The sequence below is a fragment of the Saccharopolyspora sp. 7B genome (assembly GCF_020177435.1).
Lineage (GTDB): Bacteria > Actinomycetota > Actinomycetes > Mycobacteriales > Pseudonocardiaceae > Saccharopolyspora_C > Saccharopolyspora_C gregorii.
On the sequence record NZ_JAIUKC010000010.1, the window covers coordinates 1 to 53,077 of the forward strand.

At 70.4% G+C, this 53,077-nt stretch carries 14 protein-coding genes; 5 read left to right on the top strand and 9 right to left on the bottom strand.

Annotated features, from left to right (window positions below):
- Window positions 1-114 precede the first annotated feature (114 nt).
- The 7 genes from LCD33_RS01855 to LCD33_RS01885 all read right to left on the bottom strand — a co-directional run bounded on the left by LCD33_RS01855 (window position 115) and on the right by LCD33_RS01885 (window position 41,561).
- Window positions 115-336 (bottom strand): MbtH family protein, encoded by a 222-nt coding sequence (locus LCD33_RS01855; RefSeq protein ID WP_224955856.1) that lies wholly within the window; start codon window positions 334-336, stop codon window positions 115-117.
- An 80-nt stretch (window positions 337-416) separates the two neighbouring features.
- Complete coding sequence (locus tag LCD33_RS01860) at window positions 417-7,550, bottom strand: non-ribosomal peptide synthetase (RefSeq protein ID WP_224977451.1); 7,134 nt, start codon at window positions 7,548-7,550, stop codon at window positions 417-419.
- Window positions 7,547-24,841, bottom strand: coding sequence for a non-ribosomal peptide synthase/polyketide synthase (locus tag LCD33_RS01865; RefSeq protein ID WP_224977452.1), 17,295 nt, complete (start codon window positions 24,839-24,841; stop codon window positions 7,547-7,549). Before LCD33_RS01865 ends, LCD33_RS01860 begins: the two co-directional genes overlap by 4 nt.
- Window position 24,842: 1 nt before the next feature.
- On the bottom strand, window positions 24,843-37,895 hold the full coding sequence (locus LCD33_RS01870; protein WP_308011211.1) for a non-ribosomal peptide synthetase: 13,053 nt from the start codon (window positions 37,893-37,895) through the stop codon (window positions 24,843-24,845).
- 15 nt (window positions 37,896-37,910) lie between these two features.
- Window positions 37,911-38,165 carry an acyl carrier protein gene (locus tag LCD33_RS01875; RefSeq protein WP_224955852.1) on the bottom strand — a complete coding sequence of 85 codons (255 nt, stop codon included), beginning with the start codon at window positions 38,163-38,165 and terminating at the stop codon, window positions 37,911-37,913.
- On the bottom strand, window positions 38,162-39,943 hold the full coding sequence (locus LCD33_RS01880) for a fatty acyl-AMP ligase (RefSeq protein WP_224955851.1): 1,782 nt from the start codon (window positions 39,941-39,943) through the stop codon (window positions 38,162-38,164). The genes LCD33_RS01875 and LCD33_RS01880 overlap by 4 nt, the downstream gene beginning before the upstream one ends.
- 394 nt (window positions 39,944-40,337) lie before the next feature.
- Window positions 40,338-41,561 (bottom strand): histidine kinase, encoded by a 1,224-nt coding sequence (locus LCD33_RS01885; protein ID WP_224977454.1) that lies wholly within the window; start codon window positions 41,559-41,561, stop codon window positions 40,338-40,340.
- Between the two features lie 112 nt (window positions 41,562-41,673).
- On the opposite strand from LCD33_RS01885, the gene LCD33_RS01890 reads away from it, so the two are divergent.
- From LCD33_RS01890 to LCD33_RS01910, 5 genes are all read left to right on the top strand, one after another.
- Window positions 41,674-42,417, top strand: coding sequence for an ABC transporter ATP-binding protein (locus LCD33_RS01890; RefSeq protein WP_224955849.1), 744 nt, complete (start codon window positions 41,674-41,676; stop codon window positions 42,415-42,417).
- On the top strand, window positions 42,417-44,924 hold the full coding sequence (locus tag LCD33_RS01895; RefSeq protein ID WP_224955848.1) for an ABC transporter permease: 2,508 nt from the start codon (window positions 42,417-42,419) through the stop codon (window positions 44,922-44,924). The genes LCD33_RS01890 and LCD33_RS01895 overlap by 1 nt, the downstream gene beginning before the upstream one ends.
- 274 nt (window positions 44,925-45,198) lie before the next feature.
- A complete protein-coding gene (locus LCD33_RS01900) occupies window positions 45,199-46,404 on the top strand; it encodes a cytochrome P450 (protein ID WP_224955847.1) in 1,206 nt (401 codons plus the stop codon).
- 221 nt (window positions 46,405-46,625) lie between these two features.
- Window positions 46,626-49,361, top strand: a complete 2,736-nt coding sequence (locus LCD33_RS29295; RefSeq protein ID WP_224977455.1) for a ferritin-like domain-containing protein — start codon at window positions 46,626-46,628, stop codon at window positions 49,359-49,361.
- Between the two features lie 95 nt (window positions 49,362-49,456).
- Window positions 49,457-51,595: an aminotransferase class I/II-fold pyridoxal phosphate-dependent enzyme gene (locus LCD33_RS01910; RefSeq protein WP_224977456.1), complete on the top strand. Its 2,139-nt coding sequence runs from the start codon at window positions 49,457-49,459 to the stop codon at window positions 51,593-51,595.
- 226 nt (window positions 51,596-51,821) lie between these two features.
- Here the strand turns inward: LCD33_RS01910 and LCD33_RS01915 are convergent, their stop codons facing one another.
- Window positions 51,822-52,148 carry a hypothetical protein gene (locus LCD33_RS01915; protein ID WP_224955844.1) on the bottom strand — a complete coding sequence of 109 codons (327 nt, stop codon included), beginning with the start codon at window positions 52,146-52,148 and terminating at the stop codon, window positions 51,822-51,824.
- A 433-nt stretch (window positions 52,149-52,581) separates the two neighbouring features.
- Complete coding sequence (locus LCD33_RS01920; protein WP_224955843.1) at window positions 52,582-52,812, bottom strand: hypothetical protein; 231 nt, start codon at window positions 52,810-52,812, stop codon at window positions 52,582-52,584.
- Window positions 52,813-53,077 lie beyond the last annotated feature (265 nt).

The following is a 53,077-nucleotide window of genomic DNA, read 5'->3' on the forward strand; positions in this document are numbered from 1 at the left end:
CGCCGGTGGGTGTCGGCGGGGTGGTGTGGTTTTGTTCTCGATGCTCTGGTTCTTTCCGTGTGGGTCTGTGTGCGCGGACAGCCCCCCCCCCCCCCCCCCCCCCCCCCCGACAGGTCAGAGACGGACGCCTTCCATTTCTCGAATCAGGCTCTTCGGTCGCATGTCAGTCCAGTTCTCGTTGACGTAGTCCACGGCTGATTGGCGATCGGTCTCCTCGAGCGCGACGGTCCATCCGGCCGGGGCCTCGGCGAACGCCGGCCACAGCGAGTGCTGGCCCTCGTCGTTCACCAGAACCAGATACGTGCCGTCGGGGTCCTCGAACGGGTTGGTGCTCATGATGTTCTCCTCTCCGGTCATGCGTTGGTCGTGCGTTGGTCGTGCTTCGCGGTGTCGTGGTCGAGGCCGGAATCCTGGGCTCACAGCAGGTCGTCCAGGACGCCGCCGATGCGGGCGATCGCGTCCGGATCGGTGAGCATCCCGTCGTGGGTGGCGTCCACGCCGTGATCCAGCACCGTTCCCGTCACGTACGGCCGCCAGGCGGCGGAGGTGAGCGGATCACCTCGATCCCCGTCCACTGCGGTCCGATCGTGGGTGCGCCGGAGTGCGGTGAAGCTCACCAGATCACCGTCGAAACGCGCGGGCTCGAAGCTCTCCATGAGCCTGCAGTTGTCCACGAAGACCCTCATGCACGCCTTCAACCCGTCGGTGCCCAGTGCCGCCAGCCTGCTGTTCTGCTCGTCGAGGTAGTCCGCGTACCGGGTGAGCACCGCGTCCTGGTCGCCCTCGAACTCGGCACCGTCGAAGTCGAAGCCGGCATCAGCCAGGAGCGAGCCCACGATCTCCGCGTCCGTACGATCGACGATGGTCCGCCCCTCGTCCGGGAACGAGTCCACCGTCACCACGTGGCTGACCCGCTCGCCCTGCTCCTGCAGCAGCGTCGCCATCGCGTGCACGACGAGGCCGCCGAAGGACCACCCGAGCAGCCGGTACGGACCCCGCGGTTGGACTCGCCGGACCTCCCGCACGTAGTCGGCGGCCATCTCCCCGATGGAACCCGGGGTCGCGTCGGCGTTTCGCAGCCCCCGGGCCTGGATGCCGTAGAGCGGCTGGTCTGCGGACAGGTGCGCCATCAGCCCCGCGTACGACCAGCTCGTCCCGGAACCAGGGTGCACGCAGAACAGCGGTGGCCTGTTCCCCCTCGGCCGCAGCGGGAGCAGGCATTCGAACGGGTCCCGGGTGGTGTCCGATCCCAGTTCCTCGGCGAGCATGGCAACGGTGGGCGACTCGAACACCGAGCGCACCGACAGCTCCACACCGAACGCGGCACGAACCCGATTCACCAACTGCGTGGCGAGGAACGAGTGTCCTCCCGACCTGAAGAAGTCGTCGTGGACGCCGATCGACGGCAAGCCCAGCAGCTCCTCGAACAGACCGCACAGGACTTCCTCCTCCGGTGTGCGAGGCGCGACCTCGTCAGTGCCGAGGCACGGTTCCGGGAGTGCGGATCGGTCGAGCTTCCCGTTGGCGGTCAGGGGGAACGCGTCGAGCGGCACGAACGCTGACGGCACCATGTATTCCGGCAGCACCGTCCCGACGTGCTTGCCGAGGGCCTCCGGGTCCACGCTGCGCCCGTCGTGGAGCACCACGTAGCAGACCAGGCGGAGATCTCGGGGCGGGTACTCCCGCGCGAGGACGACGGCCGTCCGCACCGCCGGGTGGCTGGTCACCGCGGACTCGACTTCGCCGAGTTCGATGCGGAAACCTCGGACCTTCACCTGGAAGTCCGCCCGGCCCACGAACCGGAGTTGCCCCTCCCGCGTCCACCGCACCAGATCACCGGTGCGGTACATGCGGGAACCAGCCGCTCCGAACACGTCGGCGACGAACCGTTCCGCCGTCATGTCCGGGCGGTTCAGGTACCCGCGCCCGACTCCCGACCCCGCGATGTACAGCTCTCCCACCGCACCCACGGCGACCGGTACGAGCTGGTCATCGAGCACGTACAACCGGGCGTCGCGGATCGCACCGCCGATCGGCGGTGCGCTCGGCCAGACCTCGGCGTTCCCGTCCAGCACGCATCCCGTCATCACGTGCGTCTCGGTCGGCCCGTACTGGTTGTGCATCCGCCGGCCGGGTACGCGAGCGTGGAAATCACGAATCGCGTCGCTGGGCACGAGCGCTTCCCCGGACTGCACGATGTCGCACAGCGCGGGAAGGTCGCGGTCCTGGTCGAGAGCGGCCTCGGCGACGGCCTGCACCACCAGGTTCGGTACGAACAGTTCCTCGATGCGGTGTTCGTCCAGCCAGCCGACCAGCCGTTCGGAGTCGCGACGCACGTCCTCCGGGCACTCCACGAGCGTCTTGCCGAAGAGCGTCGCGGAGAAGATCTCCTGCACCGACACGTCGAAACCGATGGGAGCGAACTGCGCCGTCACCTTGGGCTCGCCGGGGTCCCGTGGCAGCACGGTGTCCTGCCACGACACGAGGTTCACGACCGTGCCCGCCCGCTGCACGACGGCTTTGGGGCGACCGGTCGAGCCGGACGTGTAGATCACGTACAGCGGGTGATCGGCCAGCAGCGGTGCGTGCCGCTCGGCGTCCGCCAGGTCCGCCGACGTCTGCGCGGCGACGTGTTCCCGCAGCGCGGGGTCGTCCAAGCACAACGTCTCCCCGACGACGCCCGCGAAGCGCTCCCCCTGGTCGCTGTTCGTCAGCAGCACTGCGGGTTCGGCGTCGTTCAGGACGAACCGAATGCGCTCGTCCGGGTGCGAGACGTCGATCGGGACGTACGCGGCACCGGATTTCACCACCGCCCAGACCGTGACGACGAAGTCGATCGACCTGGGGAGCAGTACCGCCACGTACGACTCGGCACCCACTCCGCGTTCCACGAGGACTCGCGCGAGGCGATTCGCCCGCGCGCTGAGTTCCGCGTAGGTGACGGCATCCGAGCCGTGGACGACCGCTCGGCGTCGCGGTGTCGCCCTGACCTGCTCTTCGAACACGGCGGGCAGGTTCCGCCACGGCAACGCGCTCCCGGTGTCGTTGAAGGTACCGACGACCAGCTCGCGATCCTCCGGCGACAGCACGTCCACCCGGTCGACCCGCACCGCCGGGTTCGCCACCACGGTGCGCAGCAGCCGCACCAGGCGCTCGCTCAGCGCCTGTGCGGTGGACCGATCGAAGAGGTCGGCGCTGTACTCGACCGACGCCTGCATCCCCGCCGGGGAACCATCCTCACCGCGACTTTCGGCGAAGAACCAGAACAGGTCGAACTTGGCCGTGGGCTTGATGATCGGCTGCGTGCGGACCGCCAGCTCAGCCGACCGGTCCGGCGCGCCTTCCACGACCACCTGTTCGTTGTTGTTCAGCGTGAGCTGCACTTGGTACAGCGGGTGGCGAGCCAGTGAGCGATCCGGGTTGAGCAGCTCCACGAGCCGCTCGAACGGCAGTTCCTGGTGCTCGTAGGCCGCCAGGTCGGTCTCCCGGACGCGGTCCAGCAACTCGCGGAAAGTGGGATCGCCCGTGAGGTCGGTGCGCAGCACCAGCGAGTTCACGAAGAAGCCGACCACGTCGTCCACGGCGTCGTCGGTACGGCCCGCGATGGGTGTTCCGATCGGGATGTCCCGGCCCGCGCCCAGCCTGCTGAGGACGGCCGCCAGTCCTGCCTGCAACACCATGAACAACGTCGAACGGGTGTCCCGGGCCAACTTGAGCAATGCCGCGTGCAGGTCGGCGGGAACGTCGAACAGGACCATCCCGGCTTCCTGCGAGGACACCGCCGGCCGGGATCGGTCCGTGGGCAACTCCAGTTCCTGCGGAAGGCCGTCCAACGCCTCCGCCCAGTACGCGAGCTGGCTGCTCAGCTCGCTGTCCGGATCGTGCTCGGAACCGAGGATGTCCCGCTGCCACAGCGCGTAGTCCGCGTACTGGACCGGTAGCGGAGTCCACTGCGGGCTCACGTGTTCCCGCCGCGCGTCGTAAGCGACGCTGAGGTCCCGCCGCAGCAACGGCATGGACCACCCGTCACCGCAGATGTGGTGCAACAGCAGGAGCAGGACGTGGTCACCGGAATCCACAGCGAACAGCAACGCTCGCAGCGGGGGCTCCGCGGCGAGGTCGAACCGGTGCCGCACGGCGTCGGTGAGCCGGTCCTCCAGCTCGGCCTCGGTCGTGTTCACGACGTCGAGCGCGACGGTCGCGTCCTCGCGCACGACCTGGTACGGGCCTTCGTCGTCCTCGCCGAAGACCGTCCGCAGCGGCTCGTGGCGTGCGACCACGTCGCACAGCGCTTCGCGGAGCGCGTCCCGGTCCAGCCGGCCGGACAACCGCAAGGCTGCCGGGATGTTGTACGTCGGCTGGGGACCTTCCACCCGATGCAAGAACCACAGCCGCTGCTGGGCGAACGACAACGGAATCCGGGACGGCCTCGGCGTCGCGGGAGTCACGCCACCGCGCCGGGAACCGGCCCGAGCGAGGGCGGCGGACAGGCTCGCGACCGTCGGATGGTCGAACACCGACCGCACCGGCACTTCCCGGTGCAAGGTGGACCGGATGCGGCTCACCAGCCGGGTGGCCAGCAACGAGTTTCCGCCCAGGTCGAACAGGTGGTCGTCGATCCCCACCGAGCGCAGGCCGAGGATCTCCGCGAACAGCTCGCAGAGGATCTCCTCACGCGGTCCCCTCGGTCCGCGCTGGACCTCGGCCACCGCGGCGTCGACGTCCGGCAAGGCCGCCTTGTCGACCTTCCCGCCGGGCGTTCGGGGTATCTCCGGCACGGCGTGGACCGCGTTCGGCACCAGGTAGCGAGGCAGGACTTCGGTGATCGCGGCGCGCAACGCCGCCGTGTCGAGGTCGTCGGAACCCGCGACGTAGGCGACGAGCCGCTTCTCCCCGTCGGTGCGGAGGACGACCACGCAGTCCCGCACCCCGGGCTGCCCGGCGAGCACGGTTTCGATTTCCCCGGGTTCGACGCGGAAACCACGCAGCTTGAACTGCTCGTCCGACCGCCCCACGAACTCGAGCGCTCCGTCCCGGTTGCGGCGCACCAGGTCCCCGGTTCGGTACATCCGCGACCCGGCCGGTCCGAACGGGTTCGCCACGAAGCGCTGCCCGGTCGGTCCGGCCTGGCCTAGGTAGCCGCGTGCCAGCCCCGCACCGGCGAGGTACAGCTCCCCCGCCATACCGGGGGCGACCGGATGCAGGTCCCGGTCGAGGACGTACAGCGAGGTGCCGTCCATCGGCGCACCGATCGGCACCACCTCGCCGACCTCCTCGGCGGTTCGCACCGGCTGGTGGGTAGCGTTCACGGTGATCTCGGTCGGGCCGTACAGGTTGGTGACGGTCAGGCCGGGTGAGCGCTCCAGCACCCGCCGGAACGACCGTGCGGACGCGGCGTCACCTCCGGTCGTCACCTCCCGCAAGGTCGACAGCAGCGCGGGCTGCTCGTCGGCGATCAGGGTGAACAGTGCGGTGGTCAGCAGCGCGCCGGTCACCTCGTGCCGGACGACCAGCTCGTGCAGGCCCGCGAGATCCACCTCGCCGTCGGGCACGACGACGATCCGCTTGCCGTTGAGCAGCGGCACCCACAGCTCGTAGGTGGACGCGTCGAACGCCAGGGCCGCGGTCATCAGGACGCGGTCGTGCGCTCCAGTCCGCCAGCGCTGGTCGTGCGCCAACTCGGCGACGCCACGGTGCGTGATCCCGACGCCCTTGGGCACTCCCGTCGAGCCCGAGGTGAACATGACGTAGGCGAGCTGGTCCGGGGCGATCGCGACCTCCGGCGCGTGTTCGGGCATCCCGGCGACGGTCTCGTCGGAGTCGACGACGAGCGTTCGCAGCCCCAGCTCCGCCGCTTCCTCCTGGTAGCGCCGGTCGGTGAGGACGATCCGGGCTCCGACTTCCCGCGCCATCCGCCGACGCCGCCCCGTGGGGAACGAACGGTGCAGCGGGACGTAGGCACCGCCGGACCCGAGCACGCCGAGAACCGCCGTCACGGTGTGCGGTGCGCGCTCCATCAGGATGAGCACCCGCTCCTCGGGCTCGACGCCCTCGGCCAGCAGCCGGTGGCCGAGCCGGTGCGCACGGGCCACCAGCTCGCGGTAGGTGGTGTCGCCGCTGGCGCCGGAGACGGCGACCGCGTCCGGTGTCCTGCCGGCATGGTCGCGGACGAGATCGGGGAGGGAGCGGAGCTCGACCGGCCCGGGAACGCCGTGCGTTCCGGCTGCCACCGCCTCCGGCGCGCCGAGGGTGCCCACCGGGCGGTCCGGGTCGGTCGCGATGTCGGTGATCAGGCGTGCCACCCGATCCAGCACGTCCTGAGCCGTGGCGCGGTCGAACACGTCGGGCCGGTAGTCCAGGCGCAACCGGATCCGCTCACCGGGCGCACCGACGAGGGTCATCGGGTAGTGGCTGGCGTCCACTCCGTCCACTGCGGACACACGTAGGCGGTCGCCGGGGCCGTCAGCGGCCGGCGCGCTACCCGACGGGTAGTTCTCGAACACCACCAGCGTGTCGAACAACCCGCGCCCGCCTGCCGCGACCAGGCGCTGGATCTCGGCGAGGCCGAGGTGGTGGTACGGCATCAGCCTGGTCTGCTCGTTCTGGAGACCGTGCAGGAACTCGGTGGCGGTCTGCCCCGGCCTGACTCGCGCCCGCAGGGGCACGGTGTTGATGAACAGGCCGAGCATGTCCTCGACCCCGACGAGGTCAGAGGGTCTCCCGGACACCGTGATCCCCGCCGTGACGTCCCCTCGGCCGGTCAGCCGCGACACGACGCACGACCACGCGCCTTGCAGGACGGTGTTCAGGGTGAGTCCTTCGTCCCTGGTCCACGTGGTGAGCGCCGCCGTGACCTGCGCCGGCAGCGAGACTCCCAGCTTGCACGGGACCGTGGACGCGGGGTCCGCGTCGGGCGCGACGAGCGTGGCGCCGTCGATGCCGGCGAGGTGCTCCCGCCAGGCTCTGCGCGCCTCGTCCCGGTCTTGGGCGGCGAGCCAGCCGAGGTAGTCCTTGTACGGCCGTACGCGCGGCAATCCGTCCACGTCGCCGTTGCTCGCGTACAGCGCGAGGAGTTCCTTCCACAGCAACGGCATCGACCAGCCGTCGAGCAGGATGTGGTGGAACGTCAGGATGAATCGATGCCGCCGCTCCCCCTCGCGGATGAGCGTGAACCGCAGCACGGGCGGTGCGGTGAGGTCCAGCCGCCGCGCCCGCTCCTCGGCGACGGTGCGATCGGCGGCCTCGGCGCGCTCCCCGTCCGGCAGGTCACCGAGGTCGACCTCGCGCCACGGCAGTTCCACGCTCTTCGGGATGAGCTGCACCGGACGGTTCACGCCCTGGTAGCGGAACGCGGCTCGCAGGTTGTCGTGACGCCGCAACAGGCCGTCCGCGGCGGCGCGCAGCGCGACGCGGTCGAGGGGTCCCTCCAGGTCCAACACCAGTTGCACCGCGTAGAGGTCCGGCCCCGCCTCGTCGTAGACGTGGTGGAAGAAGATCCCCTCCTGCAACGGGGACAACGGCAGGATGTCCTGAAGGCCGGACCGGCTCATTCCGCGTTCCTCCACTCGGCTTCCAGCATGTCGATCTCGCTCTGGCTCAACTCCGCCAGTGCGACGTCGGACGGGGTGTGCCCGCCCCCGTCCGGGGCGTGCGCGTGTTCCACGAGCGCCCGCAACGCCTGGCCGAACAGGTCCGCGAGTTCCACGACCTCGCCCTCGTCGAGCAGGGCACGTGGCCACACCCAGTTCGTCTCCAGCTTCGGCCCGTCGGCCCCGTCCCTGGTGACGGTGGCGACCTCCAGCAGGTGGGGCAGCACCATGTCCTGGTCCTGGCCGCCGATACCGGAAAGATCTCCCAACAGGGACCAGGCCGCGCTCGGCCCGGATGCCTCGGACTCGGAGGAACGGCCCAGGTAGTTGAAACCGACTTGCGCCTGTGGGCAGCCGGCGAGGACGGTCGCGCCTCGCTCGTCCAGGTAGCGCAGCGCGCCGTATCCCAGGCCGTGGTCCGGGACGGCGCGCAGCCGTTCCTTGACCTGCCGCAGCACCTGCCCCGCGGCAGGGCCGCCCGCCATCGCCTCGACGCGGTCGACCGCACCGGTGTCGAGCAGGACGGGATGCATGTTGGCGAACCAGCCCATCGTGCGGGACACGTCGACACCGCCGAGGATCTCCTCCTCCCGGCCGTGGTTCTCCAGGTCGACCAGGACACCGGCGGCGCGGCCTCGCCGCCATTGGGCCAGCGCCATCGTCAGGGCCGCGAGCAGGACGTCGTTCACGCCCGCGTGGAACGCCTCCGGAGCCGTGGTCAACACCGCCTCGGTGACCTCCCGCGGCACTTGCCTGGACACCCGAGCGCAGTCGGCGTTCGTCCGGCCCACTGAATCGGCGTCCACTTCGAACAACGGGCTGCTCTCGGCATGCAGGCCCGCCCAGTAGGCGAGTTCCGGCTCCCGGCCCGGCGAACGGGCCCAGTCACGCAGCCGCAACGCCCACTGCCGGAACGAGGTGCGCACGGGCTGGAGCTCGACCGGCCGGGCGTCGTGCAGGCACTGGTACGCCTCGGCCAGATCCGGCACGAGTGCCGCCCACGACACCGGATCCACGGCGAGGTGGTGCGCGACGACGAGGATCGTCGCGGGTTCGCCTCCTCCTGCCGGGAAGTGCACCACTTGCAGGAGGCTCCCGGTCGCCAGGTCGAGCCGTTCCCGCGCCGAGGCGGCGTGGTCGGCCATGAGCCGCAGCCGGTCTCGGCCCTGCGACCGGGACACGTCGATGGTGCGGACCCGGTCGTCCGCCCGCACGGTTCCCGGCTCCACGACGTGCAGAGCCCAGCGCGAGCCGGCCCCGCGCCCGGTGTCGGCCGGGTCGAAGTCGACGCGCATCCGCAATGCGTCGTGGTGGTCGAGCACCGCCTGCACCGCCGAGACGAGCGTGTCGTGCTCGGTGTTCTCGGGAGCCCGCAGCACCTTCCACTGGTTGAGCCGGTCCACCGGCCCGCCCATCTCGGCGAACCAGTGCAGCACCGGGGTCAGTGGGACCTCGCCCACCCCGTTGGTGTCGGCGAGATCGGGCGCGCTCTCCTCGAACCGCGCCACCCGCGCCAGCCCCGCGACCGACTTGTGCTCGAAGACGTCCTTGGCGGTGAACACCAGTCCGACGCGGCGCGCACGGCCGGCGAGCTGGATGGACATGATGCTGTCCCCGCCCAACGCGAAGAATCCGTCGTCGATGCCCACGGACTCCAGTCCGAGAACGTCCGCGAACAGCTCGCACAGCACCTTTTCGCGCTCGTCCCTCGGCGCTCGCCCGGTCACCACGGCCTCGGCGACCGGCTCCGGCAGCGCGCGGTGGTCGATCTTGCCGTTGGGGGTGAACGGCAGTGCGTCGAGGCGGACGATCGCGGCCGGGACCATGTACTCCGGCAGTGCGGCGGCCACGTGCGCACGCAGCGCTTCCCCGTCCACGCCGGTCCCGGCGGCCGTCGGCACCACGTAGCTCACGAGGCGTTTGTCCCCCGGACGGTCCTGCCTGAGCAGCGTCACGCCCTGCGCCACGGCGGGATGTCGTTGCAGTACCGCGTCGATCTCGCCGAGTTCGACGCGGAAGCCGCGGATCTTCACCTGGTGGTCGACCCGGCCGACGAACTCCACGTCACCACGTGCGTTCCAGCGCACCAGGTCGCCGGTGCGGTACATCCGCTCGCCCGGGGCTCCGAAGGGGTCGGCCACGAACCGCTCGGCCGTGAGGACGCGGCGGCCCAGGTACCCCCGGCCGACACCGCTGCCAGCGAGGTACGCCTCGCCGAGGACACCGCGCGGCACCGGGTTGAGCGCCGCGTCCAGCACGTACAGCCGGTCGTCCGGGATGGCCCGGCCGGCGTCGGGCTGCTCGGCACCGGTGAGCGGTTCGCTCATCGTGGTGAGCACGGTCGACTCGGTGGCACCGTAGACGTTGACCAGCCGGCGTCCCGCACGATGCCAGCGCGCCGCGAGTTCAGCCGAGAACGCCTCGCCGCCGACCAGCACTCCGCGCAGGCTCGGCACGTCCAGGGGGTCGAGGGTGGCGAGCAGCGCCGGTGGTGCCGCCAGGTGCGTGACACCGTGCGCTCGGACGAACTCGGCGAGTTCGTCACCCCCGACGACGCTGTCCCGCGGTCCGAGCACCATCGTCGTCCCGCTCAGAAGGGTCATGACGAAGTCGCCGAGAGCCGCGTCGAAGTTCGGCGACACCAGCTGGAGCACGCGGCTCGTGCTGTCGAGGCCGAGTTTGTCGACGTGTCCGGCCGCCAGACCCGCGAGGCCGTGGTGATCCACCTGGACGCCTTTGGGCCGACCAGTCGAACCGGACGTGTACACGACGTAGGCCACTGCGGACAGCTGAAGCGGCGAGATCCTGTCGCCGTCGTCCACGTCGTGGTCAGGACACGCACGAATCGCAGCACGAACCGTCTCGTCGTCGACCAGCAACCGAGCGACGCCCTGGTGAGGAAGCGATTCCTCCAGGTGCCGCGCCGTGATCACCAGCGACGGTCGCGCGTCACCGAGCATGAACTCGATACGATCCGCCGGGTAGTTCGGATCGACCGGCAGGTAGGCCGCTCCCGCCTTCTGCACTGCGAGCAGGGCGACGACGAGTTCCTCGCCACGCGGCAAGGCGACCGCCACCACCCGCTCAGGACCGACGCCGAGCGAGATCAGGTACCGAGCCCACCGGTTGGCGCGGGCGTTGAGTTCCGCGAAGTGGATCTCCCAGCCCTCGGCCACCACGGCGGGGTGGTGCGGCGTCCGGTCGCACTGGCGCTCGAACAGCGTGGCCCACGTTCCCGGTTCGGCGTCGCCGCTGCCCGTCGCCACCAGTGCCGCGCGCTCGGAAGCCGCGAGCAGCTCCGCCTGCCGTACCCGGCGGGACGGATCCTCGACCAGCGAGGCCAGCAACCGCCGGAACCACTCGCCGAGTCGTCGCGCCGTGGCGGCGTCGAACAGGTCGGCGCTGAACTGCACCGTGCAGTCGAGCCCACCCGCGCGTCCGTCTCGGTCACGGGGCCGCTCACCGAAACCGAACAGCAGGTCGAAGTTCGCGACTCCGGTGTCCAGCGGGTACGAGGTGACGTCCAGCTCCGCGACGCCTCCGACTCCGCCGGCGCCTCCGCCGGGAACAGCAGCGGCGTCGTTGAGCGAGAGCATCACCTGGAACAGCGGATGCTTGGCCAGTGACCGATCCGGTGCCAGCAGGTCCACCAGTCGCTCGAACGGCACGTCCTGGTGGGCGTAGGCCTCCAGGTCGGTGCGGCGGACCCGCGCCAGCAGTTCCGCGAAGGTGGGCGTTCCGGACACGTCGGTCCGCAGCACCAGCGTGTTGACGAAGAAGCCGACCAGGTTCTCGGTCGCCGCGTCGGTCCGGCCCGCGACCGTCGTGCCCAGCGGGATGTCGTCGCCCGCGCCCAGTCGGTGCAGCAGCGCTGCCAACGTCGCCTGCAACACCATGAACACGCTCACCGCGTGCTCCCTGGCGACCTGCACGATCCGGGCGTGCAGGTCCGGGGGGACCTCGAAGGTGGTCCGACCACCCTGGTAAGACGACGAGGAGGGGCGGGGACGGTCCACCGGCAGGCTGATCTCGGTGGGCAGGTCGGCCAACGAGGACGTCCAGTAGTCCAGTTGAACGGCCAGTGGACTGTGCGGGTCGTCCTCGGCACCGAGCACCTCGCGCTGCCACAGCGCGTAATCCGCGTACTGCACGGACAGCTCAGGCCACTGTGGACTCTCGGCGGCCCGCCGGGCGCGGTACGCGGTGGTGAGATCGCGAACCAGGACCGGAACCGACCAGCCGTCGGCGGCGATGTGGTGCAGGGACAAGAGAAGCACGTGCTCGTCGTCCCGGCCGTCGATCTCGAACAGCACGCCGCGCACCGGTAGCTCGCCGGCGAGGTCGAAGCCCTGACGCGCCGCCTCCGTGACGTCTCCGGCGAGTCCGGCCTCGCTCGTCGCCACGACCTTCCAGGGTGGACGAACGATGTCGACGACCACCTGGTGGGGACCCTCCGCGTCCTCCACGAACACCGTCCGCAGCACCTCGTGCCGGGCCAGCACGTCCGCGAACGCCGCCGCGAGCGCGTCGCGATCGAGCCTGCCGGTCAGCCGGAGCGCCAGCGGCATGTTGTACGCCGCGTTGCCGCCCTGGAACCGGTTGACGAACCAGAGCCTGCGCTGCCCGAACGACAGCGGCAGCAGCCCGGGTCGGGAAGCCCTGCGCAGCGGGGTGCGCGCCCGGTCGGCGTCGCGCAGCGCCAGAGCGAGCCCCGCGACCGTCGGCGTGTCGAACACCTGCCGGACCGCGATCTCCGCACCGAAGGCGGCACGGATCCGGCCCGCCAGCGTGGTGGCGAGCAGCGAATGGCCGCCGCGCGCGAAGAAGTCGTCGTCGATGCCGACCGCACCGACGCCGAGCACGTCGGCGAACAACTCGCAGAGGATCTCCTCCTGCGGTCCGCGCGGAGACCCGCCGCCGGTACCGCCGTCCTCCGGTGCCGGCAGTGCGCGGCGGTCGAGTTTCCCATTGGGTGTCAGGGGAAGCTCGTCCATCAGGACGAACGCCGACGGCACTTGGTACTCCGGGAGGAGCGCCGCGAGGTGTTCGCGGACCGAGTCCACCCCCAGCGCCTCGCCGGCCGGCACGAGGTACGCCACGAGCCGGGCGCTTCCGGGCTGGTCCTCCCGCACGACGACGGCACTGCGCTCCACGGCGGGGTGCGCGGTGAGCGCCGCCTCGACCTCTCCCGGCTCGACGCGGAACCCGCGCAGTTTGACCTGGTCGTCGGCACGACCCAGGAAGTCCAGCGCTCCGTCCCGGTTCCACCGGACCAGATCCCCGGTTCGGTACATCCGCGCGCCGGGGGCACCGAACGGGCAGGCGATGAAACGCTCGGCGGTGCCCGCCGCACGGGCCAGATAGCCCCGGGCCAACCCGGAACCGGCGACGTACAGTTCCCCCGGCATTCCGGCCGGAACGGGTCGAAGCCGGCGATCCAGGACGAAAACGCTGGTGCCGAGCACCGGCCGCCCGATCGTCGGATGCTCGCCCACCGCGAGCGGTGCGCTCATCGTCGCGGCGACGGTGACCTCGGTCGGCCCGTAGGCATCGATCACGCGGCGGCCACCGGTCGCCCACCGGGACGCGAGTTCCGCCGTGACGGCCTCGCCTCCGATCACCACGCACCGCACGGCCGGAACCTCCTGCTCCGCGACCGTGTCGAGGAGCGAGGCGGACAGCATCACGTGGGAGGCGCGCCGTTTCACGAGTTCGGCGGCCAGCTCCGACCCGACGAGCCGACCGGGCGGTGGTGCCAGCACGAGTGCGGCACCCACCGACAGGGTCATCACGATATCGGCCACCGACACGTCGAACTGCGGCGACACGACCTGGAGCACCCGGCTCCGCGGCTCCAGGGCGAGCCCGTCCCGGTGGGTCGTCGCGAGTGCGGCCAGACCAGCATGGCTGACGGCCACGCCCTTCGGCTGCCCGGTGGAGCCGGAGGTGTAGATGATGTAAGCGAGGTTCGCCGGCGCCACCTCGGACTCGACCGGCGGGGCCGCCGCCTCCTCGTCGGTGCCGGGCACCAGGACCGCAGCGTCGACGCTGGATTCCAGGTCGGCCCGCGTCGCCGCGTCCGTCACGAACACGCGGGGCCGCGCCTCGGCGACGATCGCCCGGGTGCGCTCGGCAGGCGCGTCGGCTGCCAGCGGGAGGTACACCGCACCGAGCTTGAACACGGCCAGGACCGCCTCGATCCACTCGTACGAGCGGGGCAGCACGACCGCGACCACCTGCTCCGGTCCAGCGCCGTAAGCCGCCAGCCGGTGCGCGAGGGCGTTGGCCCGCCGGTCGAGTTCCGCGTACGACAGGCTGGTTCCGCTCTGCGCGCACTCCACCGCGATGGCGTCCGGTGTGGTCCGGACGACCTCGTGGAAACCGTCCGTCCAGCGGGTCTCCGGGTGCGGGCCGCCGCGGTTGTCGCCTCGCACGAGCCGCGCCAGTTCCGCTGGGGCGACCAATTCGGTGCCGGAGAGCGGACTGTCCGGTTGCCGCGTCGCCGCGTCGAGCAGCCGCACGAGCCGGTCGACGACGTCCTCGGCCGTCCGGCGGTCGAACAGCTCGACGTCGTACTCCAGCGAGCCGCGCAGGCGCTCCACCACACCGCTGGCGGCACGGCGTTCCCGCAACGAGAACGCCAGGTCCACCTTCGCCGTGGCCGTGCCGACCGGACGGGCGCTGACCCGCACGCCGCCCCACTCGTGCACGTCCTCGTCCACGGCCGCGCGATCGCTGTCGAAGGTCAGCGAGACCTGGAACAGCGGGTTCCTCGACCGGGAACGCTGTGGGCGCAGCACCTCCACCAACCGGTCGAACGGGACGGCCTGATGAGCGTAGGCGGCGAGGTCGGTGTCCCGGACCTGGCGGACGAGTTCGGTGAACGTCGGGTCCCGGCTCAGGTCGGCGCGGAGGACGAGCGTGTTGACGAAGAACCCGACGAGCCGGTCCACAGCCTCATCCCGGCGGCCTTCGATCGGCACTCCGAGCGCGACGTCCTCCCCCGCGCCCCACCGCGACAGCAGCGCCGACAACCCTGCCTGGATCACCATGAACACGCTCGCCCCGACCTGCCGTGCGAAGGCGTCCATGCGCGCGTGCAGGTCGGCCGGGACGTCGAACGCGACGACGTCGCCCCGGTGGGCGGGGCTAGCCGGGCGGGAGCGGTCGGGCGTGACGGTGCACTCCTCCGGCAGACCGGCGAGCGCTGTGGTCCAGTAGTCGATCTGGTCGGCGAGCGGGCCGTCCTGGTCGGTGGTGCCGAGCGTCCGCTCCTCCCACAGAGCCACGTCGGCGTACTGCACCGGCAACGACGGCCACGCCGGCTCGGTGCCCGAACAGCGTGCCTCGTAGGCCGAGCGGAGATCCTCGGCGAGGACCGGCAACGACCAGCCGTCGGCGGCGATGTGATGCAGGAGGACGAGGAGCACGTGCCGTTCGACGCCCACCCGGACGAGCCACGTCCTGATCGGCGGCTCGGCGGCGAGGTCGAACGGGTGGGCGACGAGGCCGGTCAGCGTGGCGTCCAGCTCGTCCTCGTCCACCACGATCCGCGGAGGACCGATGTGGACCTCATCGGCTTCGAGCAGGACCTGGTGCGGTCCCCGGGAATCCTCGGCGATCACCGTCCGCAGCGTCTCGTGGCGACGCACGACGTCGGCCAGCGCCGCACGCAGGGCGGACTCGTCCAGGCTTCCCGACAGCTCCAGCGCGAGCGGAAGGTGGTAGCTCGGGTTGGGTCCTTCCATCCGGTCCAGCAGCCAGAGCCGGCGCTGCACCATCGACAGCGGAACCCGCCGCGGCCGGGGGGTGGCTCTGGTGACGGGCGCGCGTGCGACACCAGCGCCGTCGAGGGTTCGGGCCAGCCCGGCCACGGTCGGCTGCTCGAAGACCTGCCGGATCGCGACCTCCACGCCCAGCGCGCCGCGAATGCGGTTGACCAGCCGCGTCGCGAGCAGCGAATGCCCACCCAGCGCGAAGAAGCTGTCCTCGACACCGACGTGCGGGACGCCGAGCACGTCGGCGAACAGCGAGCAGAGCACGTCCTCCCGTGCTCCGCGAGTGCCGCGGGCCGGCCGGGACGAGGACGCGTACTCCGGAGCAGGAAGCACCGCGCGATCGAGTTTTCCGTTGGTGGTCAACGGGATCTCGTCCACGCGAACGAACGCCGAAGGCACCATGTACTCCGGCAGCGTCGACGCCACGTGCGAGCGCAACTCCGCCACGTCCAGGCTCGCCCTCGCGACGACGTAGGCGACCAGCCGCGGGTCACCCGCGCGGTCCTCGCGAACGAGGGCGGCCACGCGTTCGACCGCCGGATGGGTTCGCACCGCCGCCAGCACCTCGCCGAGCTCGACGCGGTGTCCCCGCACTGCGACCTGGTCGTCGGCGCGTCCGACGTAGACCAGGTCGCCGTCGCTGGTGCGTCGCACGAGGTCTCCCGTGCGGTACATCCGCTCGCCCGGCTCGCCGAACGGGCACGCGACGAACCGCTCGGCGGTCGATCCGGGTCGACCGTGATAACCCCGCGCGAGCTGGACACCCGCCACGTACAGTTCGCCGACCACTCCGTCCGGCACCGGGGCGATCCGATCGTCCAGCACGTAGGCGCGCACGTTGCGGAACGGCCGTCCGATCGGCACGTCGCCCTCGGGTGTCGGGGTCGCCGGGTCGAGCCGGTATTCCAGGCAGTTCACCGTGAGTTCGGTCGGCCCGTAGACGTTGCGGACGGCGACCTCGGGATGCCGCGAGCGCCAGGCCGCGAGCGCGGGTCCGCGAAGCGCTTCGCCGCCGATCAGCAGCAGTTCGCTCGGGGACATGCTGTCCGGGAGCGACTCCAGCACCTCCAGGTGGCTCGGCGTCACCTTCATCAGCGTGGGACGCGCACGGTCGTCGGCCTCGTCCGCGTTCAACGACCCCAGGCGCACGCACCCACCGGCGACCAGCGGGGTGTACAGCGCGCTGACGGTGAGGTCGAAGGACACCGGTGAATGCAGCAGGGTGCTGCCGGCGGCCTCGGGATAGGCATCGCGAGCACGCTGGACGTAGGCGCCCAGCGCCCGGTGTTCCACAACGACGCCCTTCGGACGCCCCGTCGAGCCCGACGTGTAGATCACGTACGCGACGTCCCCGCCGAGCACGGTGGTCCGTCGGCCAGCTCCGAGGTTCTCGCCGTTGCGCCGCGCGAGGGCCTTGACGACCTCGGGTGCGTCCACCACGAGCCGCACCGCCGAGCCACCGGTCACGCGGGGCAGCGCGTCTGCGCAGGCCGCCGAGGTGACGAGGAGCTGCGGCGAGACGTCCCCGAGGACGTACGCGATCCGCTCGCTCGGCTGCTCCAAATCCACCGGCACGTAGCCCGCGCCGGCCTTCAGCACGCCGAGCAGCGCGACGACCAGGTCGACCGATCGCGGCAGCGCGAGGCCGACCAGGCAACCGCGCCCCACGCCCCGCTCGCTGAGCATCCGGGCGAGCCGGTTGGCCCGCGCGTTCAGGTCGGCGTAGGACAGCGTCTCCTCGTCCGATCGCACGGCGGGAGCCTGCGGGGTCCGCGCGGCCTGCTGCTCGAACAGGTCGGGAACGGTGCGGGCGGGCACGTCCTCAGCGGTGTCGTTCCAGTCCACGAGAACGCGGTGCCGCTCCGCGGGGTCCAGCAGGCGGAGATCGGCGACCGCGCGTCGCGGATCTCGCACTGCCTCCGACAGGACGCGCACGTAGCACCGGGTGATCATCTCTGCGGTCGCGCGGTCGAACAGGTCGGTGCTGAACAACAGGACGCCGTGCACTCCCGCCGGGTCGCCTTCGGCCGTCCGACGCTCCCGAAGTCCCATCGAGAGGTCGAACTTCGCCGAGCCCGTGGTGGCCGTGCGGGACGACACGGTGAGACCAGGAAGGTCCACCGCGTACTGCGGATCGTCGCGCTCGAACGTGAGCATCACCTGGAACAGCGGGTGCCGGGCCAGCGAACGACGCGGGTTGAGCACCTCGACCAAGCGCTCGTAGGGCACGTCCTGGTGGGCGTAGGCCGCGAGCGAGACCTCCCGCACCCGCGCGAGCAGTTCCGCGCAGCTCGGTCGGCCGGATAGGTCGTGCCGCAGCACCAACGAGTTCACGAACAGTCCGACCAGGTCCTCGACCGCCTCCTCCGACCGCCCGGCGACCGGTGTCCCGATCGGGATGTCGGTGCCCGCACCGAGCCGGTGCAGCGTCGCCGCGAGAGCCGCCTGCGCGACCATGAACACGCTCGCTCCGTGCGCACGGCCCCACCCTTCGAGTTCGCGGTGCAGGCCGGAGGGGATCTCGAACTCCACCTGACCACCCCGGTGCGACGGCTCCGCGCGTCGCGCCCGGTCGAACGGCAGCGGCAGTTCCTCCGGTACGCCGTCGAGTCGTGATCGCCAGTAGTCGAGCTGCGCTCCCGCGAGGCCGGCCTGCTCGCCCTCGTCTCCCAGCAGCGCGCGCTGCCACAGCACGTAATCCGAGTACTGGGCCGGAAGCGGCGACAGCCGCGGCGGCGTCCCCGCGCAGCGCGCCGCGTACGCCGCGCTGAGGTCGCGGGCCAACACCGACACCGACCACCCATCAGCGGCGATGTGGTGGACCAGCACCAGCAGGACGTGCTCGTCCCGGGCTCGTTCGAACAGCCGGACCCGCAGGGGTGGCTCGTTCTCCAGGTCGAAGCGGTGCAGCGCGTCCGCCTCGACCGCGGATTCCCACGCCGTGCCGCGTGCCTCCACGACGCGGAAGTCCACCGGCGTGGACGGTGGCAGGACGATCTGGTGCGCCCCTTCCTCGTCCTGGGCGACGACGGTGCGCAGCGACTCGTGCCTGACGGCCACATCGGACAGTGCGGCGGCCAGCGCGTCGCGGTCCAGGTTCCCCGACAGGTCCAGCACGAGCGGCAGGTTGTAGGTCGCGGAGGGTCCCCGGAGGCGGTGCAGGAACCACAGCCGTTCCTGGGCGAACGACAGTGGAACCCGGTCGGGTCGTACGGCATCCGCCGTCAGCGCGGGCCGAACCTCGTCGTCCGGGGTCAGGGCGCGCGACAGTCCTTCGACCGTCGGGTGCTCGAACACCCGACGCACCGCGACCTCCGACCCGAACGCGGTGCGGATCCGGCTCGTCAGGCGGGTCACGAGCAGTGAATGACCGCCGAGCGCGAAGAAGTCGTCGTCGATGCCGACCGATGCGACACCCAGCACCTCTGCGAACAGGGCGCAGAGCATCTCCTCCCTGGGGTTCCTCGGTCGTCGGGTCTCGGGAGCGTGCTCCGGCTCCGGTGCGGGCAGAGCCGCCCGGTCGAGCTTCCCGTTCGGCGTCAACGGAAGCGCGTCGAGCGGGATGAGGCTGACCGGAACCATGTACGCCGGCAGGTGTTGCGCCGCGTGCGCGCGGATCTCGGCCGTGGAGGCTGTGGCCACGACGTAACCGACGAGCCTTCGATCACCCGGCCGGTCCTCCCGGACCACCACGGCCGCCTGGGCGACGGCGGGATGTCTCGACAGCTCCGCGGCGATCTCCTCGGGCTCGATCCGGAAGCCCCGCAGCTTGACCTGGTCGTCGGCGCGGCCGAGGTGCTCCAGCCCGCCGCGAGCCCGCCAGCGGGCGAGATCCCCGGTGCGGTACATCCGCTCGCCCGGTCCGCCGAACGGGCATGCCACGAACCGCTCGGAGGTCAGATCCGGGCGGGCCAGATATCCCCGGGCCAGGCCCGCTCCGGCCACGTACAGCTCTCCCGGCACCCCGGGCGGGACCGGCCGCAGGTGCGCGTCGAGGACGTACACCCGGGTGTTCGCGATGGGCAGGCCGATACCCGGCTCCGGGTCGTCACCGGTCAGCATGGCCGACGTCGACCAGACCGTCGTCTCCGTCGGACCGTAGAGGTTCGTCACCGACGGCGCGTGTGCGTTCAGCGCGCGTGCGAGGTCTCCGGGCAGTGGTTCGCCACCGACCAGGACGCGCACCGAGCGCAGAGCGTCGGCGGCACCGCCGCCGACCACCTCGCGCCACAGGCTCGGTGTCGCCTGCATGACGGTGATGCCCGCCGACTCGACCAAGGCGCGGAGCCGCTCCGGGTCGCGGACGTCCTCGCGGGAAGCCAGCACGACGCGGCCACCCGACAGCAGTGGCGCGAGCAGTTCCAGTGCCGCGATGTCGAAGGCGACCGTGGTGACCGCGAGCAACCGGTCCGATGCCGACAACTCGACCGTGCGCGTCATGTCGGCCAGGAAGTTCGCCAGCGCGCGCCGTCCGACCACCACGCCCTTCGGGCGTCCGGTCGAGCCGGACGTGTGGATCACGTAGGCCGGATGATGGCCGCGTGCTCGCGTGCCCGGATCGGTCTCCGCTTCTGCTCTCAGCAGCGCTCTCGTGTCCTCCTCGTCGAGCAGCAGGACGGGTCGCCCCGAGGGGAGGTTCCGCGCCGTCTCCCGCATGGTGAGAACGCACCGGGGTTCGGTGCCGGCCAGCACCGTGCGCATCCGTCCGGCGGGATGCTCCGGGTCGAGCGGGACGTAAGCGGCTCCGGTTTTCACCACCGCGAGCATCGCCACGAGCAGACCCACGTCACGCGGCAAGGCGAGCGCGATCAACTCCTCTGGACCCGCGCCGTACCTGAGCAGGTGGTGTGCGAGCTGATTCGCGCGTGCGTCGAGTTCGGCGTAGGAGAGCACCACGTCGTCCTGCTGCACCGCGGGCGCCGTAGGGCATCGGCGTGCCCTGTCCTCGAAGAGCCCGACGATCGACTCGTCGTCCACCGGTCGAGCCGTGTCGTTCGGCTCATCGAGCAGCGCGCGGCGTTCCTGGTCGTCCAGCAGGTCGAGGGTGCTGACCCGACGGCGCGGGTCCTCGACGGCGAGGGCGAGCACTCGGACGAGCTGGCGGGCCAGCCGCTGGACCGTCTCCTGGTCGAACAGGTCGGTGCTGAACTCGATCGTACCGTCCACACCGGACGGACGCGGGCCGCCGCGGCGTCGCAGGGTGAACGCCAGGTCCACCCGGGACGTCGAGGTCGAAGCCGGGTGCGGAGTGCAGTCCAGCTCGGGCAGGTCGGGCGCGATCGCGTCACCGTCCGGCGCCAGCGCCAGCAGCACCTGGAACAGCGGGTGCCGGGACAGCGACCGCTCGGGCCGTACCGAGTCCACCACTCGTTCGAATGGAACGTCCTCGTTCGCGAACGCCGACAGGTTCGTGTGGCGCACCCGGTGGAGCACTTCCGCGAACTCGGGGTCGCCGGACAGATCCGCGCGCAGCACCAGCGTGTTCACGAAGAACCCGACGGTGTCCGCCACGGCGTCGTCGGGTCGACCGGCGACCGCCACCCCCAGCGGCAGGTCGTCGCCGGCTCCGAGCCGTGCGAGCAGGCAACCCAGCCCGGCCTGCACGACCATGAACAGGCTCGTCCCGCTGGCGCGGGCGAGATCTTCGAGTCGCTGGTGCAACGCGGCGTCCAGACCGAACCGCACGTGATCGCCGCGGAAGCTCGCCACGGCGGGCCGACGACGATCCGTGGGCAGCGCCAGCTCTGCCGGCGACCCGTCCAGTGTGGTCCGCCAGAACTCGAGCTGCTCGGCTAGCGGACTGACCGGATCGTCTTCGTCGCCGAGGAATTCCCGTTGCCAGAGCGCGTAGTCCGCGTACTGCACGGGGATCGGCGACCAGTCGGGCACCGCACCCGCACGACGCGCCGCGTACGCCCGGCCGAGGTCGCGGGCGAGCACCGTGATGGACCGACCGTCGGCCGCGACGTGGTGCGTGAGGAGGAGCAGCACGTGGTCGTCCGGTCCGAGTTCGAACAGCGTGCACCGCAGCGGGGGCTCGTGTGCGAGGTCGAAGGGCGTTGCCGACGCGGCGGCGAGGTGCTCGTCCACGTCAGCCGGATCCGCCGTCACCACCGGGAGCTCCACGTCGACGTCGTCGCGGACCACCTGGTGCGCTCCGGCGTCGTCCTCGGCGAAAACGGTGCGCAAGACCTCGTGCCTGGCGGCCAGGTCGGACAGCGCCGAGCGCAGCGCCGCCCGGTCGAGCGACCCGGACAGCCGCAGAGCCAGCGGCATGTTGTACGTCGCGTCGGGTTCGAAGCGATTGAGGAACCACAGCCGCTGCTGGCCGAACGACAGCGGCACCCGTTCAGGCCGGGGGACGGGCGTCATCACCGGTCGCGCGCGACGCGTTCGATCCAGCGCCTTGGCGAGCGCCGCCACCGTCGGGTGGTCGAAGACCTGGCGGACGGTCAGCTCGACGCCCAACGCGGCGCGGGCTTTGCTCACCAGGGCGGTCGCCAGGAGCGAATGTCCGCCCAGCCGGAAGAAGTCGTCGTCCACGCCCACCTGATCGGCACCGACGACCTCGGCGAACATGCCGCAGAGGATCTCCTCGGTCGGGCTGCTGGGCTCCCGTGCCTGCCCGTGTGCGTGCTCGGGTGCGGGAAGCGCGGCGCGGTCGACCTTCCCGTTCGGCGTCAGCGGAATCTCGTCCAGGACCACCCACTCCGACGGGACCATGTACTGCGGCAACGCCGAGCGCACGTGTTCGCGCAGGGCGTCCGGCCGGACACCCTCGTCCACCACGACGTAGGCGACGAGCCGCTGATCACCCGGGGTGTCCTCCCGGACGACCACCGTCGCCTGCTCCACGGCGGAGTTCCTCGTCAGCGCGGCTTCCACTTCGCCGAGTTCGATCCGGTGCCCGCGCACCTTGACCTGGTCGTCGACCCGGCCGAGGTAGTCCAGCTCGCCGTCACTTCGCCAGCGGACGAGGTCGCCGGTTCGGTACATGCGGTTCCCCGCGCCGCCGAACGGGTCGGCCACGAACCGTTCGGACGTCAAGCCGGCACGATGCAGATAACCGCGCGCGAGCTGCTCGCCTGCCAGGTACAGCTCACCCGGGGCACCGGGAGCCACCGGGCGCAGGGCGCCGTCGAGCACGTACGCCCGGGTGTTCCACACTGGACGTCCGATGGGAACGGGCCCGCGCGGGTCCTCCGCACCCGGTTCGAGCCGGTGCACGATCGTGCCGACCGTGGCCTCGGTGGGGCCGTATTCGTTGATCAGCGTGGTGCCGGGGTTCCTCCGCCGCCACGCTGCCGCGTTCGCACCGGTGAGCGCCTCACCACCGACGACGAGTTGGCCCGTCGGATTGACGTTGTCGGGCAGCGTGTTCAGCAGCGGGAGGTGCGCGGGTGTGGCTTTGAGGAACGTCGGCCTGCCGAGTCCCGCCACGTGCTCGGCGCTTCCGGTCAGCTCGGCGATCTCCACCTGACCACCGCAGGTCAGCGGTGCGAACAGCGACGTCACGGTGAGGTCGAAAGCCACCGACGAGTGCAGCAACGTGCGCCCGGAGACGCCGGGGTACTGGTCCCGGACGTAGCTCAGGTAGTGGCCGAGCGCGCGGTGCTCGACCACGACGCCCTTGGGGTGGCCGGTCGAACCCGAGGTGTAGATGACGTAAGCCGCGTCAGCGGGCCGCAGCTGCGCACCACGATCCCCGGCGGGGTGATCGCTGAGGTGTCCACCGACGTCGTCCCACGACACCACCCGGTCACCGATGCTCTTCGGCGCCAGGCCGGTGCCCGCCAGCACCAGCACCGGGTCCGCGTCGGCGACCAGGTGTTCGACGCGCTCGGCGGGATGCTCCGGATCGATCGGAAGGTACGCGGCTCCGGACTTGAGCACCGCGAGAAGGCAGACGAGCAGTTCCGGGCTGCGCGGGAGCAGGACCGCCACGATCGTTCCCGGACCCGCTCCCCGGTCGGTCAGCGAGTGGGACAACCGGTTGGCCCGCGCGTTGAGTTCGGCGTAGGACAGTTCGGTGTCGTCGCTGACGATCGCGGGCGCGTCCGGGGTGCTCCTCGCTTGTGCCTCGATCAACTCCGGCACCGAGACCCGGCCGACGGGGCGATCGGTGTCGTTGTGCTCGGTGAGGACCCGGTGCCGCTCCCCCGCGTCGAGCAGGTCGACGGCGCCGACGAGTTGCCGAGGATCGTCGGTGATCGCGGCCAGCACCCGCACCGTGCGGCGCAGGATCGCTTCGGCCTGCTCCCGGTCGACCAGGTCGGGACGGTGGTCCAGCTTCAGGCGCAGGGTGTGCCCCGGGCCGACGACGAGGGCGAGCGGGTAGTGCGTGGCGTCGCTGCTGCGTGCTCCGGTGAGCCCGAACTCGCGGGCGGTGGACGAATCACCCTCCCCGCTGAGGGGGTAGTTCTGGAAGGTGCACACCGTGTCGAACAGTTCGCCCACGCCGATCCAGCGCTGGATCTCCGACAAGCCGACGTGCTGGTGCGGCAACAGCACACCGTGCTCGGCCTGGACCTGTCGCAACAGTTCCACGAGGGTCTGATCGGGCCGCGTACGAACGCATCGGGGCACGGTGTTGACGAACATGCCGATCATGCGCTCCACCCCGTCCAGCTCGGGCGGGCGACCGGAGACCGTGTTGCCGACGACGACGGTGTCCCTGCCGGATTGGTGACCGACGACCAGCGCCCACGCGGTGAGGACGACGGTGTTCAAGGTCAGGCCGAGCTCCCGCGTCCGCTGGACGAGCCGTTCGGTCTCGTCCTCGGACAGCTCCGCGTGGACCTGCTCCGGCACGACCGGGTCGGTGGCGGCGGGTACGACCGCCGTGGATTCGTCGACACCGCCGAGCGCACGACGCCATGCCTGTTCGTCCGCCGCCGGGTCCTGGGCGGCGATCCATTCGAGGTAGTCCCGGTACGGCCGCGCCGGCGGCAGGGTGTCGGTCGCACCGGACTCGATCGTGAGCAGTTCGTGCACGAGGATCGGCAGCGACCACCCGTCGAGCAGGACGTGGTGGTAGGTCAGGATCAGCCGGAACCTGCCGGGGCCGAGGACGACCGCGGTGAAGCGCAGCAGCGGCGGGCTTCCGAGGTCGAAGCCTCGCGCGTGGTCCTCGGCGGCGACCCGGTCCGCTGCTGCTTCGCGCTCGTCGGCCGACGACGCTCCGCCCGTCAGATCGACCAGGTGCCACGCCGCCGGTACCGAGCGGAGGACGAGCTGCGCCCACTGGCCCGACTTGCGTTGCCGGAAGCAGCTCCGCAGGGCGGTGTGCCGGTCCAGGAGCGCCTGCGCGGCGGCGTGCAGGCATTCGATGTCGACCTGGTCTCGTTCGAACTCCAGCACGGACTGTCCGATGTAGACGTCCGTGCCGTTCGGGTCGTAGACGTGGTGGAACAGCAGGCCTTCCTGGAGCGGCGAAAGTGCGAGAATGTCTTCGATCAGTTTCGAGCGGATCACGTCAGCTCCCCCAGCCGGCTTGCAGTTCGGACTCGAACTCATCGATCTCGTCCTGGTCGATCGCGTTCAGGCCCACGTCGGACGGGGTCACGCCCCGGTCGCCGACCCGGTCCACATGCGACACCAGGCCTTCGAGCACCCGGAACCAGAGGTCCGCGATCGTTCGCACGGACTCCTCGCCGAGCAGGCCCCCTGCCCAGTTCCAGCTCGCGACCAGGCGGGAGCCGTCCTCGCCGTCGACCACACCGGCGTTGAGCTCGATCACGTGCGGCAGCGGCAGATCAGGATGCTGGTCCGGCCCGGTGTCGAGACCGAGCTCCATCCCCCACTCGACCGGACCAGGCGCGTCGAAGCGGCCGAGGTAGTTGAACGCCACCTGCGGTGCACGGCCCCGCGCCAGCGCAGGCCCGGTCTCGGCATCGAGGTGGCGGAGCAGTCCGTACCCCATGCCCCGGTCGGGGAACCCGCGAAGTTGCTCCTTGATCCGGCGCACCGCGGTAGCCGCGGACGCGCCACCGGCGAGCAGGTCCGCGCGATCGACCTCACCCGGGTCGAGGCGGACCGGGTGCAGATCGGTGAACCACCCCACGGTCCGGGAGAGGTCCGCATCGCCGACGACGTCCTCCTGGCGACCGTGCCCTTCCACGTCGAGCAGGAGCACCGACCCACCGCCGCGGGCCGCGTCCGCTCGCCAGGCGGTCACGGCGACCGCGAGCGCGGTGAGCAGCACGTCGTCGACGCCCGCCCGGAACGCCGCCGGAGCGGAGGCCAGCGCGGCTCCGGTCACCTCCGGCCCGAGAGTGCTCCGCCAGCGCCGTACCGTGCCGTAGGTGTCCCGCGCGGGGTCCAAGGCCCGTGAACCGAGCAGCGGGTCCGGGGTGTCCACCACGTCGGACCAGAACGCGGTCTCCGAGCGACGCACCGGCAGCGTCGCGATCTCGGTGAGCCGCCGCGCCCAGGACCGCAGTGAAGTACCCACCGGGAGCAGCACCGGCCGCTCACCCCGCGCGGAGGCCGCGTACGCCTCGGCCAGGTCACCGAGCAGGATGCGCCAGGAAACACCGTCCACCGCGAGGTGGTGCGCCACGATCAGCAGCCGGCCTGGCTCGTCGCGGCCGTGGTCGAGCCACACCACCGCGACCATCGCCGCGGCTTCGGGATCGATCCGCTCGCGGGCCAGCACCGCTTGCTCCCGCACCGCCGCCCCACGTCCGTCCGAGTCCTCGGTGGACACGTCGACCCGGCGGACGCACTCGGCGGCCACGACCGCTCCGGTGGGAGGAACGTCCATCTCCGCACCCTCGCCGGTTCCCGTCAGCGTCATCCGCAGGGCGTCGTGCCGATCGAGCAGCACCTGCCACGTGTCGATCAGCGCGTCGAGGTCCAGGTCCGCGGGGACGGTCACGACCTGCGTCTGCGTGAAGTGCTCGATCGGGCCACCGCGGTCGAGGAACCACCGGGCGATGGGGAGCACCGGCGCGGTGCCTACCGCGTCCTCGCCGTCGACCGCCACGGCACGGGCGTCGGTGACCACGCTCGCGAGCGAAGCGGCGGTCTGGTGCTCGAACACCTGCCGCAGCGTGATCGAGAGGCCCTCGCGGCGCGCCCGGCTGACGAGTTCGATGGACAGGATGCTGTCGCCGCCCAAGGCGAAGAACTCGTCGTCCGGCCGGACGTCCTCACGATGCAGGACCTCGGTGAACAGCCCGCGCAACACGTCCTCGACGCGCCCACCGGACGACCCGGCACCAGCGACCTCGGTACCGCGGTCCACGTCGACGGCGTCGGGTGACCCGAGTGCCTCGACCGCACCGCGACGGGTGCGGCGAACGCGGACGCCGGTGGGGTGCAGCACGTCGTGGACGAGTCCGGTCGGAGCCGCGACCGCCGCTGCCGGGGCGAGCGCCAGGCGCTCGACGCCGCTGCCGGCCACGTGCAGTTCGCCGGCGACTCCCGTGGGCGCGAGGCGCCCTTCCGAATCGAGCACGAAGTAGTGCAGCAGCGGGGCGGCCTCCGACCAACCCAACGAGTCGACGACGGGACGCCATTCCTCGCCGAACTCTCCGTGGAGCAGGGCCTCCTGCTCGTCCGGCAGGAACACGTCGAGGTCGGACACCCGACGTCGCGCGTCGCGCACGGCGGCGTCGAGCAGGATTTCGAAGCGCCGCGCGATGGTTCTCGCGGTCTCCTCGTCGAACAGGTCGTCGCTGTAGTGCAGGACGCCGGCGAGTCCGCCCGGTGAGCCGTCCTCGGCGCGAGCGCTGCGCACGGTGAAACCGAGGTCGAACTTCACCGAACCGGTGTCGGTGGGCTGGGGTGACACGCGGAGGCCGTGCATTCCGTGCGCCGCGTCGAGGGCGGTCTGCTGATCGTCGTCGTCGAAGGTGAGCATGACTTGGAACAACGGATGCCGCGACAACGAACGCTGCGGATTCACCACCTCCACCACACGCTCAAAAGGCACATCCTGATGCGCGAACGCACCCAAATCCACCTCACGAACACGACCCACCACATCCACAAAAGACGGATCCCCCGACACATCCACCCGCAACACCAACGTATTCACGAAAAACCCGACAACACCCCCCACCGCCTCATCAACACGACCCGCCACCGGAGACCCCACCGGAACATCAACACCCCCACCCAACCGCGACAACAACACCACTAACGCCGCCTGCACCACCATGAACACACTCGCATCCACAGACCGCGCCAACCCCACCACACCAGCATGAACACCCGCAGAAACCCCGAACTCCACAGACCCGCCCACACCAGACGACACCACCGGACGCACCCGATCCACCGGCAACACCAACTCACCCGGCACACCCGACAACACATACGACCAATAACCCAACTGCCCCGCAATCACACTCCCCGCATCACCCTCAACACCCAAAAACCCCCGCTGCCACAACGCAAAATACAAATACTGAACACCCAACACACCCCACCCAGGCACACCCCCGCACACCCGAGCCGAATACGCACACCCCACATCCCCCGCCAACACACCCAACGACCAACCATCCGACACCACGTGATGCACCAACAACAACAACACGTGCTCGTCCGGTCCGACGCGGTACAAGGTCATGCGCAGCGGCGGTGCGGCCGACAGGTCGAAGCAGTGGCGGACCTCCTCGTCCAACAGGGCACGGAGATCCGCCTCGTCCGCGTCGACCACGGTCAGTTCCGCCGCGGCCTGCTCGGCGTCGAGGACGACCTGGAACGGGCCGTCGGCGTCCTCGGCGAACACCGTGCGAAGCGACTCGTGTCGTCCGACCACATCGGACAGTGCGGATCGGAGGGAATCGAGGTCGAGCGAACCGGAAAGCCGCATCGCCATCGGCAGGTTGTAGGCGGCTCCGGGCTGGAGCTGGTGCAGCAGCCACAGCCGCTGCTGCGCGAAGGACAGCGGAATCCGCGCCGGCCTAGGCCGTACGCGGACGACTCCGGCACGAGCGGCACCAGCGTCCTGGAGCACCTCGGCAAGGCCGGCCACGGTGGGAGTCTCGAACACCTGCCGCAGCCCGGTTTCCACGCCGAGCAGCGAGCGGATCCGGCCGACCAGACGGGTCGCGAGCAGCGAGTGGCCGCCGAGCGCGAAGAAGTCGTCGTCGATGCTCACCCGCTCCGTACCGAGAACCTCCGCGAACAACTCGCACAACCGTTCTTCCTCGACGGTGCGCGGCGCGCGGCCTTCCGGTCGGTGTTCGCCGTCCGGTTCGGGCAGTGCCGCGCGATCCAGCTTCCCGTTCGCCGTCACCGGTAACGCGTCCAGGAGCACGACCGCCGCTGGCACCATGTGTTCCGGCAGGACTGTTCGCAAGGCGGTCCGCACGTCCTCCGGACGAGGCGCGAGGTCGGGGTCGACGGCTACCACGTACGCGACCAGCCGGTCCTCGCCATGCACGTCGGGACGGGCGACGACCACCGCCGACGACACGTCACGGTTCTCGCGCAGCGCGGCCTCGACCTCACCCGGCTCGACCCGCATTCCGCGAACCTTCACCTGGTCGTCAGCACGCCCCAGGAACTCCAGGTAGCCGCCCGAGGTCCACCGGGCCAGGTCGCCGGTCCGGTACATCCGGTCACCCGGGGCTCCGTGCGGATCGGCGACGAAGCGGTCAGCGGTGAGGTCGGGCCGGTCGAAGTATCCGCGCGCGAGCTGAACTCCGCAGAGGTACAGCTCGCCCGCCACGTTGCCGGCGACCAGGTCGAGCTTGTCGTCCAGCACGCGGACCGCGGTGTTCCACACAGGACGACCGATCGGGACGACCGCGTCACCGCGATCTGCCTCGTACTGCCACCACGTGACGTCGACCGATGCCTCGGTCGGGCCGTACAAGTTGTCCAACCGGGTGTCCAGGACGGCCCTGCCCCTCTTCGCCAGATCGCCCGGCAACGCTTCGCCACTGCACAGGACGCGGCGCAACGTCGTGCATTCCGCGGCCTCGGGCACGTCGAGGAAGGCCGCCAGCATGGGAGGGACGAAGTGGACCGTGGTGACGCGCTCGCGCTGGATGAGGGAGGCGAGGTACGCGGGGTCGCGGTGCCCCAGGGGCGCGGCCAGCACCAGGCTCGCTCCGGTGATCAGCGGCCAGAAGAACTCCCACACCGACACGTCGAAACCTGTCGGTGTCTTCTGGAGGACCCGGTCGTCCGCCTCCAGCCCGTACTCGGCCTGCATCCAGTCGAGCCGGTTGACGATCCCCGCGTGATCGACGACCACGCCCTTCGGTCGCCCGGTCGAACCCGAGGTGTAGATGACGTAGGCCGGATTGCCGGGGAGCACGGCGTCGGATCCGATCAGGGCGAGATCGGATCCGTCGCGCTGATCGAGGTTCGCGCGGACCTCCACCGAGTCCACGACGATGCGGGGCACCCCGCCACTCGTGGACGGGAGGAACCGCTCGGTCTCCTCGGTCGTCAGCAGGACGTCCGGACGAGCGTCGCCGAGCAGGAACGCGATGCGCTCCGCGGGATGGTCCGGGTCGATCGGTACGTAGGCCGCGCCGGACTTCAGCGCGGCGAGGAGGCCGACGACCAGCTCGGGAGAACGCGGCACGGCCACCGCGACCCGCCGCTCCGGCCCCGCCCCGTGTTCGACCAGCAGCCGTGCGAGCCGGTTCGCACGCTCGTTGACCTCCTGATATGACAGGTCGACCTCGTCGAAGCGAACCGCGACGCGGTCGGGTGTCCGCCGCACCTGCTGCTCGAACCGCTGTGGGAGACATCCGCCCTCGGTGGGGTGGTCGGTGTCGCTCCAGGAACCGAGCAGGGCGCCGCGTTCCTCGTCCGTCAGCACGTCGACGGCGCTCACCGGCAGGTGCGGGTTGGCGACCACTTCTTCGAGGACCTGAACCAGGCGTTGGGTCAGTTGTTCTGCCGTGGAGCGATCGAACAGATCGGCGCTGAACTGGAGCAGCCCCCGCATCCCGTCCGGTGATCCGTCCTGGCGCCGTCGTTCGCCGAAGCCGAACATGAGGTCGAACTTGGCGGAGCCGATGTCGACGACCTCGGCGGTCGCCCCGTGACCGAAACGGTCGGCCATCGCCTCGACCGCGCCTTCGACGGCCGTGTTGTCGAAGGTGAGCATGACTTGGAACAACGGATGCCGCGACAACGAACGCTGCGGATTCACCACCTCCACCACACGCTCAAAAGGCACATCCTGATGCGCGAACGCACCCAAATCCACCTCACGAACACGACCCACCACATCCACAAAAGACGGATCCCCCGACACATCCACCCGCAACACCAACGTATTCACGAAAAACCCGACAACACCCCCCACCGCCTCATCAACACGACCCGCCACCGGAGACCCCACCGGAACATCAACACCCCCACCCAACCGCGACAACAACACCACTAACGCCGCCTGCACCACCATGAACACACTCGCATCCACAGACCGCGCCAACCCCACCACACCAGCATGAACACCCGCAGAAACCCCGAACTCCACAGACCCGCCCACACCAGACGACACCACCGGACGCACCCGATCCACCGGCAACACCAACTCACCCGGCACACCCGACAACACATCCGACCAATAACCCAACTGCCCCGCAATCACACTCCCAGCATCCCCCTCAACACCCAAAAACCCCCGCTGCCACAACGCAAAATCCACATACTGAACACCCAACACACCCCACCCAGGCACACCCCCGCACACCCGAGCCGAATACGCACACCCCACATCCCCCGCCAACACACCCAACGACCAACCATCCGACACCACGTGATGCACCAACAACAACAACACATGCTCGGTCACGTGATTCGGGTCGTCGTCGGAATGCACGACGAAAAGAGTGGGGCGCAGGGGAATGTCGGTCGCGAGATCGAATCCGACCTGTCCGTGCGAGACGAGTTCGCCTCGCAGGTCGCTCTCGGACACCTCGACCGTGGTGAAACCGAGTCGTACCGACTCCGGTGCCAGCACGACCTGGAACGGCCCCTCGTCGTCTTCCCCGAAGACCGTTCTCAACGACTCGTGGCGTTCGACCACATCGGACAGCGCCGCTCGCATCGCCGCGTGGTCGACCGCGCCGGGGATCCGGAGCGCTACCGGCGTGTTGTACTGCGAACGCGGCCCCTCCATGCGGTTGAGGAACCACAACCGCTGCTGGGCGAACGACAACGGTAGCCGCTCGGGACGCGGCAGGGCCACGACCGGTGGCCGGGACGAACCGGTGCTCGTCTCGATCACGGCGGCCAGGCCGGCCACGGTCGGAGCGGTGAACAACTGGCGGATCGTGACGTCCACGCCGAAGGCCGACCGGATGCGACCGGCGAGTGTCGTACCGAGCAGGGAATGACCGCCCAGATGGAAGAAGTTGTCATCGATGCCGACCTGCGGCAGCCCGAGAACGTCCGCGAACAGCTCGCACAGGAGCCCCTCCTGCGGAGTGCGCGGCCCGCGCCCGTGCGTCCGGACCACTTGCTCCGGTGCCGGCAGGGCGGCCCGATCCACTTTGCCCGCCACGGTCAACGGCATCTCGTCCAGCGGCACGAACACCGCGGGAACCATGTAGTCGGGAAGCCCGTCCTCCACGTGCGCCCGCAGGTCCGCGTCCGCGACAGGCCGTTCGCACACCACGTAGGCCACCAGGCGCGTCCCGCCGGAGCCGTCAGCACGCGGCACGACCACGACGTACCGGACGTCGCGGTGTCCCTGCAGGACGGACTCGATCTCACCCAGCTCGACCCGGAAACCGCGGATCTTGACCTGGTCGTCGGTCCGCCCTGCGAACTCCAGCTCGCCGTGCCGGTTCCACCGCACCACGTCACCGGTGCGGTACATCCGGGAGCCCGGTGCCCCGAAAGGATCAGGCACGAATCGCTCGGCGGTGAGTCCCGGCCTGTTCAGGTACCCGCGCGCGAGCCCGGAACCCGCGACGTACAGCTCTCCGTGCACGCCGATCGGCACCGGCCTCAGTCCGGTGTCCAGGACGTACACCGTGGTGTTGGTCGAAGGAACACCGATCGGAACGGGATCGGTCACCGGTTGCTCACAACGACGGCTCGACACGTCCACAGTGGTCTCGGTCGGACCGTAGGCGTTGAACAGCGTGTGGTTGCGAGCCCAGCGGGTGGCGACCTCGGCGGGCAGGCTGTCGCCGGCCGACACCACGCGCAGCCCCTGGGGAACGGTTTCCGGCCGCATCACCGCCAGTGCCGCCGGAGGCAGCGTGACGTGCGTGATCCGCTCGTCCTCCAGCAGCCGCCGGAGTGCGTCGCCGGGGTTCCGGCTCCCCTCGGCGGGCAGCACCAGGCACGCACCCGACAAGTGCGCCATGCACATCTCGGAGACCGACGCGTCGAATCCTGGCGACGCGAACTGGAGGACCCTGCTGGATTCGTCGACTTCGAAGGCGGCGATCTGGGTCCGAGCGAGGCTCGCGACGCCTTCATGAGTCACCACCACCCCCTTGGGCCGACCCGTGGACCCGGAGGTGTGGATCACGTAGGCGGCGCGACCGCGCGACCGCACCCCTCCTCGCTCGGTCGCGGACAGGTCGGTCCCGGCGCAGCCCGTGACGGCGGACTCAACGGCTGGGTCGTCCAACAACAGCACCGGCGACGCGGTCCTCGGAAGCAGCCGGACGTGCGCGGAGTCCGTCACCACGAGCACCGGCTCGGTGTCCTCCAGGATCAGGCCGATCCGGTCGGACGGTTGGGTGGTGTCGATCGGCGCGTAGGCTCCTCCGGCCTTCATGGCCGCGAGGAGTGCGACGACGAGTTCGGGCGAACGCGGCAAGGCGAGGGCGACGACGGAATCGGGCCGTACTCCTCGACTGACGAAGTGCCGCGCCAGGCGGTTCGCTCGCGCGTTGAGGTCCGCGTAGGACAGTTCGCCGTCCCACCACCTGAGGGCGGTCGCCGAGGGGGTTTCGGCCGCCTGCCGTTCGAACAGCTCGGGCCAGGTTCCCTCCGCTTCGTCCCGGGAACCGTTCCACTCCACGAGGGTCCGCTGCCGCTCACCGGGTATGAGGACGTCCAGCGTCGAGAGCGTGCGGTTCGGCTCGGCGATGACGTGTTCCAGCACGTGCTGGAGTCGTGCGGCGATGAGCAGCGCCGTCTCGGGGTCGAAGAGATCGCTGCTGTAACGCACCCCGCCTTCCAGACCCGCCGCCGCGCCGTCCGGCGAGAACGTCTCCCCGAGGTCGATCGACAGGTCGAACTCCGCGCCCCCGGTATCGGTGTCGAGCAACTCCACCTGCACCCCGGGTGCCGCATTCACCGCGTCGAGCCCGTCCTGGCGAAAGGTGTTCTGCCAGCTCAACATCACCTGGAACAGCGGGTGGCGCGACAGCGAGCGCGTCGGTTGCAGTGCCTCCACCAACCGCTCGAACGGAACGTCCTGGTGCGCGTAGGCCGCCAGGTTCGTGTTCCGAATCCGGTCGAGCAGGTCGAGGAATTCGGGGTCGCCGGAGGTGTCGGTCCGCAGGACCAGGGTGTTGACGAAGACACCGACGAGTTCGTCGACGGCACCGTGCGTCCGTCCGGCGATCGGGATGCCGATCGGGAGGTCCGTGCCCGCCCCCATCCGCGACAGCAACGCCGCGAAAGCGGCTTGCACGACCATGAAGACACTCGTGCGGCTCTGCCTCGCCAGGGCGCGGACACCCTCGTGCACCGCGGCCGGGATCTCGAACTCCAGGCGCCGGCCCTGATGGGAGGCGACGGCGGGGCGCGGCCGGTCTGCCGGGAGCGGCAACTCGTCGGGGGCGTCCCGGAGCTCCTCGCGCCAGAACGCCATCTGTCGAGCGAGGACGCTGCCGGGATCGTTCTCCGAACCGAGAACCTCCCGCTGCCACAGGGAGAAGTCGGCGTATTGCACGGCCAGCGCCTGCCAACGGGGCGCACGTCCGTCGCGCCGGTCGGTGTAGGCGATGGTGAGGTCGTGCACCAGGCGTTGCATGGACCAGCCGTCACCCGCGACGTGGTGGACGACGAGCAGCAACACGTGCTCGGCCGGAGCGTCGACCACGTCGAACAGCCGCGCGCGCAGCGGAGGGTCGACCGTGAGATCGAAGTGCTCGCGCACCGCGCGCACGAGCTCCTCGTCGAGGTCGTTCCGGTCGACGCGCACCACCGGCAGAGCCGTCGCGGACTCGGCGACCGGGAGCACGATCTGGTGCAGTCCGTCGTCGTCTTCCGCGAACACGGTGCGCAACGTCTCGTGCCTTGCCACCACATCGGACAGCGCACGGTGGAGCGCCGGAACGTCGAGGTCACCGGTCAGACGTAGTGGCACGGGAATGTTGTAGGTCGCACTGCCGCCGTCGAGGCTGTCGAGGAACCACCAGCGGTGCTGGGCGTACGAGACCGGCACCCGATCCGGGCGTCCCCGCTTGTCGAGCGGTGGCAGCTCGCCGATCCGTTCCGCCCCGCCGATCAGCGCTGCGAGGTCGGCCACCGTCGGCGACTCGAAGAGCTGCCGGATCGGCAGGTCCACCCCGAAGGTGGCCCGGACCCGCGCGACCAGTTTCGTCGCGAGCAGCGAATGCCCGCCGAGGGCGAAGAAGTCGTCGTCGATGCTCACGCCGGTCACATCGAGAACGTCCGCGAACAGCCCGCACAACAGCTCGTCCTCGGGGCCGCGCGGACCACGGCCGGCCGGTCGCGTGGTCGTCGTGGGCTGCGGAAGCGCCTTGCGGTCTACCTTGCCGTTGGCGTTCAACGGCAGCGCGGCGAGGACCGTCACGGTGGGAACCATGTACTCCGGCAGCACCCGCCGGAGGTGTTCCCGCACCTCGTGGGCCGTCTCCGCTCCGGTGTCGGCCACCACGTACGCGACCAGGCGCTGGTCGCCGGGCTGGTCCTCGCGCAGCAGCACCACCGCCTGGCCCACACCGGGGTGGCGCAGCAGCGCCGATTCGATCTCGCCCAGTTCGATGCGGAATCCACGCACCTTCACCTGCGAGTCGGCACGGCCGACGAACTCCAGCTCCCCGCGTTCGTTCCAGCGCACCAGGTCACCGGTGCGGTACATCCGCGAACCGGCGGGACCGTGGGGGTCCGCGACGAACCGTTCCGACGTGAGGGCCGGCCGCTTCCAGTAACCCCGCGCGAGCACGGAACCGGCGACGTACAGCTCCCCCGCCGTGCCCTGGAGCACCGGGCGCAGGCTGCCGTCGAGAACGTAGGCACGGCTGTTCGGGAACGGGCGTCCGATCGGCACCGCGCCGGACGGCGTCGGCACTCCCGGTTCGAGCCGGTGCTCGGTGACGTTGACCGTCGCCTCCGTGGGTCCGTAGGCGTTGCACACCGTCACGTCGGGGAACCGCGACCGCCACGAGTCCAGCGCACCGCCGAACAGGGCCTCGCCGCCCAGGATCAGGCATCCGCTCGGGGAAGCCTGGTCCGGCAACGCCTCCAGCATCTCCAGGTGGCTCGGCGTCGCCTTCAGCAATGCCGGCCGTCCCGCCGCGCGCACCTCGGACTCGGTCAAGTCCGCCAGGCGCACGCATCCGCCGCTCACCAGCGGGGTGAACAGCGCGGTGACCGTGAGGTCGAAGGCGAGCGGAGAGTGCAGCAAGGAGGACTCGCCCGCGCCGGGGTAGGCCGTGCGAGCACGCGCCAGGTACCCGGCCACCGACCGGTGCTCGACGACTACGCCCTTGGGATGCCCGGTGGATCCCGACGTGTAGATGACGTAGGCGGGGTGCCGCGGGCTGATCGGGCTGAGGCGATCAGCGTCCGAAAGGGCGTACGACGGCAGTGCCGCGAATTCCGGGGCGGCGAGCGCTTCGGCGAGGACGGCGACCTCGGCGTCCCCGGTGGACACCGAGCCCGCCGCCTCGTCGGAGGTGAGGATCAGCGCCGGGGAGCAATCGTCGATCACGTACCGGACCCGCTCGGCCGGATGGTCCTGGTCGACGGGCACGTACGCGGCGCCCGACTTCAGCACGGCCAGCATCGCGGCGACCGCCTCCACCGAGCGCGGCAGCACGAGCGCGACGAACGATCCCGCGCCGACGCCACGAGCACGCAGATACCGGGCGAGCCGGTTCGTGACGGCGTCCAAGTCCCGATAGGACATCCGCGCGTCGGACGACCACAGCGCGAGCGCATCGGGAGTGTCCCGCGCCTGCCGGGCGAACAGGTCCGGGAGCAGGACCGCGGCACCGTCGTCGGTCTCGCCCGAGCCGAGTTCGAGTGCGGCGCGACGACGATCGTCGTCCGGTCCGGGCAACCCGCCGATCGGCTCGTCCACCTCGGACAGAAGTGTGCGGAGGAAGCTCAGGAAACCATCCCGGTGTGCGCGCACGGCATCGCCGTCGAGCACGTGCGGGTTGCCGTCGAAGTCGACTCGGACACCGCTCGAACCGTCGGCGGTTCCGTAGGCGTGCACCGACACGTCGCGCACCCGGCCGGTGGACAGCTGCCGCGCGACCACCTCGTGCCCGTCGAACTGAACGGTCTGGTCGAAGGTGACGACGTTGACCACCGGACTCGCCGACGCCCCGGAGCGACCTCGCCGGAGTTCGGTGTGCAGGTCCTCGCCTCGGTACCGCTGGTGCGTGATCGCGCGCAGCACCTGCCGGGCGGTGTCCCCGACCAGTTCCCCGAATCGTCGCCACGGGCCGACCGGCACGCGCAGCGGAAGTTCGTTGGACATCATCGCGGGCGTGGTCATCGCGGCCGGTGTCGTCCGCGCCGACAGCGGCAGTCCTAGCACCACGTCCTCGACACCGGTGCTTCGGTGCACGTAGGCGGCCATCGCCGCGAAGAAGACCACGGGCCACCGCGTCCTGGCCGCACGCGCCACCGCCAGCATGGCCTCGACATCGACTCGGTCGAGCCACACGGTGTCGGTGAGTTCGCCGTGGGCCGGAGGTGCCGAGCCGTCGTCGAAGACGGCCGGGATCGGCTCGTCGGCGAAGGCACCGCGCCAGTACTCGCGGTCGCGGTCGTGCCGGGGCGAGGCGCGGTACGCCTCTTCTTCCGCGAGCAGCTCCGCCCACTCACCGAACGGTGCGACCGCCGGCTCCACGTCGGGCGAGCCGTCGGCGAACGAAGTGTAGAGGTCCGCGATGCGACGGCAGTGCAATGTCTGCCCCCACCCGTCGATCAGGATGTGGTGGTAGCGGAAGTACAGGAATTCCCGCCCGGGCGCACGGAGCAGCGCGTGTGCGAACAACGCGCCGTGCTCCCAGTCCTGGGGCGCGCGAACCTCGGCACGCATCCACTCGAGGCACTCCGCCACCGATTCGCAGTCGACGACCGTCAACGTGGCCGTCATGGCGCGCGGCACCTGGCGCACGCCGTCCACATCGGACTCGAACCGCATCCGCAGCGCGCAGGTCTCCTCCACCGCCCGGGTGACGGCTCGTCGCAGGCGATCGGCGTCGAGCGCGCCTTCGATCTCGAAGTACACGGCGCAGTGGTAGAGCGACGTCTCCGGTTGTAGTTGCTGGGCGACCCACACGCCCTGCTGCGCGGCCGACAACGCGAACCCGGCCTCGGACTTCGGCACCGTGCACTCTCCTCGGATGGAACGGGTGGGCGCGCCCACGGTCTTGGCTCGGCTTCAGCGGGGGTTTGCGCCGAGTTCCGCCAGATGGCTCGCGAGGGCGGCGACGGACGGGTGTTCCCAGGCGACGGCGGGGTCGAGCACGAGGTCCCAACCGTCCTCGATCTCCGCGACCAGCGCCGCTGCCCGGACGGAATCCAGCCCGTAATCACCGAGCTCCGCCTCGACCGCGATCTCGGACGGCGGCCGGTCCAGGAGTGCGGCCACGCGTTCGGCCAGCCACGCCTGGAGTTGCGCTCGACTCGTGTTCATCCGGCTACCGCCGTCTCCGCCGTGTGCTCGGGTGCCCGCACTGACCGGCCCGGCAGGCGCGAGTCCACTTCCGCATACCGGGCTTCGAGTTCGCCCGCGCAGAACGAGGACTTCATCTGTGCGCGCTCGATCTTGCCGCTGGTGGTCCGCCGCACCGCTCCCCTGCCCAGCAGCACCACTCCACCGACCGGAACACCGAACTCGCGGGACACCGTCCGCCTGATCGCGGTGGCGAGTTCCGCGAGGTCTCGCGGTGCCGGGTTGCCCCGCACTTCGTGCGTGATCACGACTGCCGCGTCGTCCCCGGGCACGTCGACGTCGAACACCGCGCCCACGTTGCCCAGTTCGGGATGCTGCGAGCGGACTTCCTGCTCGACGTCGTGCGGGTAGAGGTTCCGTCCACGGAGGACCAGCATCTCCTTCAACCGGCCGGTGACGTAGAGTTCGCCGTCCACCACGGTGCCGAGATCCCCGGTACGCAGGAACTCGCCGTCGCCGTCCGCGGTTGTGGCGCGGAAGGTCCGCTCGGTGGCGGCAGCGTTGTTCCAGTAGCCGTGGGCGACGCTGGCACCCCGCAGCCACAGCTCACCGATCGCGCGTTCCGGCAGGACCTCGCGACTGAGCGGATCGACGACGATCACGTCGTAGCTCTCGGCGGCGAAGCCGTTGCTGGCGAGCGCCCGGCCGGCCGCGTCTCCGGGGACCGGGGCGAACACGTGGCGGTCGAGCTCGCCGCGCGCGACCCGGGCGGTCACCGGCTCGCGAGGAGCCGAGCCGGACACGAACACCGTCGCTTCCGCGAGTCCGTAGCAGGCGCACTGCGCCTCGGCCCGGAAACCCGCGGGGGCGAACCTCTCCGCGAATTCCTCCATCGTGGACACCCGAACCGGCTCGGAGCCGTTCACGGCGTACCGCCAGCGGGACAGGTCGAGCTCCGCCACCTGGTCGTCACTGGTGCGCCGGGCGGCCAACTCGTAGCCGAAGTTCGGCGCGGGCGACCACGCCACGTCGTAGCGATCGATCATCTGGAGCCACTGGTGCGGACGTTTCAGGAAGGACGTCGGGCTCATCAGCACGCAGGTGCTCCCGAGGAACAGCGCGGGCAGGGTCTGCGCCATCAGCCCCATGTCGTGGTACTGCGGTGCCCAGCCGCCGAATCGCGTGCCGTCCTCCACCTGGAGCGTGGTGCAGAGCGCTTCGGCGTTGACGAGGAGGTTGGCGTGGCTGACCACGACGCCCTTGGGCGATCCGGTGGAGCCGGAGGTGTACTGCAACAGCGCGATGTCGTCCCGCACCGTCGCCGGGGCGGTCCAGCTCGCGGGATCGGCGATGCCGCCGGAGTCGGTGGCGAGGACGTCGATCTCGCCCAGCTGCTCGCCCGCGAAGCGTGCGACGGCGTCCAGGTTGATGAGGTCGGTCAGCACCGCGCTCACGCCCGCGTCGGAGGCGATGCCCCGAACCCGTCGCCGCTCGTGGTGGTACCGCCCCGGCAGTGGGGCGGGCACCGCGACCATTCCCGCGTAGAGGCACCCGAGGAATCCGGTGGTGAAATCGGCCGGTGGGTAGAGCAGCAAAATTCGTGACCCGACCGCGAAACGCTCCCGCAGCCACACCGCGACGGTGCGGGCGCGCTCGTCGAGCGTCGCGTAGCTGAGGTGGTCGGCCTCCCGTGCGCTCGCGTCGTGGACACGCACCACCGCGTCCTGCCCAGGGCGGGACGCGGCCTGGTGGCGAAGCAGCGCCGTCACGCTGCTCCACCGTCCGATGTCGACGACCATGCGCGGATTCCCCCTAACTTGGCGGCACGCGCTCGTGGCGGTTCCGCGGAACAAGAGAAACGGCGAGAAAACCGCGAAAACTCAGCGTGTGCCACGCCTCGCGTGACACCGCGCTGAAGCCCCCAGCTTCTCGTGGTGTGCCGCGCGTCTCCGAGCAGGTCGTCAGCGCACCGGCATGAACCGATCGGAAGCTATCCGCGCACGTGAACGCCGGTCAAGGTTCGTAAGTCAGCGCAAAAAGGAACGAACGACCGCACGGCACGGGGAGGTTCAGACCCGGCTGGATCGGACCCGATTTCGATGGCGGAGGATGCGGTGACAACGCGCCCGCGCAGTGGACCGCTCCTCCGTCACCCCGCCGGCCGGGCGGGTGGGTGGTCGGTACGGCACCTCGTCACTCCGATCCCCGAGTGGACCCGCCGGACTCCACCGGAGTGGTCGGCAACGTCGCCTGGACGGAGAACCCGCCGTCCGGGGTCGGCCCGGTGGTGAGCGTGCCGTGCAGCAGTCCCACCCGCTCGTGCAGGCCGACCAGTCCGAGACCGCTGCCCGGCAGCCCCTCCGATACCCGTTCCGGAGCCGCGTTGCTGACACCGACCTCCACCGCGGACGTCAGGTACCGCACCGTCACCTCGGTCCTGGCGGTTCCGGCGTGCTTGTGCACGTTGGTGAGCGCTTCTTGCGCGAGCCGGTAGGCGGTGTGGTCGACCATCGCGGGCAACGCCACAGGCGTGCCTTCGCACCGATAGCGAACGTCGAGGCCAGCGGAGCGAGACCGTTCCACCAGATCCTCGATGTCCGCCACGGTGGCCTGCGGCTGCAGCTGGACCTCCGACGGGTGGAGTCGCAGCACGCCGAGCACCTCGCGGAGCTGCCCCAGCGCCTCCCGGCCGGTGCGGCGGATCAGCGCGGCCTCGTCCGCCAGCAGTTCGTTCGGCGAGTTCGCCTCGATCGCGCCCGCGTGGAGCACCATCAGCGACACCCGGTGCGCCACCACGTCGTGCATCTCGCGGGCGATGCGAGAACGCTCCTGCGCGCGGGCTTGCTCCGCGCGGGCCTCCTGCGACCGCAGAAGCTGCTGGGTGCGTTCCCGCAGCCCCTCGACGACCTGCCGTCGCGCTTTCACCCACAGTCCGATGAACAACGGCAGCACGACGAACAGGGCCACCCCGCCGAAGGAACTCTGGACCGAGTCCCACCCGACGTCCGGCCGCCCCACGCGCACGAGAGTGGGCGCCATGACCGCTGCCGTCGCCGCGACCGCGTAGGTCGCGAGCACGAACGAGCGCAGGCGCAACGCCGCCCGGAACGACGCGACGCAGAGCAACGGCCAGAGCGAGGCGATCAACCAAGTACCGAACGCGAGTGCGTACAACGGCCACGACCAGCGAGGCGCCAGCCAGGTCACGACCGCCGAGAGGGCGGCGATCAGCAGGGTCAGGGCGAGTCCCGGAATCGAGGTGAACGCGGCCGGTTCGGCTACCAGAGCTCCGGCGGGGAGGAAGGTCGCGACGAACACCGCAAGGCACACCGCTACGGCGAGCACGCGGTCGGCCGTCGACCACGACCGGTCCTTCGCATCGAGCTGCTGGGATTCCGAGCGCGCCTTGGGGTCCACGCGCCGAGCGTAACGGCCGTCCGACGTCCCCTTTCGAGGCGCGACTTTAGTTGCAGATCGTCTATCCGATCGGCCGACGGCAGCGAACTCTCCCGGGCACGACGCTGTGCGGATGACTCAAACGACCGCTGCCGTCCGTGCAGCCGGATTGACCAAGGTGTACGGCCATGCCGAGGCGCGCGTCGTGGCGCTCGACAGCGTCGACGTGGAGTTCCGCAGCGAGCAGTTCACCGCCATCATGGGACCGTCCGGGTCGGGCAAGTCGACGCTGATGCACTGCGTCGCGGGACTCGACGCCCCCAGCGACGGTGAGGTCTTCGTCGGCGGCACCGCCCTGACCGGCCTCGACGACGTCGCCCTCACCGAGCTGCGCCGGGACCGGATCGGGTTCGTGTTCCAGGCGTTCAACCTGCTCCCCACGCTGACCGCCTGGGAGAACATCACGCTCCCGCTGGACCTCGCCGGGCGCAAGCCCGACCCGCAGGTGGCCGAATCGATCATCGAGGCGATCGGCTTGCGGGACCGGCTCAGCCACCGGCCGAGCGAACTCTCCGGCGGCCAGCAACAGCGAGTGGCATGCGCCCGTGCCCTCATCACCCAGCCGGACGTGGTGTTCGCCGACGAACCGACCGGTGCGCTCGACTCCAGGTCGTCGTCGGACATCCTGTCCTTCCTCCGCCGCAGCGTGGACGACTTCGACCGCACCGTGGTCATGGTGACCCACGAGCCGATGGCCGCTACCTACGCGGACCGGGTGTTGTTCCTCGCCGACGGCCGCCTGGTGGACGAGATGTACGCACCGACCGCCGAAGGCGTGCTGGACAAGATGAAGTCTCTGGAGAAGGTCGGTCTCTGATGCTGCGAGCAATGCTGCGCGATCTCCGCGCACACCGGGGCCGCCTGGCCATGACCTTGGTCGCGATCGCGCTCGGCGTCGCGTTCGTCGTCGCGAGCTTCGTCGTCTCCGACTCCCTGGCCAAGACGCTCGCCGGGCAGACCGCCCGGGGTGGGGTCGACGTGTCGGTGCAGACCGCGTCCCAGGACCCGGATCTGACGCTCGCCGACCGCGACGCGTTGGCGGCCACGAACGGCGTCGCCGAGGCGCACGGCGTGATCGCCGGACGTGCGGGTGTGGTGGGCACCGACGGCAAGCTGGTCTCGACGGGCACGGACCTGGCGGGCACGAACTGGGACGAGACCGGCCGGTTCACCCTCGTTGACGGGCGAGGGCCGCAGCGTCCGGGCGAGGTGGCCCTCGCCGAGTCGCGCGCCGGCGAGGCACGACTCGCCCTGGGTGATCGTGCCCGGATCGTGCTCGGCGACGGCCGCATCGACGAACCCGTCGTCGTCGGGCTCTTCCAGTACTCCGCGCTGGGGCCCGATGCCGCGGGCCGCTCCGAGCACGTCCCGTCCATCGCCTACGACGGGGCGACCGCGGCGTCGCTCGTCGGGGACCGCTTCGACCGCATCGAACTCACGGGCACCCCCGGCACCGAACCCAGCACCTTGCGCCAGGCCGCCGAGCAGACCATCGGAGCCGGGCACGCCACCGACGAGTACAGCGTGTCCACCGGTGCCGAGCTGGTCACGAACGCCGAGCAGGCCGCGGACAAGACGGCGTCGGACACACTCGCGCAACTGCTGCCCTTCGCGGCGATCGCGTTGTTGGTCGGCATGTTCGTCATCACCAACACGTTCAGCCTCCTGGTCACCCAGCGAACGAGGCAGTTCGCGCTGCTCCGCGCGGTAGGTGCCCATCGCAGGCAGGTCCGGTCGAGCGTGGTGGTCGAGGCGACCGCGCTCGCGTGCGTCGGGGCGACGATCGGCACGGTGCTCGGGATCGGGCTCGGCCTGATCGTGTTCCGGTTCATGCAGCCCGAGGGCGACGTGGTCCGCTACGGAGTTCCGCTGCTCGGCGTCGGGGCGGGCTATCTGGTGGCGGTCCTGGTGACCGTCGCGGCGGCTTACGGTGCCGCCCGGCGCGCGGCGGCGGTCTCCCCGATGGCCGCCCTGCGCAACGACGTGGTCACGTCGAAAGGCCCGCACACCCGCCAGTCCATCGCCGGTGGGATCTGCGTGGTCGCGGGCCTCGTCGCGATCGTGGCCACCGCGTCTCCCGGTCTCGGCACCCTCGAACGGATGATCGCGATCGGCGGTGCCGTGCTGTGCACGGGCGGGGTACTGCTGCTGACTCCGGTCGCAGCCGGCGCGCTGCGCCCTCTCGCCACCTGGTCGCAGGGCTGGGGAGGCCCGGCGACACGGCTCGGGATGCGCAACGCGGCCCGCGACCCCCGGCGTACGGCTGCCACCGCGACCACCCTGATGGTCGGGCTCGGGCTCGTGTGCGCCTTCGCGACGCTCAGCTCCAGTCTGGCCACGATGGTGACGGCCTCGATCCGGCTGAACATCCCGGTGACCTCGACGGTGCTGGAACCGGCCGCCGGTGGCGCCGCCACCCTCGGCCCCGGCGTGGTCGGGGAGCTCAGGTCGCTGCCCGCCGTCTCCACCGTCCTCGCCAGCAGGGACACCTTCGCCGAAATCCGGCACGAGGGTGGCACCAGCGAGCGCATCGTCTCCGCGATCGACCGCGAGGGGCTGGGCGAGGTGCTCACGCCGAAGATCACCGAAGGGACCGACGACGTGTCGCGCGGTGCGATCATCGCGCAGAACGAGGCGAACATGCTCGGCCTCGAGGTCGGCGACCCGCTCGAACTGGTCGTCGAGGGAACGCCGGTGAAGACCGCGGTGGTCGGCGTCTACGACGCCACCGAAGCACAGGCGAGCATCTTCTTCGACCAGGCCCTGGCACCGCCGCACCTGCGCGACCACGTCACGACGGTCTACGCCGGCGGCCCCGACCCGCAGGCCGCACGCGAGGCCATCGCGACCGCCTTCCAGGACCGTCCCGAGATCTCGATCACCGATCGGGACGGGGTGATCGCCGACCGGGTGGAGGAGTTCCGGTACGGCCTGCTGGTCATGTACGCGATGTTCGGCGTCGCGATCGTGATCGCCGTCTTCGGCGTCGTCAACACGCTCGCGCTGTCGGTGATGGAGCGGTCCCGCGAGATCGGCGTGACCCGCGCGGTCGGAGCCGGCCGCGCCCTCGTCCGCCGTACGATCAGGGTGGAGAGCATCGTGATCTCCCTGTTCGGCGGCATCCTCGGGGTCGGTGTCGGAGTCGGTACCGGGACGGTGATGCAGCACGCGATGCTCGGGCAGGCGCTGTCCCGAGCGACGCTCCCGTGGACGCTGATCCTGCTCGCCCTGGTCGGGATCGTCATCGTCGGTGTGCTGGCCTCGCTGTGGCCCGCCCACCGGGCGGCACGCACCAACATGCTGGAGGCGATCGGGTCCGACTGACCCGCCCCGCCCGGTTCCCTCCCGTACCAGTGGGAGGGAACCTGCGCGTCGGGGTCCGGAAGCAGGTGAACAGCGCCCAGCCAGCGGGCGCCTCGCAGTCCACACAGGACTGATTTCGCCGGCGCTTAACGGATGCCCCTGAGCGATCCGAAACCGTTGCCCCGGGGCACCTCCGCTGACACACTCGCCGCACAGCGGAGCACGCTCACCCGCGCCTTTCTGGGGAATCCGCGCGACGACGCTTCGCTGCCGATGCGGGAAGGACCTCACGCGCATGGCGCCATCGAGCACGCTCAGCCTGCTCAGCCTCTACCAGCCGGACTGGGCGGCTGATCCGTACGCGCTGTACCACGCGATGCGCGAGGAAGGCCCGGTCCAGTGGGACGACTGGATGCGGAGCTGGATCGTCCTCGGTCACGCCGAGATCGCGCGGCTTTCCAAGGACGACCGGCTCTCCGGTGCGCGCATCGCAGACTTCCACGCCCAGCTCCCGGCATCGGTCCGCTCCGATATGGAGCCGCTCGCCGGCGCGCTGTCGGACATGATGCTGTTCAACGAGCCGCCGGAGCACACCCGCCTGCGCCGCATCATCAAACCGGGTCTGACCCCGAGGTTCATCCGGGAGATGCGCCCGCTGATCGCCGAGCGGGCGGAGGAACTCGTGGACGCGGTGCTCGACCAGGGGCACATGGACGTCATCGGCGACTTCTCCGAGCCGCTGTCCCGGAACGTGATCGCACACCTGGCCGGAGTGCCCGGCCACGCCACCCCGCTGCTGGAGAACTGGCAAGGCCTGCTGCACGAGTTCTTCACCCAGTCCTGCGCGGAAGTCCCCCGGGTGAACTCCCTGCGGGCCGCCTTCGACGAGCAGGCCGCGAAGCGACGTGCGGGTACCGCCGACGATCTCTTCAGCCAGGTGATCGCCGGACAGCTCGAACGCGAGACCTACACCGACGACGAGGTCTTCGCCAACTTCCTGCTGCTCATCGACGCCGGACAGGCCACCACGACCCACCTCATCGGCAACGCGGTCCTGGCGCTGCTGCGCCACCCCGATCAGCTCGCCCGGCTCCGGGCCGATCCCGACCTCTGCCAGGTCGCGGTCCACGAGTTGATGCGGTACGACAGCTCGGTGCAGTTCACCACCCGTGTCGCGCTGGAAGGCATGGAGGTCGGCGACCAGCACGTCGAGCAGGGCCAGTCCGTCACCCTGGTCCTCGGGGCGGGCAACCGCGACCCACGCCGCTACGACGACCCGGATCGTCTCGACGTCACCCGCAAAGCGACCGACCACCTGTCGTTCGGACACGGCATCCACTACTGCCTCGGGGCCTCGCTCGCGCTCGCCGAAATCGAGATCGCGCTGCGCGTCCTGTTGGAGCGGACGACCGAACTCAGGCTGCGGACCGACGACCTGGACTGGCTCGACAGCATCAACTTCCGGTTCGCCAAGGAACTGCCGGTCGAATTCAGCACATGACGTCCACGTTTCGACGCATCGTCCATGATGGACGGTTAAGTCCAGGGTGAAAGCGCCGTCTCGGGGCGGATTCCTGGCTTCAGGGCCTTGCACCGGTGCCGGAAGGTCCCGATCGTGTCGTTGGCAGGGACATCTCGACGTCCCTCGCGGTCCAGAGCGCATCCGGCCGGACCGCCGCACGACGAACGCCAGACGCTCGACCGGACAGTGGGAGGATCACCGTGACCTACCTCGGACACCCGCGGCTGAACTTCGCGGGTACGTTCCAGTCCGACGCCGCCACGGTGAACAACGCCCAGCCGTACTTCGACAACGACCTGTTCGAACCGCGCTTCCACTGGCGGATGAAGCTCCCGGACGTCAACGGGTTGTGGAACCCTGGCGGATCCAACGCGCTGCGGCTGCACGACCTGCGCATCACCAGCGCCTGCTACGCCGACGGCCGCACCCTGACGTCGAAGGCCGACGACCCCGCTCTCGAAGGAACGGTGCGGGACGACGACCTCCGCGCCAACGGGAAGTTCGTCGATCTCGACCCGGAGAACCAACTGGTCTCCGAGATCTACGGATTGCGGATGCGACTCCTGGACGCGGCGGGCGACCAACTCCTGAAAGCCGACTACGCCGTAGCGGCTATGGACGAGATGTGGATGCGGGCGACGCTGCCGTCCGGCCGCGGCGACCCGGCGGCGGTGTACCACTCGGTGCTGACCAACCTGGAGTGGGCGGACCCGCTCGAATCGGCCATCCTGCGGGAGATCCGAGACACCACCGACGACGGAACGCTCTCGATCAAGTTCAACATGGACGGTGTCGAGGACGGGATCGAGGAGTGGAGCGACGACCTCACCTACGGTCGCATGGTGGGGTCGATCGGGCCCTATCGGAGCGGGCAGCCGAAGCACTGGGCAGGCGCCCGTGTTCTGAGTCCCGTCGAAGGCGCGCCGTTCCACCATGCGCCGTGCAGAGTGGACGGTTCGGGGATCGTTTTCGTGGACCTGGGCAACAGCATCAGGGCGTCGACACGCGGTGGGCCTCTCGTCGAGCTCCCGGCGCTGAGCCTCGCCGCGCTCGACGAGAACGGCACGCCGGAGGTGCTCGCTCCGCTCGACGGCATCGACCAGGGCTTCTACGAACGCACTGCCGCCATCGTCACCGCTCGGCCCGCCGCCGGTCAGCACGAGGCGGTGGCCGGTCGACGGCTGGCAGTGGTGGACGACGCACGACCGCCGAAGGTGCTGCTCGCCGAGCCCCACGACGGCGGGACGCTCCACGCCGACAAGTCCGTCTTCCGGCTCCACCCCGAGAAGGGGCACGACACCGCGACCGTCGACTTCCGCGCGTTTCGCTTCGGGCAACCTGCCGCCCACACCGACATCGCGCTCGGTACCGGCGAAGAGTCCGACGTCGTGGAGTTTCCGCGCAGCGTGACGACCGACGAGCAGGGGCGTGCGCGCATCACCCTCACCGGCCGGGACCCCGGCCATCCCCGCCCGATGCTCGACGGGCTCACCGTGCGCATCCCCTACCGGTTCGCCGCACGACCGGACGCGCCGTCGGGCCATCTCAGCGTGCGGGTGTTCGACCGCTACACCGGCCCGGAGCGCCCCACCTGGAACCGCGACGTGCGGCCGATCTTCCAGCGGTACGCCAACCTCTACCCGGTCATGCACGACCTCTTCGACCTGGGCAACTACCAGCACGTCACGCGGCACGGGACCTACATCCGCCGCACGATGCTGGCCCCGCTGGAATCGCCGAACCACATGCCCGTCACCCGAGACCTCTCACCAGGAAAGCGAGACATGATCGTGAAGTGGCTGCGGACCGAGCCCGCTCCCCCGGTGATGGAGATCGGCAGTCCCGAAGAACTGCGTGCCGTGCTACAGCAGGCCGTCTTGGTCGAGCAGGCCACGGTGCCGCCGTACCTCGCGGCGCTGCTCTCGATCAAGGCAGGCCACAACGTGCGGATCGCCGAGACGATCCGTGGGGTGGTCATCGAGGAGATGCAGCACATGGCCCAGGTCTGCAACCTGCTCAACGCCGTGGGCGGGGCACCGCAGATCGGCAGGCCCGGCTTGGTCCCGACCTATCCTGGCAAGCTTCCCGGTCCGGTGCTGCCCGATCTGACCGTACGGCTGCGCAAGATGTCCCGCGAGCACGTCAAGGACGTGTTCATGGCGATCGAGCAGCCGGATCACCCCACTGTGGACGGTGCACTGTTCCGCGGTTCCGTCATCGCACCGGACAGCGTGCGGCTGGACCGTTCCGGTTCCGTGCTGGAGGCCGACGACGGCGCCATGCGGGCTCTGGAGGACTGGTTCAACCGAGCCGAGTACACACCGCAGACGATCGGTTGGTTCTACAACCAGATCGCGCGGGCGATCTGCGAACTCGACGACGGCGGGTCGCTGTTCACCGGTGATCCCGCCCGCCAGGTGAGTTGGCCGGACGCGCCGGGCACGCTCTACAAGGTCACCGACAAGCGCTCCGCGCTGCTGGCCATCTACCAGATCATCGAGGAGGGCGAGGGGAGCCCGCACGACCTCGACGGTGACGGCGTCCTCGACCCCGACGAGTTCGGCCACTACTACCGCTTCCAGGAGATCGTGGAGGGACGCCGACTCATCCGGAACGAGCGCGGTGCGTGGGTGTTCGAGGGAGCCGAGGTGCCCTTCGACCCGGCCGGGGTCCATCCGGTCGTGGACGACGCGGACACCTACCGCCTCCCGGCCGACTCCCCCGGCAGGCGCGAATCGGTGGCCTGCGACGAGTCCTACACGAACATGCTCACCGCGTTGCACCGCGTGTTCAACGGCCATCCCGACGAACTCGACGACTCCGTCGGGCTGATGTACCAGCTCCAGGTGCAGGCCAAGAAGCTCCACGACATGCCGTCCGGGGACGGCGACACCGTGCTCGGACCCGCGTTCCAGTCCCCCGGTGTCGAGTTCTGACACCGGCCGCCGTCGACTCCGCCCTCGCGACTGTCCAGTGAGGACGAAATCACCGGAACTACTCATCCGTATGTGAAGGGGTACACATGGGCCGGATGCCGACCGAGACCGGGTCCTCACGAGTGGCACGACAGGACGGAGTTCTCAGGCTGCACTGCAACGAGAGCGCCTATCCGCCACCACCCGCCGCGCTCGGCGCGGCGACCGAGGAACTCGACAACGCCTGCACGTCCTATCCGGACAGCGACTGCGCGGAACTGCGCGAACGGGTCGCCGAGTACCACGGCCTGAAGTCCGACATGGTGGTCGTGGGCAACGGAGCCGACGAACTCGTGCTGCTGACCTCGATGACCTTCCTCGGCTCCGACGACGCGGTTCTGGTCACCGATTCGACGTTCCCCGGATACGTCTCCTCGGCGCGCGCGGCCGGCGCCCGCGTCCACAGCCTGCCGTTGGACGACTACCGGGTGCCGGTCGACGCCGTGGTGCAGGCGATGGCCGCGCCGGAGGCAGGAGCGCCCACGCTGGTGTTCGTCTGCAACCCGCACAACCCGGCGGGAACGGTGCTCGAACCCTCCGACGTCGAGCGGATCCTCACGGCCGCCGAGGCCGCCGGCGTGATCCCGGTGTTCGACGAGGCGTACATGGAGTTCGCGGGGCCGGACCACGAATACGCGATCAGCGCGGTCCGCGCCGGTCGTCGTCTGCTGGTGCTCCGCACGTTCTCCAAGGCGTGGGGGCTGGCATCCCTGCGACTCGGGTGCGCGCTCGGTCCGGCGGACCTGGTCGAGCGCATCCGCCGGACCCGGGAGCCGCTGCCGTTCAGCGTCAATCGAATCGTCCAGCAGGCCGGGGCCGCGGCGCTGGAGTCCCGCGACTACGTCGACGAGGTACGGCGGAAGACGGTCGCGGCGCGGGAGCACTTCTGCGCGCGCCTGACCGAGATGGGCGTGGCGTTCCAGCCTTCTGCCACGAACTTCGTGCTCGTCAAGCCGCCCGGCAACAGCGCTGAGATCGCCGCGCGGCTGAAGCAGGACCACGACATCCTGGTCCGGGACCTGAACATGTTCGGTCTGCCCGCCCACCTGCGGGTCACCGTCGGTACGACGGAGCAGATGGACCGGTTCTGCGCTGCGCTGGCCACCATCCTCGAAGACTCCGAAGTGCACAACGAGTTGAACACCGGCCTCGGCGCTCCGAAGGGCCGCATTCAGGTGGCCACCGGACCCGTGATCGAACCGGCGGCGCTGTTCAACGGCTATGTGGGCGCCAACGTGGTCTTCGCCCTGACCGAGCTGAACGTCTGGCAGCACCTCCAGGACGGTGCGCGACCGTTCGACGCTCTCCCCCCACTGACCGGAGCGGAGCCGTCGAAGCTGCTCGCGCTCCTGCGCGCCGCCGCGCTGCTCGGCTACGTCGAGGTGAGTTCCGCTGTCACTCCGTCGGATCCGGGGACCGCGAGCACGGTCGCGCTGACCGACGCCGGACGGGTGCTGGCGCGTCACCGAGGTTTCTTCACCTGGGGAGTCGGCGGGTACAGCGACGTGCTGCTCCACCTCTCCGACCTGGCCACGGGCCGGGCCACCTTCGGCACGGACGTCGACCGCGATGGCGGGAAGGTCGCCGTCGGCTCCGGTCTGGTCGGCGAAGAACTCATGCTGCGCACCGAGCACGCGGTCGTCGCGGACGTCGATTTCGGCACCGTCGCGGACCTCGGGTGCGGTGATGCCTCCCGGTTGATCCGGCTGTGCGGATCGAACGAGGCCCGCACCGGGCTCGGAATCGACACCAGCCGGGGAGCCTGCGAAAAGGCGGTCAAACGCGTCGCCGACGCGGGACTGGGACACCGCGTGGAAGTCGTGTGCGCCGACGTCCTCGACGTCCTCGACGAGCGGACGTTCCCCGGCGTCGAGCTGGTCACGAGCTTCCTCATGATGCACGACCTGTTCGAGAGCAGCGGTGACCCGGCAGGAACGATGCGGATGCTGCGCAAGGTGTTCCCCGACGCCAAGTGGTTCCTGGTCGGCGACACCGTCAGCCAGGACTGGGGTACCTCGCCCAGCACGCTGCCGATCTTCTCCGTCGAGTTCGAGCTGGTGCACGCCTTCATGGACACACCGATCGCGAGCCGCCGCGCCTACGAAGACGCCTTCGCGGCGGCGGGCCTGCGGGTTCAGCGGCGCGAACCGTTCGGCGCACCGTCGACCTGGCTGTGGCTGCTCGCCGCGGAATAGCGTCCGCCGTGATCGCGTCGTTCCGCACGGGCGGTTACCCGCAGCCCGACGCTCCGGCGGCCGGCCGTGCATTCGGTCGTGCCCGCGTGTTCTCCACCCGCGTGCAAGTGAGCCGCCCAGAATGGGCGGGCCACGGCGAGGTCCGGCGGCACCGCCTCGATCGGCGCGGGATCACCGGCTCGGCCCGGCTGTTCCGCTCCTGGCCCGTGGCCGCCGGATCGTGGGTTCAGGCGGGGGCCGGGTTTCGGAGGTGGTCGAGGACGCTTTGGGCGAACTCGCACGCGAACTGGTGGCGGAGGCCGTAGAGGTCCCAGTTCCGGTCGATGGTGGCCGGGTCGAGCACCCTCGCCTCCTCCTGGTGCAGGGCGAGGTCGCCTGCGCTCCGGGCGGACAGCAGCGCGAGGTGGGCGGCCCGGACCTCCTCCGACCGCTCGACGTCCGCCAGCGCCAGCAGTTCTTCCAGTTCCCCGGCCTCCAGCAACCGGGGCAGCGAGTTCCGGGACCAGTCGGCGCCCCAGTACCGCAGCCGGAGCTCCGGGGTGCGCGCCGGCACCGAGTCCGCCCAGGTAGGCCGGTGGCGGTCGTAGGGCGACCACCCGCTCGGGTAACACGTGTCGGCGACCGGCCGCGGACTGCAGGGCGAGTTGGGCGGTGTCCACCCACCAGCTCACCCACTGCGCGTACTGGGTGAACCAGGTCTCGCGGACGGCTTCGGCGCGGAACCACAGGTCGCGCCGGACGAGGTCCAGCGACGCCGTCCGCACCTCGGCGGCGAGCGGGCCGAGGTCCGGCGGGGGTGGAACGGCGCGCACCGCCTCCACCCACTTCGCCTGGACCAGTGCGACCGCGGTCGCCTGGTCGGCCAGCAGCTCCAGGAATTCCGCTGCACCCAGTTCCGCCGCCCCGCCCCCGGGACCGCCGGTGCGCACCTCATCGCTCACGGTCTTCAACGCGCCCCCTCCCCGGCTCGCGCGGTCTGCTGCGGGTCACGCGGCTCCGGTGCTGCGCGGCCACGGCGCGCCGGACCGCTGCCACCACCGGCAACCGCTCGCGCCTGCGCACGGAGCGACCGGCCCGTCCGACTCGACCCGGACGGTTCGGTGCCACACCTCGCCCGGAGCGGGCACCTCCTCCCGCGGCCAGTACTCCTTGCCGAGGGCGGGGACCTTGCCGCCTTCCGCCGCGGTGTCGTCGAGATGTGTCCAGCGCTGGCGCAACGCCCCTCCTCGTCAGCCTGCGTTCCCCCGGTCGACCGCCGGACGTCGCCGTCCGTTCGGTCTGGTGTCGCCAGTCAAGCAGCGCGCTCCCGCGCGGGATCGCGAAAACGCGCGACGGAGGACGCCGAGGCAGCAGGTCTGCCCGGAAACCCGGCGCGCGCCGCGGGCGCCCGGCAAACCCGCGCCGGCGCCCCCGGGCCCCCCCCCCGCGGGGGGGGCCGGGGGGGGGGGGCGCCGGGGCCCGCCGCCGCGCCCCGCCGCCGGG

Coding starts and splice junctions, on each gene's coding strand:
- LCD33_RS01855 (WP_224955856.1), bottom strand. CDS start 336: ATGAGCACCAACCCGTTCGAGGACCCCGACGGCACGTATCTGGTTCTG.
- LCD33_RS01860 (WP_224977451.1), bottom strand. CDS start 7,550: ATGAGCCGGTCCGGCCTTCAGGACATCCTGCCGTTGTCCCCGTTGCAG.
- LCD33_RS01875 (WP_224955852.1), bottom strand. CDS start 38,165: ATGAACACGAGTCGAGCGCAACTCCAGGCGTGGCTGGCCGAACGCGTG.
- LCD33_RS01880 (WP_224955851.1), bottom strand. CDS start 39,943: ATGGTCGTCGACATCGGACGGTGGAGCAGCGTGACGGCGCTGCTTCGC.
- LCD33_RS01890 (WP_224955849.1), top strand. CDS start 41,674: ATGACTCAAACGACCGCTGCCGTCCGTGCAGCCGGATTGACCAAGGTG.
- LCD33_RS01895 (WP_224955848.1), top strand. CDS start 42,417: ATGCTGCGAGCAATGCTGCGCGATCTCCGCGCACACCGGGGCCGCCTG.
- LCD33_RS01900 (WP_224955847.1), top strand. CDS start 45,199: ATGGCGCCATCGAGCACGCTCAGCCTGCTCAGCCTCTACCAGCCGGAC.
- LCD33_RS01910 (WP_224977456.1), top strand. CDS start 49,457: ATGCCGACCGAGACCGGGTCCTCACGAGTGGCACGACAGGACGGAGTT.